Source organism: Niastella sp. OAS944 (assembly GCA_024809215.1).
Taxonomy (GTDB): Bacteria; Bacteroidota; Bacteroidia; order Chitinophagales; family Chitinophagaceae; genus Niastella.
This window is the reverse complement of the sequence record JANUBW010000003.1, coordinates 288357-346027: the sequence shown is the minus strand read 5'-3', so window position 1 is coordinate 346027 and position 57671 is coordinate 288357. Positions and strand designations below refer to the sequence as shown.

Genomic DNA, 57671 nt, shown 5'->3' with positions numbered 1-57671 from the left:
AGTATGATCGGTATGTGCATAAAAATGGTCCCAGCTGATATTGGCAAAGTTCACAATATCGGCTTCGGTAACGGTGCGTTTATGCGTAATGATGGTGTCGCCGATTTGCAGTTCTTCAAAGTATTTTCTGAAGGGGTGTTTTTCTTCTTCCCTTGTTTGAGCGCCGGTTTGGTAAACATTGGTAATGGCAGTAATGGCTGTGGGCGATCCTTGTAATGCGGTGCGTTGCATATAGTGATGAACACCGCGAATTCCACCCATTTCTTCGCCACCACCGGCGCGGCCGGGGCCGCCATGCACTAACAATGGTAACGGCGAGCCATGGCCGGTGCTTTCTTTGGCGCATTCATTGTTAAGCACCAGTATACGTCCGTGGTGAGTGGCTGCGCCTAATACAAATTCGCGCGCAACAGCGTTGCTGGCAGTAACAATTGAACAAACCAGCGAACCTTTTCCTTTTTTGGCCAATGCAATTGATTCGTCGATGGTGCTGTAAGGCATAATGGTGCTTACGGGTCCAAATGCTTCAACGCTGTGCACCGCTTCGTTATCAAAAGGCTTTTCGTTCTTTAATAACAGCGGGCTCATAAAGGCCCCTTTTTGAGCATCGGCATCCAGCACCTGCACGCTATCGAGCGAGCCATAAACAATTTGTGAGGAAGCAAGCAGTTTTTGTACCTGGGCCAATACTTCTTCGCGCTGGCTTTGCCCTGCCAGGGAGCCCATACGCACTTTTTCATTCAGGGGGTTACCAATGGTTGTTTGGCTAAGCGCTTTACCCAATGCCAGCCATACGTCTTCCATTTTATTTTCAGGAACAAAAATGCGCCTGATGGCGGTACATTTTTGTCCGGCTTTGGTGGTCATTTCTCTACGTACTTCTTTAATGAAGATATCCCATTCGGGCATAGCCGGAGTTACATCGTTGCCCAGTACAATACAGTTCAGCGAGTCGGCTTCCATGGTAAAGGGTACATTCTCGGCCAGTATACGCGGGTGCGATTTCAATTGCAATCCTGTAGAAGCAGAACCGGTAAAGGTTACTATATCCTGAGCCGTTACATGGCTGAGCAGGTCGCCAGCCGAACCACATAGTAGTTGTAAAGAGCCTTCGGGTAAAATGCCGGAGGCGATTATTTCCTGTACAACGGCTTCGGTTAAATATGAGGTTATAGTGGCCGGTTTTACAATGGCGGGTACGCCGGCTAGTAAGTTCACTGCAATTTTCTCCAGCATGCCCCATACCGGAAAATTAAAAGCATTGATGTGAATTGCTACCCCTTCTTTAGGCACCAGAATATGCTGGCCCATAAAGGTACCGCCTTTGCCAAGCGAAATAGGATCGCCATCGGTGCAGTAAGGTTCGTTGGGGAATTTGCGGCGCAGTGAGGCATAGGAAAACAAATTGCCAATACCGCCTTCTATATCAACCCAGCTATCGGCTTTGGTGGCGCCGGTTTTATAACTGATAGCATAGAATTTGTCAAGATGATTGCGCAGGTGTAAGGCCACCGCTTTTAACATAAGGCCGCGTTCGTGAAAGGTGAGTTTTCGTAATGCGGGGTTGCCGGTTTTTCTTCCATACTCCAGAATGGCGTTGAAGTCGAGACCGCGGGTGCTGGCATAGCCAATCGTTTCGCCGTTTACCGCATTGTACAATGCCTGGCCTTCTCCGTCGCCAGTGATCCACCGGCCGGTTACATAATTACCCAGTTTTTTCATGCAAAATGTAGTTTTTGTTTTCAATGGACCCGGCGGTGCCGGGGAAATCGTTAGTTGCTAAATCGTTGGTCGTGAAACGGCAAACGTGAAACGTGAAAAATCTCCGAAATTCGAGGCGTCCTTTCATCCGTTACATCTTAACGCACAGAACTTCTACGCTGATGAAAATAGGCGGAGGGCTGCGGTCGCAAGATGCATTATTTCACGTTTCACGTCTCCCGTTTCACGTTACTTGATAATGATCGCAACTGCTAATGTAGCATATCCCCGGCTAATACCATCATAACGGAAGCCTGTATAGCTAAGCTGCACATTGAGGCGTTGGGTTTTGGGGGGAAGGTTAATGCCGGCAGCGGCGCCATAGCCCAATTGTACGCGTGCCGATGACATATTGTTTAAAAGAAAATTTATAGCTCCGGCGCGAAGTGAGGCATACACATTTGAAAGCGGGTACATTTTTACGCCGGCCAGTACCGGAATGGTGTACGACTTATTTTTAGCATCAACATATATGGCTTTGTCGCCGGTAAAGTAGTTATAAGAGGCTTCGGCTTCGGCCGCGAAATGTTTTGACACCATTTTTTCGGCGCCAACAAGGCCGCCAATGCCAACATGATTAGATGTGAGATTTGATAATCCGAATGAAACAGTAGCACCCAGTCGGTATTCAGGCCCCGGTTTTATTTGAGCAGTAGCGGTTTGTACAAACACGATACACGCCAAAAATATAAGCCGGAAACTATTTGCCATCACTCTTCTGGATTAATGGTGCGAAATTAGTTTAAACCCATCTATAAAACGGATTTTAAATAACCCAGCGTATAAAAGTGGTTAACTTTGATCCGATTTTTTAAATAGTAAAAACAAGCATATTTATGTTGCGGTTAATGATAGCCCTTGTAAGCCTTAGCCTGTTTATGGCTGCCTGTAATAACGGTGCTTCGTCTGGTGAAGCAGCAGAACATAAAAGCGGTCCGCCGGCCCCTAAAACAAAAGAAGATTCTTTGTTTCATGAAGTAATGGAAGGGCACGATGCCGGTATGGCCAAAGTGGGCAAGCTGCGGGGAAATATTAAAGAAACCGAACGCCGGCTCGATAGCTTGGGCAAACTGCCCGCCAAACAGGTGAATGTGGCTTATAAACAATCATTGACCAGTCTGCAGGCGGCGCTGAATAAAGCCAATACCGAAATGAACAACTGGATGGGCGCCTTTAAAGTAGATACCTTAACCAACAATAAACAACTGCGTATAAAATACCTGGAAGAAGAAAAAGCAAAGGTAGCGGTGGTGAAAGAGCTCATTTATTCATCGCTGAACCAGGCCGATTCGGTGTTGAGGCCCAGTGCCAATAGACAATAAGCAATAGGCAATTGACAAATTAACCGATTCAATCTTTTAAGTTGTTAATTTGATCTTGTAAGCCATCGTTCAACTTTTCAAATTGGTTGATTTAATCTTTTGAATCATCATTCAATTCAATTTTCACATCGTTCAATCTTTCAAATCGATCGGTTTGATCTTTTGAAGGACCGTTCAATCTTTTGAATCGGTGATTTAATGTTTCGAATTGATCGTTTTGACCTTTTAAGCCATCGTTCAATTCTTCAGAACGATGATTTAATGTTTCAAATCGATCGGTTTGATCTTTTGAAGGACCGTTCAATCGGTTTAAACCATCGTTTTTTTCAATTAAGCCATCGTTCAATTCTTCAGAACGATGATTTAACATTTCAAATTGATCGGTTTGATCTTTTAAAGGACCGTTCAATCTTTTGAATCATCGATTTAATGTTTCGAATTGATCGATTGGGTCTTTTAAGCCATCATTTAATTCTTCAGAACGATGATTTAACGTTTCAAATTGATCGGTTTGATCTTTTAAGCCCTCGTTCAATTGCTTTTGACGGTCATTTGAATCAATTAAGCCCACATTCAATTGTTCAAGTGTGCGATTTGATCGAATTGGATGATCGTTTAATTCTTCTAAAGGGTCATTTAAAGCAATTAAGCCCTCGTTCAATCGCTTTTAACGGTCATGTTTTTCCATTAGCCCATTAGCAAATTATCACATTAGCACATTATTCTCCGCCACTCTGTCACAAAATGCTTCTGGTAAATTATTTGCCGGTTCTAACCCATGGAAACCATACAATCTACAGTACAATTAGTACAGCATACTGATCATGAATTGTTGGATGCGTACTCAAAAACAATCACTGGTGTTGTAGGCAGCGTAGCGGAGGCCGTAGTGCATATTGAGGTTTCGAAAAACGTTATCGACCGCCGAACACGCCAGGAACGCATGACCCAGGGCAGCGGCTCTGGTTTTATAATTTCTTCCGATGGGTTTATTGTTACCAATCACCACGTTATAGAAAATGCCGGCTCAATAAAAGTAAGCCTGGCCGATGGCCGTAAGGTAAATGCCGAACTAAAAGGAAGCGACCGCAGCACCGATATTGCCGTGCTTAAAATTTATGAGAACGGCCTCAGGTCCCTGTCGTTTGCCAATAGCGACCAATTACAGGTTGGGCAAATTGCCATAGCCATTGGTAACCCGCTGGGTTTGCAGCATACCGTTACGGCCGGCGTTGTAAGTGCATTGGGCAGAACCCTGCGGGCATCGGATGGCCGGCTTATAGATGATGTCATTCAAACAGATGCATCTTTAAATCCCGGTAATTCTGGCGGTCCGCTCACCAACTCATTAGGTCAGGTTATTGGCGTAAACACTGCCATGATACCCACGGCGCATGGAATTTGTTTTGCCGTTTCATCCAATGTGGCGGCCTATGTAAGTGGTAAACTCATTATGCAGGGAAGGGTAAAACGTGGCTATCTGGGGCTGGCCGGGCAGTTGGTAAACCTTACCGAACGGATGATTGCTGCCAACAGGCTGCAAAAGCATACCGGTGTGTATATTTCAGAAATTGAGGCCGATATACCTGCTTATAATAGCGAGCTGCGAACCGGCGATATTATTGTTGGGTTTAACGATCAGCCCATTGCAACCATCGATGACCTGCATAAACAACTGAACGAAAAAACCATTGGGCAGCGAATTAAGGTGCAGGTGTTAAGGGGTGGGCATGCTGCCACTGTAACTGTAATTCCGGGAGAGATGAGATAGTTCTTAGTTTTTAGTTCTCAGTTCTTTATACTCGCGACTCGCGATTAATAGAGATGCTGCATTTGCTTTAGGCTTTCGGCTTACAGCTTTTGGCCGTTTTCATTTACGATTGGCAAAAAATAAAACGTGCCACGAATCACTGTAAGAGGCCAGGTGGCTTCGTTCAGGAACGTGGCACGTTTTCAAATATATTATCGCTTATACTTAAGCGCGCTTTTTATCAATTTCAGCTGCGAGCGAGCCAAAGATCTCATCGATGCTGCCTTCGCCTTTTACTTTCGACACTTTATTGAACTTAGCGTAGTGATCGGCTACGATGGCTGTTTTTTTACGATATTCTTCCAAACGCTGACGGATCACATTCTCATCGCGGTCGTCGCTGCGCGAAGAGGTTTTACCTCTGTTCAGCAGGCGGGCAACCAGCTCTTCTTCACCCACTTCCAACGCCAGTACCAACGATATTTCACTTCCTTTACCCGTTAAAAGGGTGTCAAGGGCTTCAGCCTGGGCAGTTGTTCTTGGAAAACCATCGAACAAAAAGCCTTTGGCGGCTGGGTTGGCATCCAGTGCAGAGCCAATCATACCAATAACCACTTCATCGGGCACCAGTTGGCCTTTATCCATAAATGATTTTGCCTCAAGGCCCAACTGGGTTTGGTTAGCAATTTCCTTACGCAACAAATCGCCGGTTGAAAGGTGTATCAGGCCAAATTTTTCGATCAGCTTTTCTGACTGGGTTCCTTTTCCACTTCCGGGAGGTCCAAATAATATGAGATTAAACATGTTTGTTAAGTCCCGTTTAAGTCCTTTTTCGGGTCGGCAAATATAAACCAACCCTAGAAATATACCCTTTAGAATATGGGCTTTCTGATTAAAAAATATTTAATGAGAATGGTGTTTTTTTGCCATGGATGCTGCTTTCAGGCGGCGAAGCCGCCTTTTTATTAATATGGAACCAACCTATAGCCTCAACAAAATGTTAAGGTCATAGGGAATGTCGTTTGGCAGACATCCAAAGCCTTACCCGGCTACGTACATTTGGTAAATACAATCAATTTTTATGAAGCGCGTTCTCCAAAGCCTGACATTATTAATGCTGGCTGTTATATTGCAGCAATGCACTTATTCTCAATCTAATACAACGAAAAAGGAAAATAAGAATATGGACACATCTAAAAAGAACCCGGTTTATTCCCGCACCGACTCGGCAAAGGTGAATATCAGTGAAGAAGAGTGGAAAAAGATACTGCCGGCCGACGTGTATGCCATTGCAAGGGGAAAGGGCACCGAACGGCCCTGGACAAGCAAGTTCGAAGAATCGAAGGAAATAGGCACCTACTACTGCGCGGCCTGCGGTAACCCGCTGTTTAAAAGCGATACCAAGTTCGAAAGCGGCTGCGGCTGGCCAAGTTTTTACCAGCCCATTACCAAGGGCAGCATTATTTATGCGCCCGATAACACCCACGGAATGAGCCGTACCGAAGTGATGTGCGGCCGCTGTAAAGCACACCTGGGCCACGTTTTTGAAGATGGGCCGCCGCCAACTGGTTTAAGGTATTGCATAAACGGCGTAGTGCTCGACTTTGAAAAAGCCCAGGCCGCTGAGAAAAAGTACAACGAAGGGCAATAACTGGGATTGGGAATTGAGGGATTAATGGAATTTGGGATTGAATTCGTTTGGAACTTGTGATTTGAGATTTGGGATTTTATTCCCCAATAGGGGAAATGTTTATAAATCGTAAAATAATGAGCAAAAATGAAAAATAACAGCAACCTTCTACAGCGGGCCATTGTTATTGAATTAGCGACTGTGGTTATTTAACCACTGGTCTATTTTTGCTTGTAATAATAGCGTGAAGGTGGCAGCCCTGTTTAATTATGGGGCTGCCTTTTTTGTGTCCTGTGTTGGGAGTGATAATTTGAAAGCTAAATTCTTGGATGAGGGGTGTTTATTGATTGTATAAATATAAAGTAAGATGTAAGAAGTAGGAAGTATGAAGAACCTGAAATTCGAGCCACCTGATTAAAACGCAGCCGGCTGTGTTTTATAGGAATTCCTTAAGAATAGGTCTTTTCTTACCTCTTACTTCATACCTCTTACTTCTTACCTCCTACCTCTTACTTCGGCCTATTAGCCTTGTGAATATTCCTTCAAACTTGCTGTCTCTTAAGGCCAGCTAACCATTTCCAGCTAACTTTGCGCCATGAAAAAAAAGAAGCCCCTTTTACAAAAGGTTACAGTTGAAGATTATGCTGCAGAAGGCAAGGCCCTAAGCAAACTCGATGGAAAAGTGATATTTATTGAAGGGGCCGTTCCCGGCGATGTGGTTGATGTGCAGTTATCGAAAAGTAAAAAAGAATGGGGTGAGGGCAAAGCCATTCATTTTCACTCCCTGAGCCCCGACAGGGTAACGCCGTTTTGCGATCATTTTGGCGTTTGTGGCGGCTGTAAATGGCAAATGCTGCCTTATGAAAAACAATTGCAATACAAACAGAACGAAGTGGCGCAAAACCTGCGTCGCATAGGAAAAGTAGAATTACCGCCCATTCAGCCTATTTTAGGTTGTACCGAAACCGCCCGGTACCGCAATAAGCTGGAATTTACCTTTAGCAACCGCCGGTATTTACTGCCCAATGAAATTGCGGCTGCAAGAGATACAGAAATTGAACAGGAAAGTGCCCTGGGTTTTCACGTGCCCCGGTTGTTTGATAAAGTAATTGACATTACTACCTGCCATTTAATGGCCGAGCCGGTGAACGCCATTAAGAATACCATTCGCGATTACGCAAAGGAGCACAACCTGGCTTTTTATGATATTCGTTTTCATACCGGCTGGCTGCGCACGCTTATTGTGCGGGTAGCTACCACCGGCGAGGTAATGGTGAATGTGTGTTTTGGTTACGATGATGAAGCAGAACGCATCCGCCTGTTCGATCATTTACTGAAAAAAGTGCCCGGCATCACTACCCTGTTGTATACTATCAATCCAAAAAAGAACGATACCATTTACGACCTGGAGCCAAAAGCATATTTTGGAAAAGGTTATATCATAGAAACTTTATCGACCGGTTCAGGCGCACAGCCGTTGAAATTCAAGATCGGTCCCAAATCTTTCTTCCAAACCAATACCCGCCAGGGCGAACGATTGTACCAGGTTACCCGCGAGCTGGCGAACCTTACCGGTAATGAAACCGTTTATGATCTGTATTGCGGAACAGGAAGCATTGGATTATTTGTAAGCGATAAAGCAAAGAAGATCATTGGGGTTGAAACGGTGGCCGAAGCCATTGCCGATGCAAAGGAAAATGCAGCCCTTAACAATATTGAACATGCGCAGTTTTTCGCCGGCGATGTAATAGACGTTTGTACCAGTGAATTTTTTGAGCAGCATGGTAAACCCGATGTGGTGATCACCGATCCGCCACGGGCAGGCATGCATGAAAAGTTGGTTCGGAAAATACTCGAAACATCGGCACCACTGGTGGTATATGTGAGCTGTAACCCGGCAACGCAGGCCAGAGACCTGAACCTGCTTAACGAAAAGTATGAAGTTACATATGTACAACCGGTAGATATGTTCCCGCACACCCATCATATTGAAAATGTTGTTCAACTGAAACTCAGATAAATTCTGTGGGGAAGCCTGCAATATTAAGTTGCTGAAGTAAGAAGTAAGAGGTAGGAAGTTCGGGATTATTCATACATCTTATTTCTTGCATCTTACCTCGGTAAAATAGAACCGCGGAGAATAAAATAACAAACTCAGTATCCTATTTGTAACAAAACATCCCGAAATTCATGTAATTAAACTTAGCAGAATGGTAGATTTTGGAACGAGAGGGTATCAGCGTATTCCACCGGTAATAAAGAACCTGATCATAGCTAACGTATTGTTTTGGGTAGCTGAGCTCACTTTTAAAGATGCATTTATTGATACCCTTTCCCTGCATTATTACCAGTCGCCTAAGTTTGGGCTTTGGCAAGTGGTGACCTACATGTTCCTTCATGATCCTTCGAGCATTGGCCACATACTTATGAACATGCTGTTTTTGTGGCTGTTTGGTTCAGAGCTTGAGGAAATATGGGGCAGCAAACGTTTCCTGCTGTTTTATTTACTAAGCGGAGTTGGCGCGGCTATAATTACGATGGCTGCCTATACAATAGAATTCAACATACTATTAAACAGGGCCAACAATGGGGTTATATCAATAGAAGAATTTAAGGTAAGGGGAGCTTCAATTTATCACAGTTTAATGCTGGGTGCCTCCGGCGCCATAAATGGCGTAATGGCGGCTTTTGCCTACCTTTTTCCAAACAGGCCATGGCCTTTGTTCTTTTTTCCGATAAAAGTAAAGTATGTGGTGTTGTTTTATTTTCTGGTAGACCTGTTTGGCGGCATCAACCCCCGGTACGGTGATAATGTAGGGCATTTTGCCCACGTTGGCGGTGCAATAGTTGGTTTGATTTTAGTTATAACAATGAATAAAAATAACCGGCGCACCTTTTATTGACCGGCTGCAACTTTAACAGCACATTAGCTGTTAAAATAATGGGGGAATACATTGGGCCTGGCGTTTTATTCTCGTAATGGATTTTGTAAATTCACTAAAATATATTCCGTGCTAAGAGAAGATAGGTATAGGAAAAGAATTGGTTTGGGCCAGGACGGCAATTCCCTGGTCTTGCTGGTTGGTATTATAGCCATCGTCTTCTGTATTTTCAAGTTCATTTGGCTTGTGTATAACATTGCCGACAAAGACCTTGCAGCATACGATAAAAACATTTTTAACTGGTTGGTAATACCGGGCGATGTTGAAAAGTTTATGTCGCGCCCCTGGACGCTGATCACTTTTATGTTCATGCACAAAGACGTGTGGGACGCGCTGGGAAATTTGTTATGGCTGTGGGCATTCGGATATATTTTACAGGATATTTCAGGTAACAAAAAGCTCATTCCCATTTTTGTTTATGGAAGCATAGGCGCAGGTTTATTATTCGAACTGTGTTACAACCTGGCACCTCAACTGGCGCCCATGAGGCAGTCGGTTACCCTTATTGGTGCTTCGGCCGGTATAATGGCTATTGCCGTAGCCGCTACTTCACTGGCGCCCGATTATCGCATTTTTCCCATGATAAATGGCGGTATTCCTTTGTGGATCCTCACCGTATTATATTTTGCCGTTGATATTGCACGAATAGCAGGCGGAAGTTTAGCGGCAGGGCATTTTGCCCATTTGGCCGGCGCTGCCGTTGGCTTTTTGTTTGTGTATCAATTGCGTCGTGGACACGACTGGAGCAACTGGATGAACAACTTCTTCGACTGGATAAGTAACCTGTTCAACCCCGATAGGCAAAGCTGGAAAAAGACCGCGAAAACCGAATTGCATTATAACTCAAGAGGAACTCAACCATATAAAAAGATCCCGAATATAACCCAGAAAAGGATTGATGAAATTTTAGATAAGATCAATCAGCAAGGCTATCGTTTTCTCACCGATGAAGAAAAAGATATTCTGAAACGGGCAGCAGAAGATGAAGAATTGTAATTTTAAGTATGGCCCGGTTTGTTAGAACATTTACAAAGCGGTTGTGCATTATATTGAACGTGGTTATCGCGGGTCTTTTCCTGATAGCCTGCGTAAATGCCTGGCTGCATCCTTCAAAATGGTGGTTTTTTTCTCTGCTTGGACTGGGCTTTCCGGTACTACTGATCCTGATATTTGCCTTTCTTATATTCTGGCTCATCTTTCGTTCAAAATGGGCTGTTCTTTCGGCGCTGGTGCTACTGCTTGGGTTTGGAAATATCCGCGTTTTTCTGGGCCTGCATTTCGCTACTACCTATAAACCTAAAAAGCCCGATGGCACCCTGCGCATCTTAACCTGGAATGTACATTGGTTCGATGATCATAATAAAAAGATCAAAGAACGGAAGGACTACCGTAAAAAGATGATCGCTTTTATAAAGGAACAGAATGCCGATATCCTGTGCTTTCAGGAATTTCTTGAACTGGGAAAATCGTTTACCTCAAGCAATACCAACGCTATTTTACAACTTAATTATCCCTACTATTACCGGGTTATTGATTATGGGGCGGCAAGCGGCGGACGTTTTCAGGCGGGCGTAGCTATTTTCTCCCGTTATCCTATTATCGATACCCAGCGGGTGCGGTACCCCGACCCTGCCAATTTGCGGGCAGCTGAAAGCCTCATTTCAGCAGATGTGTTGGTGAACGGCAAAAAGATAAGGATTTATACTACCCATTTACAATCTGTTCTATTTCAAAAGAACGATTACCGCAATATCGAGATCATTAAAGGGGCCGATGACAGTATGGTGGCGGCCTCCCGCTCCATTGTAAAAAAGCTAAGGCTGGGCTATTCCTTCAGGGGCTACCAGGCCGATCTGGTGCGAAATAAACTCGATAGCTGCCCATACCCCGAGGTTATTTGCGGCGATTTCAACGATGTGCCCAACTCCTATACTTATTTTCATATAAAAGGTAACCGCCAGGATGTTTTTGTTAGAAGAGGCAGCGGCATTGGCCGTACTTTTACAGCCGTTTCGCCTACACTGCGCATCGATTATATACTGGCCGATAAGGCGTTCGAAGTACTACAATATAACCGCTTTCTGGTGCCATGGTCAGATCATTACCCGGTGGTGGCTGATTTGAAGCTTGTCGGGGATTAAGGGGTGTCATTTTGGTGCTAAGTTTTAATCGTAAAACGTGAAACGGCAAACGTGAAACGGCCGCTCAAATTCCAAAGCTCACGCCTGATGGCCAAGCTGTTAAACTTTTGAGGACGGAGGTAATTATTAATCTCAAAGCTCGCGAGCTATTTCACGTTTCACGTTTGCCGTTTCTCGACGCAGTAACAGTTTATTTTATCCTAAAAACCCTATATTTGAATCATGATCCTTCGTTTACCATCTTGCTGTTGTTGCTGATTCAATTCGCCGTTCTGGCGGGATACTTTACTTTTGCATTTACCGGCTTTAAATTAACAATCATCAGACTGATCAATGATTTTTTATGAGTGAACTGAAAGTGCTTAATTCATATACCAGGCAAAAAGAAGTGTTTAAGCCTATAACGCCTGGTCATGTGGGATTGTATGTGTGCGGACCAACCGTAAGCGGTGAAAGCCACCTGGGGCATGCGCGGCCGTATGTAACCTTCGACGTTATTTATCGCTATCTTATGCACCTCGGCTATAAAGTACGTTATGTACGTAATATTACCGATGCCGGCCACTTTGAAGAAGAAGGGCGGGAAGCGGAAGATAAGATCGCCAAAAAAGCGGTGCTCGAAAAGCTGGAGCCCATGGAACTGGTGCAGAAATACACCAACCTTTTTCATTGGGGTATGAAACAGCTCAATAACCTTGATCCCAGCATAGAGCCTACTGCCACCGGCCATATTGTTGAGCAGATAGAAATGATAAAAAAGATCATGGAGGAAGGCTACGCCTATGAGGTAAATGGCTCGGTTTATTTTGATGTAAAAAAGTATGCAGAAAACTACCCATACGGTAAGCTCAGCGGTCGAGTAATGGACGAAATGCTCGAAACTACCCGCGAGCTGGAAGGACAGGATGAAAAGAACAACAAAGCGGATTTTGCCTTATGGAAGGCGGCCCCTGAAGAACATATCATGCGTTGGGTAAGCCCCTGGGGCGAAGGTTTTCCCGGCTGGCACATCGAGTGCTCGGCCATGAGCAATAAATACCTGGGCAGCGAATTCGATATTCACGGTGGTGGTATGGACCTTCAGTTCCCGCACCACGAAAGTGAAATTGCCCAAAGTACCATTTGCAATAAACATGTGCCCGCCCGTTACTGGTTGCATAATAATATGATCACCATCAACGGCCGCAAAATGGGTAAAAGCTACAATAACGTGATAAAGCTAACGGAGTTGTTTAGTGGCCAACATCCGTTGCTCGAAAAAGCCTATAGCGGACAAACCATTCGCTTTTTTATTCTGCAAACACATTACCGCAGCACGCTCGATTTTAGTAATGAAGCATTGCAGGCATCGGAAAAAGGGTTGAAGCGCCTGTGGGAAGCGTATGAAGTATTACGTAAGCTGGAAGTTACCGGTTTAACCGCTGAGGCCGGCGATAAAGACCTGGATAAGAAGATCACAGAATTACTGCTTGAGCTGGATGAATTCATGAACGATGATTTCAATACCGCCAAAGTACTGGCCAATATGTTTGAGCTGGTGCCGGTAATAAACTCAATAAAAGACAAACACATTGCGCCCACCGCTCTTAGCGCCGGCACAATGGAAATGTTGCAGAAGTATTTCAAAACATACGTTGAAGATATACTGGCGCTCAGCGGCGATGTAGAAAAAGAAGATGGAAAGCTGGAAGGCGTAATTGGATTGTTGATTGAAATAAGAAAAGAAGCCAAGGCAAGAAAAGACTATGCCACCTCTGATAAAATTCGCCAGCAGTTGCAAGGCCTGGGCATTTTGCTGAAAGATGAGAAGGATGGTGGAATAAGTTATTCGTTTGCGTAAGAAAACAGCTGCAAGCTTTAAGCTGCAAGCAATACAAAAGGTGCATTTCCCTGAGATGGATGATGCACCTTTTTTTATTAGTATTTATTATTTTTTTAGCAGGGCTGTATTGGCTTGTGGCTTGCAGCTTGAGGCTTGTAGCTGTATTTCATTTGCATATTTTCTCATTTTCAAATTTGCACATTTGCCTTTTTGCTTGCTCTGATCATTTCTCTTTTACCCGGCGGTCCAGGTATTTTTTCAACATGAAAACCTGCTGCCAGCAGGGCGCGGCGAACATCTCCTTTACTGCAATAGGTTACCAAAATACCATCGGGCGCCAACATGCCCAGCATACGTTCAAACACTTCTTTGGTCCATAGCTCAGGTTGAGCGGCCGGTGCAAATGCATCGTAGTAAATGATGTTTATTGGCTCGCTGGGCGTATAGTTGGCCAACAGGCTTTTTATCTTTTTAAACGAAAAGAAATTAGTGATCTCCTGGGCTTTGTTCCATTCACCTGAGTGCAACGATTCAAATACCGGTTGCCAGAACCCCTGGGCCAGGGCTTCGCAATAATTCAGTTTTTGCGTAATGGCTTCTTCGAGGGGGAATGCTTCAATGGTTTCATACATCACCTTGCGTTGCAGTCTTTTTGCTTCCAGTAATGAAAGCAGGGCATTGAGGCCGGTGCCAAAACCCATTTCAAATATTACACAACGGCTGGCGGCGCTATGTTGTTCAAACCAGTACTTCAATCCCGATTCAATGAACACGTGCAACGATTCCTGTATAGCCCCATATACCGAATGGTACGAAACTTCCCACTCGGGAATAGCTACAGAATGAGAACCATCTTTTGTAACGATCAAATTTCGTTGCATGAACACAAAATTAACGGCTAAATTGCATAAGACGGTACAACAGGTATCGGCCTTGTGTAAACCTACAATAAATATGGATCACGAACATACCTTACACCTTTCCAAAGACAGGAAATTAAAAAAGCTCATAGAACACAATGGGGTTTTCACCCTAACCAAACGAAAAAATGTTTGCATATACCTCTGCGCTTCTATTATGAGCCAACAGCTTTCAACCAAGGTGGCAGATGTTATTTATCAGCGGTTTTTGAACCTGTATGGTACTAAGGAACCAACGCCCGAACAGATACTGAATACGGCGCCCGAAACTTTACGCGCTATTGGTTTATCGAATGCCAAAGTAAGTTATGTGCATAATGTGGCGCGCTTTGCCATTGAGCAGGGCATGGACCATCGCAAGCTGAATAAAATGGATGATGAAGAAGTGATCGTATACCTGTCGCAAATAAAAGGCGTTGGCCGCTGGACGGTTGAAATGCTGTTGATGTTTGCCCTGGCCCGCCCAAATGTATTTGCCCTTGACGACCTGGGTATTCAAAATGCCATGATAGCCCTGTACAAACTCGATCGCACCAATAAAAAACAGTTCAGGGAAGACATGCTGCGGGTAGCAAAGAAATGGGACCCCTATCGCAGCTACGCCTGTTTGTACCTTTGGCGCTATAAAGACAACCCGCCACCTTTAAAGAATAAATAACCGTATTGTTATTGGAATGTAAAAGAGCCGGCACCTGTTAAACCTTTGAAGCAATTGGTATTCCCATGCGAAAAGAAATATGAAAAAGGGAATACTTTTAGGCCTTATACTGGTGGCTTGCTTTTATGAAAGTAATGCCCAATATGGCGGACGCTACGGTCGGGGATACCGGCGCGAACGATTTCAGGAGATACAAAATTTCAAACCCTCGCTCGATGTATCCATTGGCTATGGGTTTCCCAATCTCGATAAATACTTACTCACCGATTTCTATAATTATTACCAGGGAAGTACTACCCAAACGGGCCCTGTGATAGCAAGCGTCGATTATCATTTTACACCCCGTATGGCCATTGGCGTAATGGTAAACTATGGTAAGGTAAGCAGGCCATATTATAATGCCTATACCGGCGAACAGGATTTTACCGGAAGCATAACCAACACTGCCTTGTTATTGAATTTTACGCGTTATTTGGGCAGCTCGCAAAAGATACTACCCTATACGAGAACAGCTATTGGTATTAATACCGGCACCAGTAAATATGTAACCAGCGATGGCGGCAAGGCTGCAGATACTGATGAAGGTACTTCATTGGCATATCAGGTGGGGATGGGTGTTCAGTTCAATGCTACCAAAAACGGCGGTTTCTTTGTAGAAGCAGGTTATGGAAAGTATATTTTATCGGGTGGGTTGAAGCTGAGATTTTGAACGGCAATCGGCAATCGGCAATCGGCAATGCGTCCGAAACTTAGGGCCTCGCTATCGTGAAACGTGAGACGTGAGACGTGAAGGGTTCGCTTAATTTTGAAGCTCGCACTTTGGCTGCAACAGGCTTAAATTTCGGGCGGCGTATGAGCTTAAATAAATCTGAACAATCGCGAGCCATTCACGATTCACGATTGCCGATTCACGACTTGAAATGAAAAAGCCCCTGCATATACAAGGGTTTCCACTATATTTCACGTTTGCCGTTTCACGTTTCACGACTGAAGCACCGCGCTTCCTTCCTCCACCTGTTCTCTCAATTCCTTAATGGTCATATTATATAATACGCTGTTGCGGTTTTGTACCCGTTGCACCAGGTGCACGTGGGCTATAAAGTTTTGAACAATGGCTATTTTATCGCTTGGCGTAACCACCAGTAATTGCAGGTGAAGCTGTTTACACAACTCCATCAGGTATGTTGCTTTTTCCTCATCCTGGTTACTAAAGCTTTCATCTACTGCAATAAAACGAAGGCTGCGGCTGTTCTTCCCTTCGCGGGTGATACCAAATTGATAAGCAATGGCACTACATAAAATGGTATAAGTAAGCTGGGCTTTTTCACCACCCGAAAGCTGTCCCATTTGACGGTAGGTTTTCTTCAGCTCATCGGTATTGCGGAATTTTTCATCGGCCCAAAATTCAAACCAGTTACGCACGTCCATTACTTTATTACGATAGCTTTCATTTTTGTCAAGTTCATCTATCAGCGGCCTAACCTTTTGGGTAAAGTGTTTCGATTTGTCTTCAAAACTGCTTTGTTGCCAGTTGGCGGCCTGGGGCAGCGCATCGAGCAGGCGGGCGCGGAACTCTTTAATATCAGTTCCGGCAGGCACGGGTCTTTTTCCCAGCTGAATATAAGTATCGGGCAGGCGGTTGAAATTAATACCGCTTAACGACTGGTTCAGGCGGGTAACGCTGTTATTGATATCGCGCTCCCATTTTTCCATTTCTTCGTTCAGTCCGCCGATCTTATACGTAATAGTGTCGTTGATATAACTTTCAAAATCGTGTTTGTATTTGGGCAGGTTCTCATGCACCAGTTTGGCCAGCCAGTCAATGTATTCATTGGCATAGGCCGCATCTTCGGGCAGGTGTTGTACATCGCCATCCCATTCGGGACTGAATTTATTTTTTATTTCAGTTGAAGGGTTCTTGATGCGGTTGATGCATTTGTTCAGCTGGGTTTCTTCACGATGCAGTTCATCTTTTTGTTTTTCGTGCAAACGCGTTTTATCCTGCTTAAGCCCATCGTATATTTCATCGATATTATCGAGGGTGATATTCGATAGCAGGGCTGCCTGTTGTTGTTGAAATTGTAACAGCCCGTCTTTATCAGTTTCATTAATGTGCTGCAACAGTGGCTGAATAGCTTCCTGTTGTTGCTCGTATTGTGCAACGCGGTCTTTTAGCCTGGTTTCATCTATCAGTAACTGGCCGCGTTGGTTTTCGGCCTCTTCTTTTTTCTGTTGAATATCCAGCAACTGCGCTTTTAAATTATCCAGGTCTTTATTGGCTTTGCGTAATCCGTTTATTTGTTCCTGCAACTTATGAATGCTGCGTTGAACGCCGGCAATATCAAGTTCAGTAAAGCCTTTGTGATCGCGAATGCGGGTAATGGCATAGAACTGTTTTTGCAGCCGTTCGTCTTTGCTCTTGCATTTATCAAGCGTTTCTTTGGCTTTCACTACCTGGTCGGCCAGTTGGTTGCGCTTCTTTATCAGAAATTCTTTTTTCTTTTCATTGTTCCAACCCATTACATACTTACTGGGGTCGTTCTTACCGTTTCGGTCGTCTTTCTCGTGGCGGCTTTTGTTTTTTATAAGGCCGTTAAGCGTGATGGCTTTATCGTACCTGTCGAGTGTTTTTTCATCAGTTATACATACGTGATCATAAAAGCTGATAATCTGTTGTTCAACCCAGTCGCTTAATTTGTTTTCGGAATAAAACTCCAGCTTATCGGCAACGGAATCTTTGGGGGCATTTTGCACCAGTGGAATTTCCGTTACGTGATCGTACACCAGGCGAATACCCAGGTGGGTGTTGTTTACGTACTTGTTTACTTTTTTATAGTGTTTGTCGGGCACCAGTAAGCGCAATGCAAACGGCCGCAGTAGTTTTTCCAGTGTGGGCTGCCATTCCATTGCGTCGCCCCGCACCTGCATTAATTCACCGCAATAAGGAAGGTCGTTCTGATCGAGGCTCAGCGCGTCGCAGATCTGTTTACGAACACTTATAAGGTTAGCGGGAATATTGTTTCTGCTTTGCAACAGGTTGTTCAGTTCATCCTCTACCTTTTTCTTTTCTACATCCCATTTCTCTTTATTGCGTTTGGCCGAATATTCATCTTCTTCGTTAAGGCGTTGTTTGGTTTCCAACTCCAGCCTTTTTCTGTTCGATTCTTTTACAATCCGGTTGTAAGCGCTTTCATCGGTGGGTTGCTTTTCTTCAATATGCAGTTCTTCGCACCAGCCGGTGAACATGGCCAGGTTTTCGGTAGCCTCCTGTTTTTGTAATTCCAGTTCCTGTACTTCTTTTTCCAGGTTCTGCATACGCTGGCCGGCCTTGTTTTGATCTATCTGGTTCTTTATTACACGCTCTTCTTCCTGCAGCTGTTCATATGTTAATTTAACATGCTGCTGTTTTTGCTGAATATCTTTAATGGTGGCATTGTTCTCTTCAATGGCCTGGTGTAATAATTCGTTGCGGGTAAAGCTGTTCCAGATCCTGGCGGTTTGCAGCAATTGTTCCGACTGTTCTATATCATTCTTTAAAGTATTATAAGCTTTGAAATGCTGTTCAACGGGTGTCAGCAACCGTATCTGCTCTTCGGCTTTTTCAATGTTACGTTGTGCATCCAACAGGGTAGCCAGGTGTTTTTTCAGGTCCTGAAACGATTCTTCCATGTTCCGGGGCTCAAGCATGTGCATACGGATAAACTCATCGAGGTTACCCAGTACTTTAATACCTACGGTTTGGTTAAACAGTTGCAGGGCCTGCACGCTTTGCATACCCAGCACATGCACCAGTTGCTGGGCATATTTGCTGGCGGCATCAAACCACTCTATTTGTTTACGGCTTCCTTTATTATAACGTTGATCGAGCGTTCTTTTCCATTGGCCGTTGAGATCAAAAGGTTTAAAGTCTACGTCTATGCTTAAGGGCTTATGAGCAATGCCAAAAAGCCTTTTCATATCGCCACCCGAAAAGTACCGTACCTGAAAAAGTGTTACTGTTTGCTCGGCTTCGTTGGCAAAATGCGCCAACAGAATGCTATAGGCTTCGTCTTTATTTTCGCGCAGGTACAGGGTTTTCAACGAACCGGTGCTTTCACTGTTCATACTACCATAGCCACCCATTACATAGGTTTCTTCGGTACGGTCGCCCTTCTTTTCACTACCACTACTTTGGTTATAAAAGCGGTACTTTTTTTCGGGAACAATTAGTGTGAGCAGGGCATCAACAAAGGTGGTTTTACCACTACCGTTTGAGCCGGTAAGCAAACTGGTTTCGCCCATTGGCCTTATACTGTGCACCACATCATCGAATGTGCCCCAGTTGAAGATCTCCATATATTGTAACCTGAAACCGCTTTTCTGACTATCAGTGCTGAAAACGTTTAACTGCATAATTGTGTACTACTGCTAATTTTTAATAGGGCTGTTGTTCCTGTTGAGTTTCCTGGGTTATTCCTTCCTTCGCTTCTTTATACCGTACCAGCTGCTGATAGAAATGGTCCAGGTCTTCGGTGCTTACTTTGGCTTTTATTATCTTTTTTATGCGGAACTTCTGTTCGTCGGGAAGGTCATTTGTTTCGGTTTTATCGAGAAAACCATTTTCTTCGGCTTTATCAATCAACCGGTCTATTTCTTTAAGGAACTTTACCCGGCTGGCATTTTCTTTAAAGAACAGCTCGGCGTATTCTTTTATCTCCCGGCGTTTTTTTATCAGTTCGCGGTTGGTGGCTTCGCCTACTTCAAACTCGGCCATCATTTCGCGCAACAAAACCATCATTACGCTTTCTTCATAAGTAAGAGAACGTCTTTGGATCCAGCTAACCGGGTTCTCATCTTCTTCAAAAGGGTAATGCTTTATATAGGCATAGCCGTCCTGTTCATCGAGCACAAGGGCCAGGCCCATTTGCAGTAGAAAACCGGTTAGTTCTACTTTGTATTGGATCAGTTTTTCCCAGGTGCTTTTCTCCACGTATTCAACGGGGCCTTTCAAAAGTTTTACAAATACCGATGTGTAGGGTAATATTCTTTGCTGGGTGCTCATTTCAGTTATTTACTAAATAATAAATAAGGTACTTCTACAAATTTGGTGGCAGCTTCATTTATGGGTATATGTTCACTGGTATTTTGTATCACCTGTACCCGGCTTGCCTTATCGCGCAGGAAACCAAAATAACTTACTATTTCTGCAATTCCGTTCTCCAGTGGCTGCTGCTCCAGTATTTCTTTAAGCGTAGCGGTTTGTTTGTCTTTCAGGGTGTTCTCCACTTTTTGCCACAGTCGCTTTTTATCAATATGCGTGGTGCTCACCATACGGCTGAAGCGTTCGGGATCGGCTATTTTTTCGGTGGCTGCTACGGGTTGTTTTACCGCAACCTTGTCTTTCTTTTGTTCAAACAGCAGCTTCCGTTCCATCAGCATTCTTATTTCTACCCCTTCATCTATACTAATTCCGGCTGTTACTTCCTCGTCTTCCATCAGGTCAAAGATCAGTTCCTTAATGTTACCTATTTGGTGACGTAACCTTTTATGGCGGGCAATTTCTTTTTCAGAGATAATGCGGCTCAGCTTTTCGGCCATTTTATCGTTGGCATCGTACACCGTTTTTCCCTGTTCAAGCAACAATGATTTAATGTTTTGCAGAAACTGGTCATCGGCTTCAATACCACGGTCTTTTAAAAGGTCGAGCAATTGTTCAGTAAGTTCTTTCCAGTCTTGCTGGCCGGCGCGGGAAATAAGGAAATCCCAGAATGCATAAAAGCTTTTACCCTGGTTGCTATTACGCAGGGCATCATACGCTGCAAAGGCAAAGCCTACAATGGCGCCTTTGTTCTGTTCAGCCTTTGTATGCTGTTCAACAATGGCGCGGTGTATTTGCTTAAAGTTATCTTCTACTTCCCTGAAATCGCTAATAAGGTCGTAGCAAAGGCGGGTGAAAAGATCGAGCCGTTCCTGTACCTGCGAGTTGCTGTAGTTTGCGGGTGCAACGCCCAGTTCTATTGCTTTTATTTCTTTATCAATTTCGGCGCGGCGATCTTTTAACATTTGCAACCGCTTGGGGCGGTCGTCTTCTGTTTTTTCAACAATATCCTGTAAGGAATTGAACAATAGTTTAAACCGGCTTTCGGTTCCCACGTGGTTGCGCGCTGTTAGCGACATCAGCCACTGAAATACTTTTTCAGTATGGGCGCTCAATTGGTATTGAACATTGCCTTCGGCATCCTGCAGATCCTGCAGAATTCTTTTTTGCACCCAGTTTAAAATATATTTACGGCTGCGGGTTTCCTCATCCTCGCCAAAAATGATCTTGGCCTCCTCAAAATCTTCATCACCGTCTTCCTGGTGCGAAAGGGCTTCTGATAATAATTGTATTAACGTGTCTTCCTGAATAACAAATTTGTTCTCTTCTTTATATACATGGTATAAAAAAGGTAAATACCAACGGGCGCTTCGGGAGCGAAGCATTTGTACGGCAGGGCTGGCAGTAAGTAAATACAGTAGGTCTTCCTGTTTCATATTCACAAATCCTGTACTGGTTTTCCGGTTAATACAGAACGACTAAAATAGGCCAATTCTACAAATTCTATAATTTATCTGTCCCCGCATGTGTATAAATTCTTAGGTGGGTAATACCCAGATACATGAGTGGCTGGTCACCACGGGTGACAAACTACTCTATTAAAAATCAATTAGGTATTGGAATTATCAAACGTTTTTTTCTATCTTACGAACCTCAATTTGTAGCCCATTCCTATGCGTCTTGTAAAACAAAGTATCCTCTATTTTAAAGAGGGAAATTCCGATAAAGTTTATGAGATCGACCTTTGCGATGTAGGTAATGATAAATATGTGGTGAACTTTCGCTATGGTCGCAGAAATGCCAAATTAAAAGAAGGCAGTAAAACACCGGTGCCAGTGTCCCTGGCCGATGCAGAAAAATTGTTTGGTGAATTAGAGGACGAAAAGATCTCAAAAGGCTATACAGCTTCTGAAAGCGGCGTTTCTTCAATACCCACTTCTGCTAACTTCAAACTTGCTACCGAAACAACCATTGGCGCCAGCTTTATGTCGTTACCAGCCGGGCGTACCAAAGGAATTCTGCAACGTTTATATAATGCCGTTCAGGGTAATACCACTTCCTATAAAACAAAATGGAAACTTACCCGGGTAATATGGAAGGCTGGTGAATATAAGATCCCCGAAGCCGCTCAATATATTATTAAGTTATATAATAATGGCGATGTACTGCATCAGTATAGCGCTACCTGGGCGTTGGCGCGTTGTGGTAATGAAATAGCCATACCGGCATTGCAACAGATCTTTAAAGAACATGCATCGCCGCTGGTAAGCAAAATAGCCGGCGCCGGCTTGTTATTGTTGTTAAAGGCACAGGCTAAAGAAGAACATCTTACCCATTACCTTAATTCTTTGCCCGAACCAATAAAGGCTGCCATTGAAGGCAATCAGGAGAAAGAGCTAACCGCTTTAATACAGGAAAGAGTTGAACAACAACAACCACAATATAACTGGCTCGAAAGCCTGTACCTTGTTTCTGTTGAAAAAAGATGGCTGCGCCCCATTGTAAAGAACTTATTACTGCAGGTGCCATTAAAGCCAAACTATTTTAAACATGTACGGTCTGTTTTTAAACAGGCCGAACTGTTAGATGATTTTGAGATCTCGGGCATGCTGGTATTGCGGTTTGAGCGCGAGCGCGAAATGTTTGTTCATCACTTTTCGTTGAACGACCAGCGCGGTGAGAATTATTTTGTACAAACCAGCAGCTATGTGAACCCGCACAAGGAACTAAGAAAAACGAACAGCCGGCTGGCTTATTCACAACGAACCCGCCGGTATTTACGTTACCGGGTAAACCGCAGGTTGCAGATGTATGGTAACCTCGATAGTACCGACTATGTAAAACTGGCAACGGGAATTTTGCTCTCTTATAATAAAGAAACCGATTTTAAGGAGTCATATTCTACCTGGGATTATAAATGGAACGGCCGCAACTATGCGAGAACGGAGATCCGTTTTCCGCAAAATGCGCATGCCTTCTTCCTGCATAAAATATTAAGCGGCGATCATCCCGAACTGTTATTGTTGCATACCGGCATTTGGCGTATTAAAACAGAGCAGGAGCTGCTGGCCAATAAGCCTCAACAACAATCACCTGGCAATAAAGAAGGTGGCGGACTGTTAAAGAAGATCACCGGCATTTTTGGTAAGAAAAAAGAAGACGGGCAGCAGGGAAATGCTGGCAACCCACAACTTAGTGTGCCAAATGAGAACGGTACCCCGTTCCTGCATTTATGGAACAAACTACCGCAGTCGTACGTGCAACTATTGATGGATGCCCAGCTCGATGAAATACATGAGTTTGCACAGGGCGCTTTGATTGCGCACCCACAGTGGAATGAGATTAAAGGGAAGCTTGATAAATATGCCTGCAAAAAATTATTACTTTCTCCTTTCGAAATACCTGCTGCATTTGGTTTGCAATTGACCGTTGAGAAATTCGCCGGCAAACAGGCCGATCTTGACCTCATTATTGCCATGCTGAACTCGCGCAATGCAGATGCCCGCAATAAAGGAAAGGAATGGACTGCCCAATACCAGCAACATTACCTGCAACAGAGTGACTTTATCAAAGACCTGATCTTTGCAGCTGATGCCGATATTGCTGCCTGGTCAAAAGGATTGATAAAGAATGGCAACCTGGGTAAGGATATTAAGAATGTAGTAGTGGGTAAATCAATTGCCCAATTGATGGCCATCGTTGATTTTACACCAGCGAACGAACCCATTATAAAACGTGCATCTGATACGCTGCTTGAGTTGTTTGATGAGGAAATACAACAGGTCCCACTTTCTGTTATAGCCGATCTGCTGCAACACGAAGTGCCACCGGTTCTTATATTCGGGTTAAGCCTGTTAAGAAGAAAGAAACAGCCGGGTAATTTGGCGGAGTTGAGTAAATCATTGCTCTTTGGTTTATTACAACATTCTTATGCACCGGTTCGCGATATGGGCATAGCCTTACTGAACGACATGCCCGAAGATATTTTGCTGCAACATTGCGATGCGATGATTACATGCATTACCTCACCTTTTGAGAATGTTAGGCGTGGAGTGGCCTCTGCTATTGATCGCATGGCGAAAAAGGATGGGCGTTTTGGAGAAGCGGCGGCCGAGGTGTTAATGCCTTATTTATTAAGGAAAGAAACCAGCGAAGGGTTGCATAACGACATCAGCGCACTTTTATGTAATGAGCTGAGTAACTTTTTGCACTACGCCAATAAAGAACTTGCCCTAAATCTGTTATACGGTAATTACAATGCTGCGCAGAATGTAGGTATCGTAATACTTGAAAAATATACCGATCCCGCCCAATTGACCCTGCCACAGGTGATAGCGCTTGGCGCACACGAAAACCTGAATGTACGGGAGTGGTGCTGGAAGTTTTATAAAGAGCAGGTTGCCCGCATCAAGTACGAAAAAGATACAGCGGTTAAACTGATTGATAGTAAATGGAAAGATACCCGGCAGTTTGCCATGCAATACTTCAGGGAACAATTTACCGCCGACGACTGGACACCCGAAGCGCTCATTGCGCTGGCCGATAGTGTAAAGCCCGATATTGAAGCATATGGCCGCGAACTGATCACCAAGTTCTTCACCGGCGATGAGGGTACCAGCTACCTGCTGAAATTAAGCCAGCACCCCAGCGAGAACATGCAATTGTTTGCTACCAATTACCTCGAACGTTATGCTGCTGATGATATAGAAAAGATACAATCGCTGGAGTTTTATTTCCGCTCGGTATTAACGAGGGTAAATAAAAGCCGCATTGCTAAAAACAGGATCTATCATTTCCTGTTGGTAGAAGGCCGTAAGTCGGAAACCGCCGCCAAAGTAGTTGGCGCCATCCTTACCGATGTTTCTGCCATTGCAGCCATTGGCGATAAGGCGAAATGTATTGAGGTGTTGTTGCAGTTGAAGTCGCTGTATGAGGTAGAAACTCCGTTGGTAGTGAAAGCAATTGAAGTGAGAGGCTAATTAATAGAATTACATTCCTATAAAAGATTCCCATGCTATTCAAGTACAAATTCGCAGGAAACAGTACGGTAACCAGTACGTCGCAAAAGACGGGACTGTCGTTTGCGCCCGATACCCTGCGTGAAAGCGCCTGGTTTGTAGGCAAGCTGCATAAAAAACTGGCTTTTCGCGAAGCCATTTCTGCACTGCACGATGTTGTTGTCAGCGATCTGCGGTTCAAACCAAAAGATAAAACAGCTTATAAAGAATGGGTAGCGCAAAACGAAGCTTTGTTCCTGGCCGAATATATGGCCGGATACGATGCCAATGCAGCCAACAATCGCATTGAGCAAATAAAAGCCGAGTTAACCGATGTGCGTTCGCAGAAGGAAAAACTGATGGCGCCTTTTTATAACGCCCGCCAGAAATACTTCAATTATTTATACGAAAAGAATAAAGAGGCCTGGTTTGTACTTGACCCGGTTATTACCATTCATCCCGATGAATTGTTTTTTGAATGCTTCAGCCAGGATGAATCAACCTACGGTAAACTGGGCTGCAACTATAATGTATTCAAACAACTCGACGACTATAAATGCGGAACTACAAACGTTGATTACTCTTCAGCGTTATATGAAGAATTCCAAAAGATCCGCGATTATAAAGAGACAGAATTAAAAGTTGATCCCAGTGGCTTTACCGTTCAAACTACCCACGAGGAACAATATAAAGAAGTAAAGATCGATTTGCCCGAAAGCTGGGTGCGTGGATTTTTACAGGTGAGCAGCGCCATGACCCTGCCTACCATTCAGTTCGACCTGCACCCAATGGATATTTATAATATCTGTTTGTTGCTGCGCCGCTTCAAAGAAAAAAGAGGACCGCGCTCATTACGTTATGTGCTGGAGCCTGGTCAACCGGTTAAAGTAATACTGGAACCCTGGGGTAAGGAGATCATTTGTGCCCGCAGCATATACCCGGGGCCAACCAGGCAGGAAGTAAGAACATGGGGAAGAAGAAGATTGCTTATACTTGAAAGGCTCATACCCGTTGCAAAGAAATTCACCGTTCATTTACTGGGCACTGGTTTGCCTTCGTTTTATATAGCCGACCTGGGCGATATGAATTTCACGTTGGGCCTTAGCGGTTGGACCGCTAACGACTGGAGCCATGCAGGCAATTTCGATCTGCTGGCGCCAAGGCTGGATGTGGATGATGCCATAAAAGCAAAAGTATTCACTTCCATTCAACAGGACTGGTTGGGAACTGCCCAACATTTTGCACAGAAGTTAAGTTTGGATTCTGCTCAGGTATCGGGTGCCTTAAGCGCTTACACCCAGGCGGGACGTGTTATTTATGATCTTAACCGCAATGTTTATCGCTTACGTGAGTTAAGCCGTGAACCATTACCGTTTGATAAACTTCGTTTCGATAACCCGCGCGAAGAAATGGCGGCCGAATTACTGAAGTCGAAAGAAATAACATTCAACTCGCAGGAACTGGCCGATGGAAGTACCCAGTTAAGCGGTACCGTAAAAGCATCGCGTAAGACTTATGATATGCAAATGGTAATAGATGCCGATGAAAAAATAAGATCGGCCAACTGTGATTGCAGTTACTATATTGAAAATAAGTTATACAAAGGTCCTTGTGAGCATATGCTGGCCATTCGCCAGTCGTTTAACAAAACAAGAATAAAAGAAGGATTCAGGTAAGGGTATATGTGACCAACATTTAAAAAAAGAATCCCTGATTTATTTAGAAATTAAAAAATAGGAATCTATATTTGTTAACCGCATTTCGTGTTCTTTGACAGAGGGGAAATAAATTACATGCACCTTGCTTCCGAAAGGAAAGAGCGATGTTTCGTCGTTCATGCAACATGAATATTTCATGCATCACCAAATGTAATCTTTACTATGGCATATAGGTACCACCGTACTATTTTCAGTACAGGCACTATGTGCCTAAATAGTACGGTGGTACCCATATGCCTTGCGTTGATTAATCTGGTCACCAGCAGGCACGAAGGCAGCATGCTTTCCCTCTGTCAATAACATGGATCTCTTCTTCACCCAACATGGCAGATAACAAAAACATTCGTCAGGAATTATACGACCGCATCCGCGAAAGTTCAAAAGACGATGTCGTTCTGGAAGAAATGAAGCGTATGGGCTTCTGGTCTAAGAATATAAATGGCCCTGGTGTTCCCGAGCTTTTAATAAAAAAAGAAACTGAGCTTAATAAAGAGCTCAATAAGCTGTATTCCGAAAGGCAAAGGTATCAGAACAAAGAAGCCGTGCTGAAAGAAATGCGGCTGAAGCGTATGGCCGATACCCGCCTGAAAAGGGAAGAGAACAAAAAGAAAAAAGAACTGGCCCGGTTGGAGCGAGCAGAGGCCTGGCAAAAAAAGAAACAAACCGAGATCATTTACCTGGGCGAAGGTGTTTCAATTGGGCTGAATAATATTGATAATAACCTGGCCGCTTTACAAAAGCACAACCTGCCGGTTTTTAATAATGAAAATGAGCTCGCCAATGCCATTGGCATTCCCTTAAAAGAGCTGCGCTTTTTATCATTCAACAGAAGAGTATCTACCATTTCGCATTACCGAAAATTTTTTATTCCTAAAAAGTCAGGTGGTAAAAGAATGATCTCGGCGCCTATGCCGCGGTTGAAACATGTGCAATACTGGATACTTGAAAATATTCTCAACAAAGTAGCCGTTCATCCCGCTGTTCATGGCTTTGCTTTACAACGCTCTATTATCAGCAATGCACAGCCGCATGTTGGTAAAGAAGTAGTGGTGAACGTTGATGTAAAAGATTTCTTCCCTTCTATACATTATAAACGCGTAAAAGGACTGTTACAACAATTGGGTTATTCAGAAAAAATTGCTGTAATACTTGCCTTGTTGTGCACCGAAGCGGTTACTGAAGAAGTAGCCATTGATGGCAGGAACTACTTTGTCCAGAAAGGCAACCGCGTATTACCACAAGGGGCGCCAACCAGCCCGGCTATAACCAACATATTGTGTTACCAGTTAGATAAAAGACTGCAGGGCCTGGCCAATAAAACGAAATGTAGTTATACACGTTATGCCGATGATGTTACTTTTTCTTTTAATAGTCCCGATACCAATGCACAACAATTGGTTTGGCGTATAAAGAAAGTACTGGCCGATGAAGGCTTTACGGTGCATCCGGAAAAAATACGCATTATGCGTAAAGGCACTCACCAGGAAGTGACTGGTGTGGTGGTGAATGAAAAGCTGGGATTAAGCCGTAAAAAGCTGCGTCAGTTTAGAGCGGTACTTCACCAGTTAAAAACAAAAGAGGCTGCTGAATTGAAATGGGGCAATGGTAACCTGGCCAGTGCCGTTACCGGTTATGCTAATTTTGTAAAGATGGTAAAACCGGCACAGGGTGCCGCCTTACAAAATCAAATTGCTGCATTATTGCAAACAAACCGGTTACAGTATCCATCAACAATTGTTAACGCGCCAAAAAATAACAATCAAAATACTTCTTCTTCTCAAAATAATACTACCGATACCAACAAGGATGACGACAAACCCTGGTGGAATGTAGTATAAGCAAAGTGATAAAACCAACAATAAAAAAAGAGTCCCGCTAACAGCAGGACTCTTTTTATTTTATGTGAATAGTTGTTAATGCCCCAGCTTTATAAGTTTGATCGTTTCTCTGCTGTTGCCTTGTTTTATTTCGAGATAATAAATACCGGGGATGTAGTTATTACCCAGGAAGAACAGACCGGTAGCAGGCAATCCGTTCCGTGATTCAACAAGTTTCCCGGCATTGTTGGTAACGGCTATGCTGATTGGTTTAGGCGAAGTGCTTAGCGTCATAATAATAAACTGGCCGGGTGACGGGTTAGGGAATGCCTTTACCGTTAATATGCCATCGTTTTCGCCGGGGAACAATGGAACACTAACCTGGGTGGATGCGGTGCTGCTATTGCCTGCACTATCGGTAGCCGTAATGGCAATAGAGTACACCCTGGCTTTGGTAAGATTCGAACGTTCGGCCCGTAGTTTAATATGATGCGCATCAACAATAACCCAATCGGGTTCATTGCCGGCTGCTTCGTTACTGGTTATTGCCAGGGAACTGGTAACGCCGCCGCAGTTATCGGTAAGGGTATAGTCGATGGTAACATCGCGCAGCTTATGGTTTGGCGGCCATAATTGCGTAGGTGTGGCTGAGATGTTTGTGATCAATGGGCTTTCAGTATCATTCACCACCACTGTATAACTATAGGTTGCGGTATTGCCTGCATGGTCGGCCACCGTCCAGTTTACCAGGGTTGAACCTTTCGCGAAAACCACACCGCTCAGGGTATTTGATTGAACAGGTGCAGCCGTTACGCCGTTTGTTGTAAGTGTATAAGAGATCAACAGGCTATCGTCGCAATTATCAGTTGCTGTTATATCGAGTTGGTTGCCGGCAGTAAATGAACAGCTGGCCGAATCGGTTGATAAAATAAGGGTACCGCCATTGCTTACTGTAAGAACCGGTGAGTTTATTACTGGTAATTCGTGATCAACAGTAGTTACAAGAAAGCTGCAGGTATCTGTATTGCCGCCGGCATCGGTAGCTATAAGCGTAACAGGTGTAACCTGCTGACCACTTACGATAGTACCAGCTGCGGGTAATTGTGTGATGGTAACCGGTGAAGATGCCTGCACTTTTGATAGCTGTGTATAATCAGGTAGCACCGCCGAGCAGTTGCTGTTCAGTACCAGTAGTGTATCTGGCTGGCAAATAATATCCGGCGCAGCGCTGGAAACCAGGTTAGAAGGCACACTTTCATTATGAAACCTGTCGGTAGTGGTTACTACATAATAATAGGTGCTGTCAACTGAAACAGACTTGTCAGTATAGCCTGTTGTATCGTTGGTAGTAATGTAAAGAATATTATCGGCCCGGCTGGTATCAATAACTGCACTGGTTGATCGGTATACTACAAACTGCCAGGCTTTATTCATTTCATCGCTTGTAACAGGTTTGTTCCATTTTAATACTACTGAATCGTAATTATATCTTACGGCTGTAACATTGGTGGGTTTATCGGGGGCAATACTGTCGCGCCAGGGCATATTGGGCACCAGCGCCGGTTTGTTATAAAAGAACAATCGCAGCGAATCGCGAAAACCCAGTTTGCTGGTACTGCGCAAACTATTGGTATTATAAACGGCGGCGCCATAAATATTAGGAAGCGAGCGGTTCAATCGTACCTCGTTGGGTATCATAGATGGGTTGGCCCAGTTGGTACCTTGCGCGGGGTCATTTACTTTATAACCTGCAAGGCCAATATAAATGTGGCGGCCATAAGCATTGTTATTCCACCAGGGTACAATTACGCCATAATTGGCGCCGGCCTGCCCAATATACCAGTATACCTGTGGGCACAAATAATCAACCCAGCCCATTTGGATCCATTTACGGGTATCGGCATATAGTGAGGTATAGTGTTCGAGCCCGCTGGTAGCAGAACCAATAGCCGGGTTGGTGCTGTTACGATAAATGCCTGAAGGTGATACACCAAATTTTACCCAGGGTTTAATGTTTTTGATGCTGTCATAAACACGTTCTATCAACAGGTTCACATTGTCGCGGCGCCAGTCGGCCTTTACAGTAAAGCCGCGTGGGTAGTCAGCAAACGAGGTGCTGTCGTTAAAGGGCGCTGTGCCGGCGGCTGGTGGCGAAGGATAGAAATAGTCATCGAAGTGAATACCGTCAACGTCATAACGGTGTACAATGTCTGTAATAACGCTGGTAACATAATCGCGTACAGCTGGCAAGGCCGGGTCAAGAATACGCAAGGTGCCCTGGCTTAACAACCACTCAGGATGTGTTTTGGTAACGTGGTTGGCGGCATAGCCCGGAATGTTGTTTGAGTTGCCCGAAGCCCGGTAAGGGTTAAGCCAGGCATGAAATTCGATGCCTCTTTTATGACATTCTTCAATGGCGAATTGCATGGGGTCCCATAAGGGATCGGGTGCTTTACCCTGTGTACCGGTAAGATCGGCCGACCAGGGTTCAATGCCACTGGCATACATGGCATCGCATTGGCTGCGTACCTGTATGAACAGTGAGGTAAGTCCTGTAGCTTTGTGATGATCGAGAATAGTTAGTAAGGCGGCACGTTGCTGTGCAGGTGTTTGGGTGCGGTTGGGCCAATCAATATTGGTGTAAGTAGCAATCCAGGCGCCCCGGAACTCTCGCTTTGGTTGTGCAATTGTTGAAACGCATAGCAGGCATGCTACGTAAACAGTTAGTAGATTTTTTAACATGGTAGGTTATTTTTGCAGGTATTGTCGAATTTACAGCCTCTATTGCAAAAGCTTGCGATATTTCGGGACTTTATAGCCGCAAAAAACTGCAAATGGAAGCAATTAATAATTAATTCATACAGTAGGTTAATTTTGCCAGGTAGAACAACCGGTTGCGTAAACTGATAATTATGATTCGTAAGAAAATAGATGTAGACATTATTAAGGATGTGTTGGAAGCGTTGTTGGAAGCGCAGCCACATTCTACGTTTGTGCAAAGCTTGTATCGCCAGTACGAGGAGCGGGGCGGACTAAGCAAAAAGCAACTGGAAGGGTTGTATAATAAATCGCTGAAGGTAGATTCAATTCCCGATAGTAAACGTGCTACGCTTGAAGCGGTGATCTTAAAGCGGCCTACCCGTTATAAATCGGCGCCGCCGCCACCCAAGCCAATGTATGAAAAGGATGAGCGTGTAGGTAAGATGATGGAAGACATCCTTGCCAAATATCCCCAGCATAAGCGGGTGGTTTTCTTAAAAGCGAAATACGACAATAATGAAACCCTTACACCTGCCGAAATTTTAGAGGTTGAGAGATTTACTAGGGTGTTGAAATAGTTTGTGGTTTACGGTTTGTAGTTTGTGGGTTATATTATTCGAGAAAGCCGTTCGCATTTCAACGTGCGGTAGCAACAACAAACTATAAACTACAAACCACAAACAGCTTTTAAGCCTCTTCGTCGAAATAAAACTTATAAAACTTCTTCCCCGTCATTTCATCAACGCCCTTTTCAATAAGATCGCGGCGGCCATGAATATATACGTGGAAGTTCTTGTCGAGCTTTAAAACGGTCTTGAATGCACGCTGTTGTTGTTTAACAGCCGATACGTGAATGGCAAATTCATCCTGTATTTCGAAGTTGCGTGCAGATTCGAAGTTCTTTTTATAATCCATAAAGGTTTCAGCCACTTCCTGGTGGTGAATAACTTCATTGGTGAACTCTTCCATGCTGAAGTTCTCTTTGGTCTTAAAGTATTCCATGGAGCGGTTCAGCATATCTATCTGGTCGCTTTTCGATACCTCGAATTTCTCGGGGTATTCATTGGTGATAAAGCTTTTGCAAAGGCTGAGGTATTTATCGGTGTGGTGAAAGCTGTCTGAATAAGGGGTTACGTTCAAAAAATCGGTTACCCAGTACTGGGCATCGTTTTGTTTGTTGGTGGCATCAACCACGCAAACTTTAAATCCTTCGTTTGTATTGGCATGAAAGATAAGACAGCCTTTATCGAGCTTGTTGATGTTCACTCCTTCTTCATGTATCACTTCCCAGCTTTGGCCATGTTGAAATACTTTTAAGAAGGTTTCTTTGGTCTCTGATTTAAACAGGCCTATTGCCCTGGTAAAATCGCCTTCAAAAGGCACATCATCAAACATTACCACATAAAACTCCCCTTCCTTTACTTTTACGTGCGTTGATTTACCATAAAGGAATTGCGCCAGTAAGGCGCTTTGCTGGGTAAAGCTTTCGCGGTCTTCGAAGATCTTGCGTACAAATGAATATACCTCATTCATTTCTATATCACTAAGGTGGGTAAAATGATATAGTTCATTCTCGTTGAATGGGCCCAGAAAGTATTTGGTGAGTAGTTTACTTACGATCTCATCGTTGAGGGTAAGCGGGTTCATGGAAAGCTTTAAGTCTTCGCCACGGGATGGATTACCTACTTTATGCACAATAACCTGTTGCAGCTGTACGCCGTCAATACCAGTCATAACCTTTTTTTGAGGCCGCGAAGATAAGGTTGGGAAGGCTATGGAATCAGAAAGATTTCCCGGGCCTGCAATAGATGTTGATAATTTTTAATTTGCAACGAATACGAGTGACCGCTTGTCTTCAATAAAACCTTAATGAAACGCCTTTTATCCTCATTGATTGTCATATTGTTAGTTATAGTATCCTGCAAAAAAGAAAAGAATGATGAAGAGGCGGTGCCCGAAGGGGAAGATTATGGGTGTATTGAACGGAGCTTTTATAAGCCAAATGATCATACCATTAGCAGCAACGAGGTGGCCATTGCAAATATGCTGTTTTCAACAGCTAAAATAGATTTTAGTCAATTCAGGTATTATCAGTACAAGCACGATACAGGCCAGTATTTTCGTGCCCCATATACAATGCGTGACAAAAAGTTTGTATGGGTAGAACGAGGCGACAGAGGACTGCGTGTTTTTAAGGGAGAACGATTGTATCTTTTTTGGGACGACACCCTTGTGGAACCAAGCCCTACTGACATTGATGTGTCACACATGGTATCGGGTATGGATACTACTTCAAATTTATCACTCGCAAGGGTGAGAAGGCTGTTCAGGCATGACATGGAAATGAAATTTCCTACAGACAACAATTCCCAACGTATTGATTATACCGATACCTGTTTCGTTGCTGAATTTGGGTTTTATGTACAAACAGTTGATAGGCAAAACCACCGAAAATGTATAAAGGCCTGGCGGGTAGCCAAAAAGAACAGTGCGAATGATGTACCGGCAGGATATTATGATGATGAAAGTGGAAAGCTGCTTACATTCATTATCCATAATTAATGAAACTATTTCACATCAAAATCAACCACTACCTTATCAGTTCGCGGGTGGCTTTGGCAGGTGAGAATATAGCCGGCTTCCACTTCTTCCTGTTCCAGGGCGTAGTTATTGTCCATATCAACCTGGCCTTCAATGAGCTTGGCCTTACAGGTGCTGCAAACACCGCCTTTGCAGGAAAACGGCAGGTCGGCGCCTTGTTGCAGGGCGGCTTCCAGTATGGTTTGGCCTTCGTATGGAAGTTCGAAGTCAAATCCTATTCCATCGAGTTTTACAGTAACCTTACTTTTTTCGGTAGTGCCTTCTTCTTTTCCTGCCTCATATTTCCTACTTCTTACTTCAGCCTTTTCGCCCGGTGTGGTAAACAGCTCAAAATGGATCTTCTTTTTTTCTATACCATATTCCTGCAGCCAGTTCATAACCGTAAAGATCATTTGTTCGGGACCGCAAATAAAAATATCATCCATGCCACGAACATCGATCAGTTTTTCGCTCAGCAGGTTCAGCTTTTCGTCATTAATTCTTCCTGAATAGATGGCGGCATCTGTTTGCTCGCGGCTTAACAGAAAGTGAATGGCAAGGCGGTTGATGTATTTGTTCTTTAAGGCTTCCAGCTGCTCTTTGAAGATAATGCTGTTCCTGCTTTGGTTACCGTATACCAGGGTAAAGCTGCTATCGGGTTCAGTTAACAGGGTGGTCTTTATGATAGAAATAACCGGCGTAATGCCACTGCCGGCTGCAAAGGCCAGATACTTTTTTTTGTGCGTGGGGTTAAGCTCTGTAAAGAAGGTACCGGTAGGCGGCATTACTTCAACCACATCGCCTTTTTTCAACATATTATTGGCCCAAACGGAGAACTTGCCATAAGGCGCTTTTTTAATGGCTACCCGAAGCTCATTATCGGTGGGGCAACTGCAAATAGAATAGGAGCGCCGTACCTCTTCATTATTTATGACCGTACGAAGTGTAAGGTTTTGCCCTTGTTTGAACAGGTAGGCGGTCTTTAATTCTTCAGGCACCTCAAATGCTATAGATACACATTCGGGCGTTTCTTTCCTGATATCAGCAATCGTTAGATGATGAAAATGCGTAGCCAAAAGGGCGATATTTTTAGTGAAACTATGCTTGTTTACGGAGGCCGTCAACCAGTATCTGCACCATATTATCTTCCAGCACTTCGCCGGCGATCTTCTTTTTACTGCGATGCCATGATTCAATACCGCTAACAGCATGTAACATGATCAATACTGCAGTAGGTGCGTCAATTGGTTTTATTTCTCCTTTACGAATACCTTCTTCAATAATGGATGCAATACGTTGCCGGTAAGCCCTGCGCTGGGTTTGCATGTTCGATAAATAAGGGTCGGTAAGGTGCTTCCATTCTCGGTCGCTTACATATACCTCTTCATAATTATCGAGCATTTGCCGAATATGGAACCGGAGAACGGCTTGTATTTTTTCAATGGCCGATTTATTGGGAGTGGCATCCACTTCCTCAATCTGCGACATGAAATTGTTGGCTGTTTTAAAGCAGATCTCCTGCAGGATCTCAGCTTTTGAGCTGATGTGATTATACAGGCTGGCTGCCTCTACTCCTACATGCTCGGCCAAATCGCGCATGGAAGTGGCGCTGAAGCCTTTTTCACGGAACAGCTTGGCTGCCTTGGCAATGATTACGTCTTTTCGTGTACCGTTTCTGTTTCTTTTAATTTTAGCCATATGAATCGGGGGTCAAAGATAATAAAAATGCTAACAATTGTTAGCGTGATAGTCAATAATACAGGTAAAAAAATAAAATTAGTTTACTAACGATTAATCGGCAATAACACTAAGTGGGCAGTATATACGGTAATAATCAGGCCACTGCATGAACGGCATGCAGGGTATCAATGTAGTTTGTGTTGAAGGGGGCAAGTTAATAAATAGTATGGCAAAACCGCTTTGTTGTTTCAGCACATAAGAAATTTCGCGTAGGTTTGCACGCCGCCTCCAACCCCCGTTGCCACTTGGAAACAGGGATGTACAGAGGTTTTCATTTAAATTCTTCATAAATACATTAACTATTCACCCAGGGCCGCCTTTAAGGCCGGACTATATGGGTTAAAAATTTGCTTATGTCTTTGATCGCTGTGGGCACAATGGCCTTTGATGCAATTGAAACACCTTTTGCTAAAACCGACTTGGTTATAGGCGGGTCTGCCACGTATGTAGCTTATGCTGCCAGCAATTTTATTCAGCCGGTTCAGCAGATCTCTATTGTGGGCTTCGACTTTCCCAAAGAAGAAATGCAGGAGTTGGAGAAAAGAGGTGTACAGTTAGAAGGTGTTAAGGTAGTGCCCGATAAGAAGTCTTTCTTCTGGAGTGGCAAATACCACATGGATATGAACAGCCGCGATACGCTGGTTACCGACCTGAACGTATTGCTGGACTTTGATCCCGTGGTGCCTGAATCGTACCAAAGCGCCGAGTTCCTGATGCTGGGTAACCTCGATCCCAAGATCCAGCTGAGCGTGATAAAGCAAATGAAAACCCGTCCCAAGTTGATCGTAATGGATACTATGAACTTCTGGATGGAAGTTGCCATGCCGGGGCTGGAAGAAGTGTTGAAAGAAGTAGATGTATTGATGCTGAATGATAGTGAAGCCCGTCAGCTGAGCGCCCAGTTCTCACTGGTAAAAGCAGCTAAAGAGATCTTGAAAATGGGTCCTAAATACCTGATCATTAAGAAAGGTGAGCACGGCGCCCTGTTGTTCCATAAAGACCAGGTGTTCTTTGCTCCTGCATTACCATTGGAAGATGTGTTTGACCCCACAGGTGCAGGCGATACTTTTGCCGGTGGCTTTATGGGACACATTGCCCACACAAAAGATATTTCGTTCGATAACATGAAAACAGCCATTATCGTAGGTTCGGCCATGGCTTCTTTCTGTGTTGAGAAATTTGGTCCTCAACGCCTGAAAGAGATCACCCGTGCCGATATCGATGCCCGCATTCAACAGTTCGTTGATCTGGTGAGCTTTGATATTGAGCTGGTTTAAATAAGAAATTTAAGGTGGGTCGCCCTATAAGGGCGGCTCACCTTTTTGTAGAAGGCGAGCCCCTCTTGGAGAGGGACCCGCCTTTTTCGTTAATTTACCTTCTCGCCAGCGTAACCACCTGTTTGAACTTCCTGGTCTTCCCCTGCAGATTAAAGATCTCTGTTAACACTACATACATACCAATGGGCAGTTTCGCCAACCGGTCGTCGAGCCCATCCCAGCGAAAGCGGCCGGCGGCGCCCAATATGGCATTATTTACCAGGTGACGAACAAGACGACCGTTGACGTCAAAAATGCGAACGTTGGCCACATAGCCCGGTTCACCCAATTGGTATTCGATGGCCGCAAAATCATTATACCCGTCATTATCGGGCGAAAAAATGGCGGGCGTTATGGCTATTTGTCCCTGGGGCTGGCCTTCGGCCATTAATTGTGAGTTTGCATAACCCGGTGTTCCATAACCTGCGGTGGAGGCGGCCGACGACCAATTCGATTTATCCTGCGTGGGTAAATTATAATTTAGCCTTTCAAGGGCAACACCTTCTTTTTCGCTCACCAATGCAAAATGCCAGTTTTGATCGTATCGCAATTCATCAATAATAGTACCCTGTAAATTCATTAATACAATAGTTCCTTTATCGTCGGGTAGCGAGGGAAGCGCTGTAAGTTCAATAATAAGTGATGGGTCTTTCACCAGGTACTGCTGTTGCAGCCATTGCCTGTTTTCTGTAAGTACCTTGTACTCGCCAGGGAACAATAACCACGATGCTGCGCTTACTGAAGTGATGCTGGTGAGTTGCCCGGTGGCATTGCGCGTGGCCAGGTACAATTGTTTAAGGTCAAAGGTCCTGTTGCTGCGGTTATATATTTCTATATAATCAAAGCCATCGGGTTTGGGGTTGAACAATACTTCATTGATAACAATGGAAAAGCTATCGGCCAAAACCGGTAAGCCGGCTTTGGCTATATTCAGCTGGTTGATCTCATTGCCCGAGCAATCTTTTATCTGCTTTGCCTTTAGTTCATACACTGTTTGATTGTTAAGTGGCGAAGCGAGTTTTAATATAATTTCTGTGCAAAGGGGCATTATAACATTTGCCGAAACTGGTTGCGCCATGCCGTTATTAATAGTATAGTTGGCGGGTGTTGCGGCAGTAGCACTATCGAGCGGTTCATCAAATAAGGCTAAAATAGTAATGCTGTCGATAGTGGCGCTACGAATAAGTGCCGGCGGTTGTTCGTCTATATTAGTAGCATTTACATCATTTATCTTTCCGGGCGAACCCCCATTGTTATTTTCACTGGCCTTCCAGTTATTCATGCCTGTACAGGGGTTCTTTGTATCTATCATTTCGAGCGACCAGCCGCCATCGCTTTTAACGGCATTTTGGTACCAGCTGCTGTTATAGGCAACTGAATGAATGAGCCTGCCTTCAGCTGAGTATAATGATATAATATCTGCATCATTATTTAAAGAAGGGAAATTGCTAACGCCAACGGTGTTGCCAAAAGGTGTGAATGAAGCAACTGCATTGGTAGCACATATAATCACAAAGCTATCGGGCTGTAGTACAAAGTTAGTGGCAATAGTAGCGGTTGTACTGCCATCACTCAACTTCCAGTTGCGTATGTTAAAGGCCGTTGTAGAAACGTTCTTTAGTTCAACAAATTCGGCATTGGGTAATTGAATGGGTGGGCTTGGGTCGGGAAACAGTTCATCGATCACGACATCAAAGCGATTGGCAAACTGGGCGATGGCGCCGCTGCACATAAGCAAAAGGCCGCAAACTATAATCATGCGGCGAAAAGCAGGTAGCATCATAATTAATTGGTTTAATACTACCTAAGCAGAGCCAGCCCTGAGGGCGGGCAAATGTAAAAAATATATAAAAAAATTAAATTTGGGTGTAAAGGAATTGCTGACTAATTTTGGCCTTCGAAATGCAAAACATAAAGAAAAATACAAAGACTACCAAGACAAGCTCCATACACGGGGAAGGTTGAGGACTACTTTGTATACCAACATATTCAGAGGCCTTCCCACAGAACGGGAAGGCTTTTTTATTTTAATGCACTGCCTCAAAGGGCCGTGATCAACTAAAAAAACAAAACAAAAGGAGCAAAACATGAAAGTTGCGGTTGTAGGTGCCACCGGTTTAGTGGGTACCAAAATGTTACAGGTATTGGCCGAAAGGAATTTCCCGGTTACTGAATTACTTCCCGTAGCCTCTGAAAAATCGGTAGGTAAAGAAGTAGAGTTCAAAGGAAAGAAATTCAAAGTGGTTAGCATGACCGATGCTATTGCCGCAAAACCAGCTGTGGCTTTATTTTCAGCCGGTGGAAGCACTTCACTGGAGTGGGCGCCCAAGTTTGCTGAAGCAGGTATTACGGTTATTGACAACTCTTCTGCCTGGCGTATGGACCCCTCTAAGAAATTAGTGGTGCCTGAAGTGAATGCCGATGTGCTCACTGCTGCCGACAAGATCATTGCCAATCCCAACTGTTCTACCATTCAAATGGTAGTGGCTTTGCAACCTTTGCATAAAAAATATAACATTACCCGTGTAGTAGTATCAACCTACCAAAGCGTTACCGGTACTGGTAAAAAAGCGGTTGATCAAATGATGGGCGAGCGTTTGAAAGCAGTAAAAGATGCTAAAGACGAATACCCTATGGCATATAAATACCCCATTGACCTGAACGTTATTCCTCAGATAGATGTTTTCCTCGATAACGGTTATACGAAAGAGGAAATGAAAATGGTGAATGAAACTAAAAAGATCATGGGCGACGACTCAATTCGTGTAACTGCTACAACTGTACGTATCCCTGTTATGGGCGGTCACAGCGAAAGCGTAAACGTTGAGTTCAATAAAGATTATGAACTGGGCGAAGTAAAATCGCTGTTACAGTCTGCTCCTGGTGTTGTGTTGGTCGATGAGCCTGCTACCCAGCAATACCCCATGCCAATGGATGCGCATGAAAAAGATGAAGTGTTTGTGGGAAGATTGCGTCGTGATGAAACACAGCCTAATACGCTTAACATGTGGATCGTGAGCGACAACCTCCGTAAAGGTGCTGCTACCAACGCGGTTCAAATTGCAGAGTACCTGATGAGTAAAGGTCTGTTGAAATAATGAATGTTGAATAATGAATAGCGAATGTCGAAGTGGCTTCACTTCGACATTCGTCATTTAATATTCGTTATTCAACATTTTCAAGCGCCCGGTTTATAAACGCTACCATGGGCTGCAGGGCCTCAAAGGCCATTAAGGTTTTTTTAAGGAGCTCTTTTGAGGTGAGGTCAACATCTTTCAACGATTGCATCGCTATCCAGCTTTTTAGCTTTAAGTACTCTCCGGCCGGATTGTCTTTATCGAAGCCTTGCGGCACCCGGCTTAAGCTCATATCCTCTTCGCGGTACAGATCGCCATATATATTGGTAAACTTTTTCGCCTGTATGATCTTCTTGAACTCATCGAAGCAATAGTCAATTTCCTGCCTTACTTTTTTGGTCTCAGGTGGCATAGGCATCCAAATGCCGCCGCCAACAAAGCTTTGCCCGGGCTCGCAATGGAAGTAGTAGCCGGCAAAGATCGATTTACGGCCGCCGCGGTTTATGCTGGCGCCCATATTCGTTTTATAAGGCGTTTTGTCTTTTGAGAAGCGAATGTCGCGATTGATACGGAACATGCATTTCTTAGCTTCCTGTTCGCGTATGGTTTCATCTTTTTGACCGTGTTTGTCAATAACTACCTGTATAAATGATCCGAAGTCGTTTTTAGCCTCTTCGTATTGTTTACGATGGGCATCGAACCAGGGCTTGTTATTGTTCTTTGTAAGGTCTTTAAGGAATTTTAAAGTGGAGGGTTGCAGCATGCTAACAAAGATAAGGGGCAATGTGATAATGTGATAATGTGATAATGAAAAGCAGAAAGGCAGTTGGCGTGAAACGTGAAACGGCAAACGTGAAAGCCGGTAGCAATTCGTCTTCGCCAAGGCTTCGGCGAACAAGTTGGCAATAAAATTCGGGCGGCGCAAAATAGCATATCAGCCTTAACATTAGTGAGCCCACTCACCATTCACCACTCACCACTCTCCACTCACGTTACCCCAAAAAAATAAGTGGCGTGAAAGCTAGCCTTATGCATTCACACCACTTATTTGCTTGCATCAATTACCGGGCACTATTTAATCCTGCCCCAGTTTTCACCACTTTTAATGCGGTACATGGTCATCTCAGAGACGCCAAATTTTTCCGCTAATTTTTTGATGGTGATCTTCCGGTTCTTGTCGTTGAGGATCTTTTTAATGCCTTGAACCTGTTTTGCGTTCAGCTTCAAACCTTCGGTTCTGTTTGCCTGTACTTTTTTGTACGCAATTTTAGCCGGGCTGTGTTGCTGATGCTCGATCATTTCTTCAAGAGTGGCCCATTTCAGGTTCTTTACCGCATTATCAAGTTTGTTGTGATTAATGTGAATCACATACTTGTTCTTGAGTGAGGCTTTTTTGAGAAATAAACGGGCTATCTCACGGTGAATGTACAGTGTACCGTTGTTGCCTGGCCGATGCAGGTTCAAAGTTCTGTAACCGGTAGTTAAAGAGCCCTGGAGCAACTTACCATCTTCAACAACGTCTTCTGTGTAGCTGGCTATGCGTCCCATGGAGGATAACGCATACTTTTTACGGAGGTGTTTCCAGCCTGGAAACTGTAGGGGTTTCCACACCTCGTTGGGGAGTTTTTTTATCATCGCCTTTTCCTTTTGGCTAAAGTTACAAAAAAACAAATGTGAAATTCAAACAATTGATAAGAATCATATCAATGATGTATAAGGGACAGGAACTCGGCTTCGGTTATGATCTTGATTGAGGTTATCTTTTTGGCCTTTTCCAGCTTGCTTCCTGCCTCATCTCCCGCTACCAGATAGTTTAAGTTCGCACTAACACTGCTCAATATCTTGCCTCCGTTAGTTTCAACCATTGCCTCTGCATCACTTCGCTTGAGGGTGGGCAAGGTGCCCGTAAATAAAAACGTTTGACCGCTCAGGTTGCCTCCCGTTACAAGGTCTTTTTTGTCGTTTTTCAGCTTCAGGCCTAGTTCTTCAAGCTTTTGAAGGGTGGCTATGTTGTCCAAATTTTGGAAAAACTGGTGAACGCTGCCTGCTACTTTAGGTCCAATATCTTCCAACCCTTGTAAAGTTTCCAACGTATAATCCTTTAAATCTAACACATGCTTAACAGCATGGGCAAGTGTTTTTGCGGTTGTTTCACCAACATACCTTACACCCAGGGCAAATATGAGCCGGTGTATGGGTTGTGCCTTTGATGTTTCAATAGCCGCTTGCAGGTTGGTGATACTCTTCTTACCAAAGCCTTCTAACGTACTTATTTGATCAAAAGGTAACTGGTATATTCCGGGTATATCCTTAAGAAAGCCCAAGGCAAAGAACTTACGTATGTTGGCCTCGCCCAGGCCCCTTATGTCCATAGCATCTTTGCTTGTAAAGTGAATGATGCGTTCAACCACCTGGGCCTCACAGTTGATATTGCTGCAACGCCAAACAGCCTCTTCTTCGGGCTTTTCAAGCTTATCGCCACATACCGGGCAGTTGGTAGGAAAGTCGATCTTTTGTTCAGTACCGTTACGCAGTTCAGGTAACGATTTAACAATATAGGGTATCACATCACCGGCTCTTTCAACCAGTACGGTATCCCCTATCATCAGGTCTTTTTCCTTTATCACTTCTTCATTGAACAATGAAATAGAACCAACGGTAACACCGCCAATAGGTACAGGTTCTATCTTAGCTACCGGTGTAACCGAACCGGTACGGCCAACCTGAAACTCTACCGCTTTTAATTTGCTGGTAGCCTGACGGGCTTTGAACTTGAAGGCTATGGCCCAGCGGGGGTGGTGGGTGGTCATGCCCAGCTGTTCCTGTTGGTGAATATCGTTGATCTTTATTACCATGCCATCTATTTCATAGGGCAGGTCATCGCGTTGCTTTTCAAACTCATGGCAGTATTCAATAACCGCGTCAATGCCTTTTAACACTTTTTTTTCTTTCATGGGGCTGCGAAAGCCAAGGTCCCATAACATATTCAAACAACCGCTATGGCTATCAAGTTCTTTGGTAAGCTCTTTTTCTGGTAATTGGGTATAATGGCTTATCTGGTAAAGAAAGGCTTCAAGGTTTCGTTTACCCACTTCCTTGGGGTCTTTAATGCGTAAAGTACCGGCTGCCGCATTACGTGGATTGGCTAACGGCGGCAGGTTCTGTTCTGCAAGCTGATCGTTATACTTCTTAAAGCTTTGCTTGCTCATCAAAATTTCACCCCTGATCTCAATTTGTTCAAGGCCATACTTTGAAATGGCGGCCGATAAGGGAATACTTCTGATCTGTTTAATGTTGGTAGTTATATCATCGCCCTGTACGCCATTGCCTCTTGTTGCTCCCCGGGTAAGCAGGTCGTTCTCATATACAAGTGAAATGCTGGCCCCATCGAACTTTGGCTCAACGCAGTACTCAAGCACATCAACCTTGGCCAGCTCCCGCGCCCGGCGGTCAAAGTCAATAAGGTCGTTGGCGTTATACGAGTTATCGAGCGAAAGCATAGGCACCAGGTGCGATACCGTTGGGAATGATGAGGTAAGCTCTTTGGCTACCCGTTGCGTGGGCGAATCGGGCGTGCGCAGGGCCGGGTTCTCTTTCTCTAATTTTTCAAGTGCTTTATATAATTGATCGTATTCAAAGTCGGCAATAAGAGGATCATTCAAAATATAATACCGGTGCTCATGAAAACGAAGCACATCCCGCAGCGTTTCTATGCCCTGCTCGGTTATATGGCCTTGGGAGTTCTTCTCCATTAAATCGGTAGTGGCCTTTTGTAAAGCTTTTGTTTGGTCGGGTGAATACATAAATTAATATGGTTGTTCTGTTTTTTTAGTAAAGTTAAATCAATGGCCTGTTTTATTTACTGGCTGATAGTCACTGTTAGCCCATCATAAATATTGACGAATATCAATTACTGTGTTGTTTGAAAGGCGGCAAAATAGCGTGTTTTATTCAAAAACAACAGCTTTCATACAAGGATAACTGTTGTAAAACTAATTCAAAGGCAATAAGTTGTATATGCAACGCGAATTTGAAAAGGGTATGGTATTTGAAACATGTCCGATATCAAAAAGTGTAGTAAAAAAGATAAGATGTGTTGAGGAGTGCATTAATCAGTTTATCTTTGGACCAGGAGTTACAAAAACCGGCAACCAGGCCCATACCGGATTGCATCTGCAGATGTTTTTGATTGCGCGCCAATGGACAACCCACCGGTTATCTTTCAATAGTACTATCTAGTAAGTAAGACCTTAGTTATTATACAGTTGCATGAGATGATGATTCCCAGCCGTGCTCATGAAGTATTTTTTAACCGGCCTGTTATTAAATCAATACAGGTTGAAAACTAATTGTATAACCCTGACAATCTGCATTTAGCCATGGGAACAGCATTGCAAAGAACCATTCATCAGCTTCGCTCTGAAGACCGCGAATTTTTTCAAATCGCAATTTCGGTTGACTGTGTAATATTCGGTTTCGACAAAAACGAACTGAAAGTATTGCTCATCAAATCTGACCTGGAAGAGTTTAATAATCAATGGTCTTTACTGGGCGACCTCGTTCGCCCCGATGAAAATCTTGAAACTGCCTCTTACCGGGTATTGAAAGACCGCACAGGTCTCGATGATGTATACCTTGAGCAAGTGTATACATTTGGCGAAGTGAATCGCCACCCTGCCGGGCGTGTTATTAGCACCGCCTATTATTCTTTGATAAATATCAAAGAGCACCAACCTGTACTCACCGATAATGAGCTGCACTGGCATCCTGTAAATGAGATCAATACGCTGGCTTTTGATCATAAGACCATTCTCGATACCTGCCTGGAACGGCTGCAGTCAAAGATTGAAGAATATCCTATTGTATTTAATCTGTTGCCTGAGAAGTTCTCACTGCGTGAGTTACAAACCTTGTATGAAGCCATACTGGGTATTAAGATGGACCGCCGCAACTTCCGAAAGAAGTTCTTCCTTATGGATTGGCTTGAGGATATGAACGAACTGGAACAGGATGTTCCACACCGTCCCGGTAAATTATACCGCTTTAATGCCAGCCGTTTCTCAAGCGGTAAAGAAAAGACTCCAATGCCGGTATAACCTTAGCTTATTATTTTAAATGATGATATAAAAGCAGCTTTTCTACGGAAAGGCTGTCTTTTTTTATAGGAGGCACTAATCTCATCAATCCCATTGCATGGTTAAAGCATATATTACTAAACCATGCTGACCATTTATAACCCCATCAGTTAAAGTATTACAGTCGCAGTATGTGAGTATCGGCTAGTGTAGGCTAAATCGAGTTAATTATTTTTTGAAGTGTTGGAATTTAGTTAAATTGTGTATAGGCTACGCATTGGTATTCTCATTATATAACCAATAACGACTACTATTATGCCCTCAATTCGATTGCTAAAGGCAATACTGCCTTTATTTATTGCCTTCTATTGCCTCAACGTTAACGCTCAAACAAAACAAATTACAGGAAACATCAAGGACAGCAAAGGTGCCGGTATTGCAGGTGCTTCTGTTGTTATTAAAGGGTCCCAGGGTGGAACTACAACCGGTTCCGATGGATTCTTTAGGCTCAACGTGCCCGAAGCTACAAAAACACTAACCGTTAGTGCCGTAGGATTTACATCACAGGATGTAGATGTTTCTACCAGCAATGTGGTTAGTTTGGTTTTGGTTGAAAGCCAGAGTAGCTTAAATGAAGTTGTAGTAGTTGGATATGGTGGAGTACGAAAAAGAGATATAACGGGTTCGGTAGCCGTTGTATCTGCCAAGGATTTTAACAAGGGGCAAATTAATACGCCCGAACAGTTATTACAAGGTAAGGTGCCTGGTTTACAGATCACCAACAGTAGTGGCCAGCCAGGTGGTTTAACCATTGTAAAGATCAGGGGAAACAACTCCATTAGAACGGGTAACACGCCATTATATGTGGTAGATGGGGTTATTTTAGATGGCCGTACACCCCGGCCCAATTTTGCTCCTTCCGGTGTGGGCACAACACCTGCAAGCGACCCGCTTACATTTATCAATCCCAACGAAATTTCAGATGTACAGGTGCTGAAAGATGCATCTGCATCAGCCATTTTCGGTTCTCGGGGGGCTAATGGTGTTATACAAATAACCACTAAAAAAGGAGCGCTTGGCCCGGCCAAAATAGATGTTAACGCATCTGTTGGCTTTAGCAATGAAATGCGGAAGATAGATGTGCTTGATGCCGGTGGTTACAGGGCTGCTATTGCAAAATACGGCGCGCCCAATTCCGATTCCGGTGCCAATATTAACCCATTTGATGAGATCCTTCGCCATGGCGCTACTCAAAATTATTCTGTTGCTTTAAGCGGCGGTAACGAAAATGGAAGATACCGGGCCTCATTTTTTGCAGGCGATCAGGATGGTATTATCCTAAAAAGCAACCTCAAAAAATATGTGGGCAATTTTAATGGCCAGTATAAATTCCTCGATAAAAAACTAAGCATTGATTTTAATACCACAGTGGCCAATGTGGGTGAGCATATAGCCCCTATATCGCAGGATGCGGGTAGCAATGGTACATTGATCTCGCTTGCACTAATATGGAACCCTACGCTTCGGTTAAGATACGATGACGGAACCTATAACCAGGCAAACCCCAGCGGCCAGGTTAACCCGCTGGCACTCTCCGATGCTTATACCGATATTTCTAACATCACTACAGTGCTGGGTAATGTAAACGCGGCGTATAAATTTTTCGACTGGCTTGAATATCGTTTTGTATACGGGCTAAATTATGGTACCGGTAACCGTAAAGGTGAAATACAGGGCTGGATAAAAGGAACCGGTGGTAATGCCGACGGGGCAGGTGCCGCGGCCGTATTAAATAATAACCTGTTTTCACAAACCCTTACCCATACATTAAACTTTAATAAAGATATTGGCGACGATTTTTCAATAAATGCATTAGCCGGGTATGAATACTGGAAAACTGAATACTGGGGAAGCAGTACATCAGTTTTTGGTTTCGATTATAATCTTCAACAAACAAACCGCGTGGCCAATCATTACTACGATAACATGGACGATGGTAAACGCGCTAATTTAAACACAGGATCATTCAGAGATCCCATTGTTGAAATTCAAAGCTATTTTGCCCGGGGCGTATTTAATTACCAGGGTAAATATTCTCTAACTGCCACCTTCAGGGCCGACGGCTCCAGTAAGTTTGGTTCAGAGAACAGATATGCATACTTCCCTTCGCTTGCCGCATCATGGCTTATTTCAGGCGAAGACTTTATGAAAGGCAGCCATTTATTTAATACGTTGAAATTGCGTTTAGGTTATGGCCAAACCGGTAACCAGGAATTTGCAGCAGATGCAGCCCTCGATGTATACCGGTACTCAAGCAATGGTTCAATTACAACCAACCACTTTGGAAACAAAAACCTGAAATGGGAAACCGTTGAGTCATACAACGTAGGTCTCGATTTTGCAATGTTAGGCAACCGGCTCAATGGGGTTGTCGATTATTTCTATAAAAAAACCAAGGATCCCATATTTCTGGCTGTAGTACCACAGCCAACAGGCGCAGGCGGTGTGCAATATAAGAACCTCGACGGTGCTTATGTTCGCAACAGTGGCGTTGAAGTTGGTTTGTGGGGCGATATCATTATGGGAAAAGATTTTAACTGGAGCGCCAATGCTAACGTAACATTTGTAAAGAACAAGTTCATTTTCCCACAGGCAGGTAAAACACCGTTGGCATTAACCGGCGGGTTACACGGTCAGGGAACTACCAACGCATTCTCCGAAGCCATTGCACATAATCAACCGGTAGATGTTTTCTATCTTCCCACATTCCAGGGGTTCGATAAGGACGGTATCGGAGTATATACTCTTACCCCGGATTATGTAGGCGATCCCAATCCTTCGGCATATGTTGGATTTAGTACCGATGTGTCTTATAAGAAATGGAGTATTAACCTGGGAACCCATGGTTCTTTCGGTAACAAATTGTACAACAATACGGCCATGAGCGTACTGAATATCTCCAATATTAATGGCGGAAGAAATATCGCATCGGGCCTTGTTACAACCAGCGAAAGCTCAGCCAACCCTATCACTACCTCAACCCGTTTCCTCGAAAGCGGAAACTATTTCAAACTACACAGCGCTACGTTGCGGTATACGTTTGGCAATGTTGGCAAGTATCTCAAGAACTTTAGTATTTATGTTGCTGCCAATAACGTATTTGTTATTTCAAAGTATAAAGGTTTCGATCCTGAAGTGAATGTTGATAAAGCATTGAATGGAATTCCGTCGTTGGGTGTCGATTATATCGGTTATCCAACACAACGAACATTTTTATTTGGAACAAGCTTTTCTTTATAACAGTCACGACAAAAATAATAATTATGAAACTCAAATATATTTGCACGGCCGGGTTGGTACTGTCGCTGGGTTGTACCAAATTAGATCAGAAATTGAACGATAGCTTCACTACGCCTGGGGGCAGTTCTTCAGACATAAATGCATTATTGACCGGTACCTATAATAGTATGAATGCTTTAATGCATAGTCAGGAACGTTTGTTCTCGCTGCAGGAAACCACTACCGACGAAGCATTGGTTCCCGTACGTGGCGGCGACTGGGACGATAACGGCACATGGCGGGTAATGCACACACACAACTGGACAACCATTCACGTTCAAATTAAAAATACTTTCAACTTACTTGGGCAGTTAGAAAGCGGCGCCATTACAACCATGGCTTTTAACCCTAACCCCACTCAAAAAGCCGAAGCATTATTCCTTCGTTCTTTGTCACAGTTCTATTTCCTCGATCTGTTTGGCCAGGTGCCATACAGGCAGGTGGTTGATTACAACTCAATAGGCCCCGCCCCGGTATTGCAACCCAATGAGGCTATTGATACATTAACTACTATATTAAATAGTATCATTCCGCAGTTGCCAGAAGCCAACCTGCCTTATAAGGCCAGCCCCGATGCGGCCCGGTTCCTGTTAATGAAAGTTTTATTAAACAAGGGCGCATTCCTGAATAAACAAGCCCCTACATTCGATAACGCCGATATGCAACAGGTGGTAACGCTGGGAAATGCCATCATCAATAGCGGTAAATACAGCCTTACTACCAATTATTTCGACAATTTCGGTCCCGATAATGCAAATCTTTCCAAAGAACGGATCCTGGCCTGGCACAACACTGGTGCTGCCCAATCAGGAGATGGTATAAACACTGGCGACATTCGCGCCCGCTGGATGATGACATTGCACTATAATTCCTGGGACAAGAACAACACTTATGGAAGCGCAGGCTGGAACGGCTTTTCTACCGTGGCCGATTTCTACAATACATTTGGTGCAAGTGATAAACGGCTGGGTGGTGTAGACTATCCTGGCGTTACCGACCAGTCGGGACTAAAGCCCGGTTTTGTAGTAGGCCAGCAGGTAAATGAGAACGGAGTGGCTATAAAAGATCGTCAGGGTAATGCCTTGTCGTTTACCCCCGATGTTAAATTAATAGAGATCGATAAAAAAAGGTTGGAAGTAGCAGGTATCCGTGTTATTAAGTATCCGCCCGACTATACGGCATATAACACCGGTAACCAGCGAAATCAATTACAAATATTCCGTTATGCCGATGTGTTGCTAATGGTGGCTGAAGCCAAATTACGGCAATCTGCTCCCGATGTGGCCGGCGCGCTTTTGTTAATTAATCAATTGAGAGCAGCCCGTGGCGCTACTCCTCTGTTAAGTATCACGTTGGTGAATCCCGCTAACGTTTATGATGCTGGTACTTTACTGGCCGAAAGAGGCCGTGAATTGTATTGGGAAAGCTGGCGCCGCCAGGACCTTATACGGTTTGGCGTGTTCCTGAAACCATGGGCCTTAAAAGAAGCCGATGCCGATCCGGTAAGAAATCTGCTGTTCCCCATTGCGCCGGATGAATTACTCGCCAATCCTAACCTAAAACAAAATCCCGGATACGGAGAATAGTTTTAATGCTTAAATTTAGTATAGTTACAAAGGTCATTATTCAATAATGACCTTTGTCCATTTTCACGGTTAAGCACACAGTCATAATATTCAATAATATTCATATTTGGATGTATATAAATAGATCGCTTGTTTGCCTGCTTACAGGGTTTGTTTTTTCTTTGGCCTGTAAAAACAATAAAGAAGCACCCGCAACTTTGTTCGAACTGGTTGAAAATACCGGTATCAATTTTACAAACCCGGTTGTTGACCAGGAGTACGATAACAGTTTTTTGTTCCGTAACTTTTATAATGGCGGCGGTGTAGCCATTGGCGATATCAATAACGATGGGCTGGCCGATATACTGCTTACCTCGAATATGGAAGAGAATAAGCTGTACCTGAATAAGGGAAGCTTTGCCTTTGAAGATATTACCGCTAAAAGCGGTATGAAACAGGATAGCATGTGGAGCACGGGAGCGGTAATGGCAGATATTAATAATGATGGCTGGCTCGATATGTATATCTGTAATTCGGGTCACATGAAATCGGGCCGTCGCCGAAATAAGTTATACATCAACAACCACAATCTCACCTTTACCGAAGCAGCCGCACAATACGGGTTAAATATTTCGGCCTATACTACACAGGTTTCATTTTTTGATTACGACCTCGATGGCGATCTTGATTGTTTTATGATCGATAACAGCCCCATGCCTGTAAACACGCTGGGCTATACCAATCAGCGTGATCTGCCGGCAAAAGAATGGCAGGTAGCAGATTTTGTAAAAGATGGCGGCGATCACCTGTACCGGAACGATAACGGCCGCTTTACCGAAGTGAATAAAGAAGCAGGCATACACGGTACCTTAATGAGTTTTGGTCTCGGTGTTTCGGTTGGCGACGTCAATAACGACGGCTATCCTGATATTTACGTAGCCAACGACTCGTACGAGCGCGATTATTTATACGTAAATCAAAAGAACGGCACCTTCAAAGATGAAATGGAAAAGTGTATGAAGCAAAACAGCTTTTCCTCCATGGGCGCCGATATTGGCGATATAAATAACGATGGGTATGCCGATATTTTTACCACAGACATGTTGCCCGATAATGACTACCGCCTTAAAACCCTGGGCGCATTTGATAATATTGACCAGTACCGTAACAAATTGCAAATAGGCTTTTACCACCAGTATATGAAAAACTGTTTGCAGTTAAATAATGGTAATGGTACCTTCTCCGATGTGGCCAATTATAGTGGCGTATGTGCCAGCGACTGGAGCTGGGGCGCTCTGCTATTTGATGCCGATAATGATGGACTGAATGATATTTATATATGCAATGGCGTGAACCGTGATGTTACCGATCTTGATTTTATGGAGTTCTTTGCCAATGATGTAATACAGAAAATGGTATTGACCGGTAAAAAAGAAAAAGTGAACGAGGTGCTGGAGCATATTCCCAAAACACCGGTAATAAACAAAGCGTATAAGAACCTGGGAAGCCTTCGGTTCGCAGATGCAGGTAACTCATGGGGTTTCACCCAAACCTCATTTTCAAACGGCGCTGCTTATGGCGATCTTGATAACGATGGCGATCTTGACCTGGTCATAAATAACATAAACCAGCAGGCGTTTATTTATAAGAACCGCTCACGCGAACAGAATTCCAACCATTACATTAGTATACTCTTAAAGGGCCACGGCCAAAATACTTATGCCATTGGCAGCAAAATAATGGTGCATACCGGTGGCGCTATTATTACCCGCGAAGTAGTGCCCAGCAGGGGGTTTCAATCGTCGGTGGATTATAAACAGGTGATTGGCCTGGGCAGGGAAAATGTTATTGACTCCATAGTAGTAATGTGGCCCAATCGTACAGTTACAACTTTTATTAAACCAGCCATCGATACCACACATATATTTACGCAAAAGGCCGGCATACAACATCTGCTACCCGACAGTGTTCAAAATAATACATGGCTGTTTACTGCAATACCACAGGCCTTTGAAAAACATGTGGAAGACGATAATGTAGATTTTTATTATGAACGTAATATTCCTGAAATACTTTCCCGCGAAGGACCCAAAGTAGCCACAGCCGATGTAAATGGCGATGGACTGTCAGATATGTATATAGGCGGAACAAAAAGCCACCCCGGGCAATTATACCTGCAACAAAAAAGCGGTGGCTTTAAAAAGAAGGGTGTGCCCGTATTTCTTCAGTTCAAAGATTTTGAAGATGAGGCAGTGCTGTTCTTCGATTGTGATAGAGATGGTGATGCCGATCTGTTTGTTGGTCCCGGTGGAAATAACAGTCCGCCCTACAGCCGCGAAATGCAATGCCGGCTAATGAAGAATGATGGAAATGGAAGTTTTACATTAGATGCTACCGCGTTGCATACAGATGGTATGAATACCGCCGTGGCTGCTGCATATGATTTTGACAACGATGGCGACCTCGATCTGTTTGTTGGTAGTAGAAGCACGCCCCGCAACTATGGCGTTACGCCAACCAGCTACCTGTTTGTGAATAATGGTAATGGACAGTTTACCGATATGGCAAAAGCAAAGAACCCAAACATCGCAACCATTGGTATGGTTACCGGTGCCGTATGGGCCAACGTGGCAGGTGATGAAGCAAAAGAGCTTATAATAACCGGTGAGTGGATGGCGCCGCGCATATTCTCATACAAGGGCGACAGGTTCGCCGAAGTAAAAAGTAACCTTAATGAGTTGTATGGCTTATGGCAAACGGTTGTTGCTACCGATGTAAATAATGACGGCAAAACCGACCTGGTATTGGGAAACATAGGCGATAATTTTTACCTGCACCCCAATAAAGAAAACCCGGTAAAGCTTTGGATAAACGATTTCAATAACAACGGATCGGAAGATAAAGTATTGACCCGTACAGCCGATAAACGCGATGTGCCGGTGTTCCTGAAAAAAGAAATGCAGGAAGAAATTCCTACCATTAAAAAGGAGAACCTGAAGAATAAGGATTACGCAAAACGGTCGATACAGGAATTGTTTTCAAAAGAACTGATCGATAAAAGCAATGTAAGACTGTTTAATTACACCAGTTCCTGTATAGCTGTCAATAATGGTAATGGCAGCTTTACTGTTCAGCCATTACCCTACCAGGTGCAGCTTTCAATGATGAGTGCAATACTATGTGCCGACCTTAATAAAGATGGGTTTACCGATATGGTATTGGGTGGCAATAAATCGGGCTTTCCGCCACAGTTTGGCAAACTCGATGCAAGTTATGGCGAAGTGCTGATCAATAATGGAAATGGTGGTTTTGCCTGGTTGCCCCCGCGCCAAACAGGTTTGCTGGTTGATGGCGAAGTGCGGGATATTAGTCTGATTGCAGGCGCGGGAAATAATTATGTATTGTTTGCAAGGAACGACGATTACCCGGTTCTATACAAATTAAAGAAGTAAAATATAGGAGTAGCTAATGATGATCGTTAGAAAACAGTGGACAGGCTTTTGTTTAATAGTCCTGGTCATGTATATTATTGCTGCATGCAGGCGGGGCGATAAACAGCCTCCTTTGTTTGAAGTGTTGGATAAAAGCGGCACCGGCTTGCAGTTTGCCAATACCTTAACCCCTACCGATTCGTTTAACATTTTCCATTACATGTATTTCTATAACGGCGCAGGTGCCGGCGCTGCCGATTTTAATAATGATGGGCTCATTGATCTGTTCTTTGCCTCAAACCAGGAGCAAAACAAACTGTATTTGAATAAAGGTAATATGCAATTCAGGGATGTAACAGCTGCCGCTGGTATACCCAACGATCATGGCTGGAGCACGGGCGTATCGGTTGTAGATATTAATAACGATGGCATGATGGATATTTACGTATGCCGCGTAGGAAATTATGGACCTTTAAAAGGTAATAATCAGTTCCTGGTTTGTACAGGAATAGATAAGGACGGTGTTCCGCATTATACTGATAAAGCAAAAGAGCTGGGGCTCAATTTCTCTGGCTTTAGCACACAGGCCGCATTCTTTGATTATGATCTCGACGGCGATCTCGATATGTACCTGTTGAACCACTCAATACATGAGAACGGGACCTTTCATCCAAGAAGCGAGTTTCTGGGAACGTATCATCCTTTATCAGGCGACCGTCTCTACCGTAACGATCTTATTTCGGCCCCCCCCTCCACTGGGGGGAGGCCCGGGGAGGCCGATAACCAGATGTTTACCGATGTTACAAAAGAATCAGGTATCAACAGCTCTGCTATTGGCTATGGGCTTGGTATTGCAATAAGCGATATTGACCTCGACGGGTATCCCGACGTATATATTGGGAACGACTTCCATGAAAACGATTACCTGTACCTGAATCAGCATAATGGCTCTTTTAAAGAAGATCTTGATCGTTGTATAAACCATACCAGCAGGTATACCATGGGAGTTGATATAGCAGATGTGAATAATGATGGGTATTCAGAGATCATTGCAATGGATATGTTGCCGGCAGACCCTTATATTTTAAAAAGATCGCTTGGTGAGGAGTCATGGGATATTTTCGACCTTAAATTAAAGAATGGCTATAATTATCAGTACACCCGAAATAATTTGCAGTTGAACGATCGTAACGGTGCATTTAGTGAAATAGGTTTGTATAGCGGCGTGTATGCAACCGACTGGTCGTGGGCTGCTTTATGGATGGATTTTGATAATGACGGCCTGAAGGATCTATTTATATCGAACGGCATTCCAAAACGAATGAACGATATAGACTACATCAATTATATCTCCAATCAGGAAATACAAAATAAGTTATGGGCCAATAAGTTGAATGAAAAGGATATGGCCCTTATTGATAAATTTCCCCAAATAAAAATTCCCAATAAGTTTTTTAAGAATACGGGTAATTTGGTATTTGCCGATATAGAGCAACAGGTGGGCAACAACGAATCAACCTACTCAAACGGCGCCGTGTATGCCGATCTTGATAATGACGGCGACCTGGATGTAATAGTTAATAACATCAACGCCCCGGCGCTTATCTATGAAAATAAAACTAACGACAAACACAACAAAACTTATGTTGACATTAAACTAATAGGGCCGGCCGGTAATGTTAACGCTGTAGGTGCTAAGGCCGTGTTGTTTTCAGCAGGGCATATATACCTGTATGAAAAACAAGGGGTGCATGGTTTTATGTCGGGCATGGAAATTCCCATGCACATAGGGCTCGATAAAATAAAAGTAGATTCCGCATTTCTTGTATGGCCCGATAATACTTATCAGCCAGTAAATTTTCCACCCAATACCAAACAACTAACAATGGCCTGGCAAAAGGGATTGCCGGCATTCAATTACAAGGTTATAACTACTTATAAAAAGAACGCATCTTTACGCCTTACCAATATTGCCGACAGTGTTCAGTTACAATTTCTGCATAAAGAAAATCATTTCCCCGAGTTTGATCGCGAGCCGTTGATACCGCATATGCTTTCAACGGAAGGGCCCGCACTGGCAGTGGGCGATATAAATAACGATGGGCTGCAGGATGTATTTATTGGTTCGGCCAAATGGGGAAAAAGCGCAGTGTATTTACAAAAGGCCGGCGGAACTTTTTATAGAAGCAGTGAACCCGCACTTGATGCAGACAGTACGTTTGAAGATGTTGATGCCAGTATTGTAGATATTAATAAAGACGGCTTTGATGATCTTATTGTAGCCAGCGGTGGTAATGAATTTTATGGTAACGATGAACACCTGCTGCCGCGGGTTTACCTAAACGATGGGAAAGGCCAGTTTACCCGCCTGCCCAATGCAATTACCGGCATCTATGAAACCGTATCGTGTATTGTGCCCGGCGATTTCAATAATGATGGCTACGTTGATCTGTTTGTTGGGGGCCGGGCAATTCCCTGGGCTTACGGACAAGCGCCAGTCTCCTATTTATTACAAAACGATGGCACCGGAAAATTCAAAGATGTAACGGCTGCACATGCAAAGGATTTAAGCAACGCAGGTTTTGTTACCCGTGCTGTTTGGTTCGATGTAGATAAGGATGGTGATAATGACCTTATATGCTCTTTTGAATGGGGAGGTATAGATGCCTGGCTCAATAACAAAGGACAGTTTACACGCAAGTCGCTAACAGAAAAAAAAGGCTGGTGGAATTTTATACTGCCATACGATTTTGATAACGATGGCGATATTGACCTGGTGGCCGGTAACCTGGGTATGAACAGCCGGCTAAAGGCATCGGATAAAGAGCCGGTAAGGTTGTACTATAATGATTTTGATGATAACGGTAAAAAGGAACAGGTGATGACGTATTATGTGCAGGGAAAGGAAATACCTTTTGCCAATAAGTCGGAGCTGGAAAAGAAAATGCCCGTATTAAAGAAGAACTTTCTGTATGCCGAAGATTTTGCCAAAGCGCAGTTGAATGAACTGTTGTCGCCTGCCAAATTAAAAGGAGCCGATTTGTTTACGGCCAATTATTTTCCCAATGCCATTCTTATAAACGATGGCTATATGCACTTTACTACCCGGCCCTTGCCCTGGCAGGCGCAGTTAACAAGTTACCGCGATGCAGCGGTGGTAAATGCCAATAACGACAGTCTGCCCGATTTGTTACTGGGCGGAAATTATTACGAAAGCAATGTTGAAATGGGGCGCTATGATGCCGATTGGGGAACAATATTACTAAACAGAGGACGTGGTGTATTTGATGTGGAAAGCACCAATGGTATTTTAATAAAAGGCCAGGTACGGCGCATTAAAAAGATTGATATAGGAAAGAATGATGCGTATATACTGGCCCGCAATAATGATAGTGTTATGGTAGTTCGGTTCTCAAAATAGAGGGAAATAAATATCAGTGACCCAGCGGCTGGTATCGGGTTCTGTACTTCTGTCTGTAATTAGTTTTTGAAAAGGGAGTGCCATCACTACTCTTTGATAATCCTGAACATATAATTGAAATTGATGAATGGCTTCGTCAACTGACGATGCACCTCCATGTACCCTTATTACCCAAAAGCGGTTAAGGGGAATGTTTTGATTAAAGAACTTTCCACTGGCCGGAACTTCCCTGTCAACAGGCAGCGCTGTTAATAGTTGATAGCCTGCAGGGTTCAATGGCGTAAGGTTCATTAAAGGCGGCGCAGTTTGTTTTGCCCGGTGGCTGGCGCTGTATTTCTTAAGGGCGTTTATTTGCGTATAAACCGTTGATACATTAGGATAATCTTTTTGTATAGACTTTGTACTTATCAATAAAGAATCTCTGAAAACGATTATCTCGAAGGAGATACCGTAAATGTTTTCTTTTTTCTCAGCAAAGGTTTTAAAGCGGCTAAGTACAGCATCCATATTGCTTTTTAGCGCCACCGCCTGCCGGTAATGTTGAATGCGTTTAAACGGATTAATACCGGTTGCAATACTGCACTGCCAGTGCAGCGTACTGGAATCACCGGTAGCAGGAAATACATGCAACACGCTACGGGGCATTAGCTCGTTTTGCTGAATTAGGATCTCAAGCGTGTTCCTCAACTCTTTGGTAATGGAAAAGGAACCATCTTTATAATGAAATGTGTTGCTGTTCGATTGTACGCCTGGCCACCAGGCCTGCCACTTACCGGCATTCGATAATACCCTATAGGCGCCATTAGCGGTAC

General features: G+C 43.9%; 40 protein-coding genes (2 of these 40 cut by a window edge). 22 read left to right on the top strand and 18 right to left on the bottom strand.

Going from position 1 to position 57671, the window contains the following annotated elements:
* Window positions 1-1722, bottom strand: the 5' portion of a protein-coding gene (paaZ, locus tag GGD38_RS15975; protein WP_375297245.1) for a phenylacetic acid degradation bifunctional protein PaaZ. Its footprint begins 324 nt before the window's first position; the window shows 1722 of its 2046 coding nt (coding positions 1-1722); it begins with the start codon at window positions 1720-1722; the stop codon falls past the left edge of the window.
* A 228-nt stretch (window positions 1723-1950) separates the two neighbouring features.
* The gene (locus GGD38_RS15970) at window positions 1951-2472 is read right to left on the bottom strand and encodes an outer membrane beta-barrel protein (protein ID WP_375297244.1); all 522 of its coding nucleotides are present in this window, start codon (window positions 2470-2472) and stop codon (window positions 1951-1953) included.
* Between the two features lie 125 nt (window positions 2473-2597).
* Between GGD38_RS15970 and GGD38_RS15965 the strand changes: the two genes are divergently transcribed.
* On the top strand, window positions 2598-3083 hold the full coding sequence (locus GGD38_RS15965; protein WP_375297243.1) for a viral A-type inclusion protein: 486 nt from the start codon (window positions 2598-2600) through the stop codon (window positions 3081-3083).
* 91 nt (window positions 3084-3174) lie between these two features.
* On the opposite strand, the gene GGD38_RS15960 is transcribed toward GGD38_RS15965, so the two are convergent.
* Both GGD38_RS15960 and GGD38_RS15955 read right to left on the bottom strand, forming a co-directional pair.
* Complete coding sequence (locus GGD38_RS15960; RefSeq protein WP_375297242.1) at window positions 3175-3492, bottom strand: hypothetical protein; 318 nt, start codon at window positions 3490-3492, stop codon at window positions 3175-3177.
* Between the two features lie 9 nt (window positions 3493-3501).
* Entirely contained in the window at window positions 3502-3744 is a 243-nt protein-coding gene (locus GGD38_RS15955) for a hypothetical protein (RefSeq protein WP_375297241.1), read from the bottom strand.
* A 117-nt stretch (window positions 3745-3861) separates the two neighbouring features.
* Here GGD38_RS15955 and GGD38_RS15950 point away from each other — a divergent pair, with 117 nt between their 5' ends.
* Window positions 3862-4854 carry a S1C family serine protease gene (locus GGD38_RS15950; RefSeq protein ID WP_375297240.1) on the top strand — a complete coding sequence of 331 codons (993 nt, stop codon included), beginning with the start codon at window positions 3862-3864 and terminating at the stop codon, window positions 4852-4854.
* 204 nt (window positions 4855-5058) lie between these two features.
* Here the strand turns inward: GGD38_RS15950 and GGD38_RS15945 are convergent, their stop codons facing one another.
* On the bottom strand, window positions 5059-5637 hold the full coding sequence (locus GGD38_RS15945; RefSeq protein WP_375297239.1) for an adenylate kinase: 579 nt from the start codon (window positions 5635-5637) through the stop codon (window positions 5059-5061).
* Between the two features lie 277 nt (window positions 5638-5914).
* On the opposite strand from GGD38_RS15945, the gene msrB reads away from it, so the two are divergent.
* From msrB to cysS, 6 genes are all read left to right on the top strand, one after another.
* Window positions 5915-6484, top strand: coding sequence for a peptide-methionine (R)-S-oxide reductase MsrB (gene msrB, locus GGD38_RS15940; RefSeq protein WP_375297238.1), 570 nt, complete (start codon window positions 5915-5917; stop codon window positions 6482-6484).
* A 574-nt stretch (window positions 6485-7058) separates the two neighbouring features.
* Window positions 7059-8483 carry a 23S rRNA (uracil(1939)-C(5))-methyltransferase RlmD gene (gene rlmD / locus GGD38_RS15935; RefSeq protein ID WP_375297237.1) on the top strand — a complete coding sequence of 475 codons (1425 nt, stop codon included), beginning with the start codon at window positions 7059-7061 and terminating at the stop codon, window positions 8481-8483.
* Window positions 8484-8673: 190 nt separating this feature from the next.
* Window positions 8674-9366 (top strand): rhomboid family intramembrane serine protease, encoded by a 693-nt coding sequence (locus GGD38_RS15930; protein WP_375297236.1) that lies wholly within the window; start codon window positions 8674-8676, stop codon window positions 9364-9366.
* A 108-nt stretch (window positions 9367-9474) separates the two neighbouring features.
* Complete coding sequence (locus GGD38_RS15925; RefSeq protein WP_375297235.1) at window positions 9475-10401, top strand: rhomboid family intramembrane serine protease; 927 nt, start codon at window positions 9475-9477, stop codon at window positions 10399-10401.
* 8 nt (window positions 10402-10409) lie between these two features.
* Window positions 10410-11546, top strand: coding sequence for an endonuclease/exonuclease/phosphatase family protein (locus GGD38_RS15920; RefSeq protein WP_375297234.1), 1137 nt, complete (start codon window positions 10410-10412; stop codon window positions 11544-11546).
* Between the two features lie 343 nt (window positions 11547-11889).
* Window positions 11890-13386: a cysteine--tRNA ligase gene (gene cysS / locus GGD38_RS15915; RefSeq protein WP_375297233.1), complete on the top strand. Its 1497-nt coding sequence runs from the start codon at window positions 11890-11892 to the stop codon at window positions 13384-13386.
* A gap of 170 nt (window positions 13387-13556) precedes the next feature.
* Here cysS and mnmD read toward each other — a convergent pair whose 3' ends face one another.
* The gene (gene mnmD / locus GGD38_RS15910; RefSeq protein WP_375297232.1) at window positions 13557-14249 is read right to left on the bottom strand and encodes a tRNA (5-methylaminomethyl-2-thiouridine)(34)-methyltransferase MnmD; all 693 of its coding nucleotides are present in this window, start codon (window positions 14247-14249) and stop codon (window positions 13557-13559) included.
* Between mnmD and GGD38_RS15905 the strand changes: the two genes are divergently transcribed.
* Both GGD38_RS15905 and GGD38_RS15900 read left to right on the top strand, forming a co-directional pair.
* Window positions 14248-14946 carry a DNA-3-methyladenine glycosylase family protein gene (locus GGD38_RS15905; protein WP_375297231.1) on the top strand — a complete coding sequence of 233 codons (699 nt, stop codon included), beginning with the start codon at window positions 14248-14250 and terminating at the stop codon, window positions 14944-14946. The two genes, mnmD and GGD38_RS15905, sit on opposite strands and share 2 nt — an antisense overlap.
* Window positions 14947-15025: 79 nt before the next feature.
* Window positions 15026-15655, top strand: a complete 630-nt coding sequence (locus GGD38_RS15900) for a hypothetical protein (RefSeq protein ID WP_375297230.1) — start codon at window positions 15026-15028, stop codon at window positions 15653-15655.
* Between the two features lie 272 nt (window positions 15656-15927).
* On the opposite strand, the gene GGD38_RS15895 is transcribed toward GGD38_RS15900, so the two are convergent.
* The 3 genes from GGD38_RS15895 to GGD38_RS15885 are packed head-to-tail and all read right to left on the bottom strand — an operon-like array spanning window position 15928 to window position 21459.
* Complete coding sequence (locus tag GGD38_RS15895; protein WP_375297229.1) at window positions 15928-19338, bottom strand: ATP-binding protein; 3411 nt, start codon at window positions 19336-19338, stop codon at window positions 15928-15930.
* 22 nt (window positions 19339-19360) lie between these two features.
* Window positions 19361-19987, bottom strand: a complete 627-nt coding sequence (locus GGD38_RS15890; protein ID WP_375297228.1) for a DUF4194 domain-containing protein — start codon at window positions 19985-19987, stop codon at window positions 19361-19363.
* A gap of 5 nt (window positions 19988-19992) precedes the next feature.
* Window positions 19993-21459, bottom strand: a complete 1467-nt coding sequence (locus tag GGD38_RS15885; RefSeq protein WP_375303703.1) for a DUF3375 domain-containing protein — start codon at window positions 21457-21459, stop codon at window positions 19993-19995.
* Between the two features lie 237 nt (window positions 21460-21696).
* On the opposite strand from GGD38_RS15885, the gene GGD38_RS15880 reads away from it, so the two are divergent.
* From GGD38_RS15880 to GGD38_RS15870, 3 genes are all read left to right on the top strand, one after another.
* Entirely contained in the window at window positions 21697-25002 is a 3306-nt protein-coding gene (locus tag GGD38_RS15880) for a hypothetical protein (protein ID WP_375297227.1), read from the top strand.
* Between the two features lie 32 nt (window positions 25003-25034).
* Complete coding sequence (locus GGD38_RS15875; RefSeq protein ID WP_375297226.1) at window positions 25035-26696, top strand: SWIM zinc finger family protein; 1662 nt, start codon at window positions 25035-25037, stop codon at window positions 26694-26696.
* Window positions 26697-27061: 365 nt separating this feature from the next.
* A complete protein-coding gene (locus GGD38_RS15870; RefSeq protein WP_375297225.1) occupies window positions 27062-28576 on the top strand; it encodes a reverse transcriptase domain-containing protein in 1515 nt (504 codons plus the stop codon).
* 75 nt (window positions 28577-28651) lie between these two features.
* Here the strand turns inward: GGD38_RS15870 and GGD38_RS15865 are convergent, their stop codons facing one another.
* Entirely contained in the window at window positions 28652-31297 is a 2646-nt protein-coding gene (locus tag GGD38_RS15865; RefSeq protein WP_375297224.1) for a family 10 glycosylhydrolase, read from the bottom strand.
* A gap of 170 nt (window positions 31298-31467) precedes the next feature.
* Here GGD38_RS15865 and GGD38_RS15860 point away from each other — a divergent pair, with 170 nt between their 5' ends.
* The gene (locus GGD38_RS15860) at window positions 31468-31893 is read left to right on the top strand and encodes a hypothetical protein (protein WP_375297223.1); all 426 of its coding nucleotides are present in this window, start codon (window positions 31468-31470) and stop codon (window positions 31891-31893) included.
* A gap of 109 nt (window positions 31894-32002) precedes the next feature.
* On the opposite strand, the gene GGD38_RS15855 is transcribed toward GGD38_RS15860, so the two are convergent.
* Complete coding sequence (locus tag GGD38_RS15855; protein WP_375297222.1) at window positions 32003-33049, bottom strand: nucleoid-associated protein; 1047 nt, start codon at window positions 33047-33049, stop codon at window positions 32003-32005.
* A gap of 135 nt (window positions 33050-33184) precedes the next feature.
* Here GGD38_RS15855 and GGD38_RS15850 point away from each other — a divergent pair, with 135 nt between their 5' ends.
* Window positions 33185-33877, top strand: coding sequence for a hypothetical protein (locus tag GGD38_RS15850; RefSeq protein WP_375297221.1), 693 nt, complete (start codon window positions 33185-33187; stop codon window positions 33875-33877).
* Between the two features lie 5 nt (window positions 33878-33882).
* On the opposite strand, the gene paaE is transcribed toward GGD38_RS15850, so the two are convergent.
* Window positions 33883-34971, bottom strand: coding sequence for a 1,2-phenylacetyl-CoA epoxidase subunit PaaE (gene paaE / locus GGD38_RS15845; protein ID WP_375297220.1), 1089 nt, complete (start codon window positions 34969-34971; stop codon window positions 33883-33885).
* Between the two features lie 22 nt (window positions 34972-34993).
* Window positions 34994-35593 (bottom strand): TetR/AcrR family transcriptional regulator, encoded by a 600-nt coding sequence (locus GGD38_RS15840; protein ID WP_375297219.1) that lies wholly within the window; start codon window positions 35591-35593, stop codon window positions 34994-34996.
* A gap of 395 nt (window positions 35594-35988) precedes the next feature.
* On the opposite strand from GGD38_RS15840, the gene GGD38_RS15835 reads away from it, so the two are divergent.
* Window positions 35989-36912 carry a PfkB family carbohydrate kinase gene (locus GGD38_RS15835; RefSeq protein ID WP_375297218.1) on the top strand — a complete coding sequence of 308 codons (924 nt, stop codon included), beginning with the start codon at window positions 35989-35991 and terminating at the stop codon, window positions 36910-36912.
* Window positions 36913-37006: 94 nt separating this feature from the next.
* Here GGD38_RS15835 and GGD38_RS15830 read toward each other — a convergent pair whose 3' ends face one another.
* Window positions 37007-38734 carry a lamin tail domain-containing protein gene (locus GGD38_RS15830; RefSeq protein ID WP_375297217.1) on the bottom strand — a complete coding sequence of 576 codons (1728 nt, stop codon included), beginning with the start codon at window positions 38732-38734 and terminating at the stop codon, window positions 37007-37009.
* 304 nt (window positions 38735-39038) lie between these two features.
* On the opposite strand from GGD38_RS15830, the gene GGD38_RS15825 reads away from it, so the two are divergent.
* Entirely contained in the window at window positions 39039-40049 is a 1011-nt protein-coding gene (locus tag GGD38_RS15825; protein ID WP_375297216.1) for an aspartate-semialdehyde dehydrogenase, read from the top strand.
* A gap of 67 nt (window positions 40050-40116) precedes the next feature.
* Here the strand turns inward: GGD38_RS15825 and GGD38_RS15820 are convergent, their stop codons facing one another.
* The 3 genes from GGD38_RS15820 to ligA all read right to left on the bottom strand — a co-directional run bounded on the left by GGD38_RS15820 (window position 40117) and on the right by ligA (window position 43831).
* The gene (locus GGD38_RS15820; RefSeq protein ID WP_375297215.1) at window positions 40117-40791 is read right to left on the bottom strand and encodes a DUF2461 domain-containing protein; all 675 of its coding nucleotides are present in this window, start codon (window positions 40789-40791) and stop codon (window positions 40117-40119) included.
* Window positions 40792-41099: 308 nt separating this feature from the next.
* Window positions 41100-41663, bottom strand: coding sequence for an NUMOD4 domain-containing protein (locus tag GGD38_RS15815; protein ID WP_081200295.1), 564 nt, complete (start codon window positions 41661-41663; stop codon window positions 41100-41102).
* Between the two features lie 68 nt (window positions 41664-41731).
* A complete protein-coding gene (ligA, locus tag GGD38_RS15810) occupies window positions 41732-43831 on the bottom strand; it encodes an NAD-dependent DNA ligase LigA (protein WP_375297214.1) in 2100 nt (699 codons plus the stop codon).
* A 576-nt stretch (window positions 43832-44407) separates the two neighbouring features.
* Between ligA and GGD38_RS15805 the strand changes: the two genes are divergently transcribed.
* The 5 genes from GGD38_RS15805 (at window position 44408) to GGD38_RS15785 (ending at window position 56859) form a co-directional block, all read left to right on the top strand.
* Window positions 44408-45124 carry an NUDIX domain-containing protein gene (locus GGD38_RS15805; RefSeq protein ID WP_375297213.1) on the top strand — a complete coding sequence of 239 codons (717 nt, stop codon included), beginning with the start codon at window positions 44408-44410 and terminating at the stop codon, window positions 45122-45124.
* 294 nt (window positions 45125-45418) lie between these two features.
* On the top strand, window positions 45419-48403 hold the full coding sequence (locus tag GGD38_RS15800) for a SusC/RagA family TonB-linked outer membrane protein (RefSeq protein WP_375297212.1): 2985 nt from the start codon (window positions 45419-45421) through the stop codon (window positions 48401-48403).
* A gap of 23 nt (window positions 48404-48426) precedes the next feature.
* Window positions 48427-50028, top strand: a complete 1602-nt coding sequence (locus GGD38_RS15795) for a RagB/SusD family nutrient uptake outer membrane protein (RefSeq protein ID WP_375297211.1) — start codon at window positions 48427-48429, stop codon at window positions 50026-50028.
* Between the two features lie 110 nt (window positions 50029-50138).
* Window positions 50139-53459 carry a VCBS repeat-containing protein gene (locus GGD38_RS15790; RefSeq protein WP_375297210.1) on the top strand — a complete coding sequence of 1107 codons (3321 nt, stop codon included), beginning with the start codon at window positions 50139-50141 and terminating at the stop codon, window positions 53457-53459.
* A 67-nt stretch (window positions 53460-53526) separates the two neighbouring features.
* Window positions 53527-56859, top strand: coding sequence for a VCBS repeat-containing protein (locus GGD38_RS15785; protein WP_375297209.1), 3333 nt, complete (start codon window positions 53527-53529; stop codon window positions 56857-56859).
* Here GGD38_RS15785 and GGD38_RS15780 read toward each other — a convergent pair.
* Window positions 56851-57671, bottom strand: partial view of a hypothetical protein gene (locus tag GGD38_RS15780; protein WP_375297208.1) — the 3' portion only. 109 nt of this gene lie beyond the right edge of the window; the window shows 821 of its 930 coding nt (coding positions 110-930); the start codon falls outside the window, past its right edge — the gene reads right to left on this strand; it ends in the stop codon at window positions 56851-56853. The genes GGD38_RS15785 and GGD38_RS15780 overlap by 9 nt on opposite strands.

What these genes read in the sequence shown, in the direction of transcription:
- GGD38_RS15970 (WP_375297244.1), bottom strand. Translation starts at nt 2,472, where the DNA reads ATGGCAAATAGTTTCCGGCTTATATTTTTGGCGTGTATCGTGTTTGTA.
- GGD38_RS15965 (WP_375297243.1), top strand. Translation starts at nt 2,598, where the DNA reads ATGTTGCGGTTAATGATAGCCCTTGTAAGCCTTAGCCTGTTTATGGCT.
- GGD38_RS15950 (WP_375297240.1), top strand. Translation starts at nt 3,862, where the DNA reads ATGGAAACCATACAATCTACAGTACAATTAGTACAGCATACTGATCAT.
- GGD38_RS15945 (WP_375297239.1), bottom strand. Translation starts at nt 5,637, where the DNA reads ATGTTTAATCTCATATTATTTGGACCTCCCGGAAGTGGAAAAGGAACC.
- msrB (WP_375297238.1), top strand. Translation starts at nt 5,915, where the DNA reads ATGAAGCGCGTTCTCCAAAGCCTGACATTATTAATGCTGGCTGTTATA.
- rlmD (WP_375297237.1), top strand. Translation starts at nt 7,059, where the DNA reads ATGAAAAAAAAGAAGCCCCTTTTACAAAAGGTTACAGTTGAAGATTAT.
- GGD38_RS15930 (WP_375297236.1), top strand. Translation starts at nt 8,674, where the DNA reads ATGGTAGATTTTGGAACGAGAGGGTATCAGCGTATTCCACCGGTAATA.
- GGD38_RS15920 (WP_375297234.1), top strand. Translation starts at nt 10,410, where the DNA reads ATGGCCCGGTTTGTTAGAACATTTACAAAGCGGTTGTGCATTATATTG.
- cysS (WP_375297233.1), top strand. Translation starts at nt 11,890, where the DNA reads ATGAGTGAACTGAAAGTGCTTAATTCATATACCAGGCAAAAAGAAGTG.
- GGD38_RS15905 (WP_375297231.1), top strand. Translation starts at nt 14,248, where the DNA reads ATGAACACAAAATTAACGGCTAAATTGCATAAGACGGTACAACAGGTA.
- mnmD (WP_375297232.1), bottom strand. Translation starts at nt 14,249, where the DNA reads ATGCAACGAAATTTGATCGTTACAAAAGATGGTTCTCATTCTGTAGCT.
- GGD38_RS15900 (WP_375297230.1), top strand. Translation starts at nt 15,026, where the DNA reads ATGAAAAAGGGAATACTTTTAGGCCTTATACTGGTGGCTTGCTTTTAT.
- GGD38_RS15895 (WP_375297229.1), bottom strand. Translation starts at nt 19,338, where the DNA reads ATGCAGTTAAACGTTTTCAGCACTGATAGTCAGAAAAGCGGTTTCAGG.
- GGD38_RS15890 (WP_375297228.1), bottom strand. Translation starts at nt 19,987, where the DNA reads ATGAGCACCCAGCAAAGAATATTACCCTACACATCGGTATTTGTAAAA.
- GGD38_RS15885 (WP_375303703.1), bottom strand. Translation starts at nt 21,459, where the DNA reads ATGAAACAGGAAGACCTACTGTATTTACTTACTGCCAGCCCTGCCGTA.
- GGD38_RS15880 (WP_375297227.1), top strand. Translation starts at nt 21,697, where the DNA reads ATGCGTCTTGTAAAACAAAGTATCCTCTATTTTAAAGAGGGAAATTCC.
- GGD38_RS15875 (WP_375297226.1), top strand. Translation starts at nt 25,035, where the DNA reads ATGCTATTCAAGTACAAATTCGCAGGAAACAGTACGGTAACCAGTACG.
- GGD38_RS15870 (WP_375297225.1), top strand. Translation starts at nt 27,062, where the DNA reads ATGGCAGATAACAAAAACATTCGTCAGGAATTATACGACCGCATCCGC.
- GGD38_RS15865 (WP_375297224.1), bottom strand. Translation starts at nt 31,297, where the DNA reads ATGTTAAAAAATCTACTAACTGTTTACGTAGCATGCCTGCTATGCGTT.
- GGD38_RS15860 (WP_375297223.1), top strand. Translation starts at nt 31,468, where the DNA reads ATGATTCGTAAGAAAATAGATGTAGACATTATTAAGGATGTGTTGGAA.
- GGD38_RS15855 (WP_375297222.1), bottom strand. Translation starts at nt 33,049, where the DNA reads ATGACTGGTATTGACGGCGTACAGCTGCAACAGGTTATTGTGCATAAA.
- GGD38_RS15850 (WP_375297221.1), top strand. Translation starts at nt 33,185, where the DNA reads ATGAAACGCCTTTTATCCTCATTGATTGTCATATTGTTAGTTATAGTA.
- GGD38_RS15840 (WP_375297219.1), bottom strand. Translation starts at nt 35,593, where the DNA reads ATGGCTAAAATTAAAAGAAACAGAAACGGTACACGAAAAGACGTAATC.
- GGD38_RS15835 (WP_375297218.1), top strand. Translation starts at nt 35,989, where the DNA reads ATGTCTTTGATCGCTGTGGGCACAATGGCCTTTGATGCAATTGAAACA.
- GGD38_RS15830 (WP_375297217.1), bottom strand. Translation starts at nt 38,734, where the DNA reads ATGATGCTACCTGCTTTTCGCCGCATGATTATAGTTTGCGGCCTTTTG.
- GGD38_RS15825 (WP_375297216.1), top strand. Translation starts at nt 39,039, where the DNA reads ATGAAAGTTGCGGTTGTAGGTGCCACCGGTTTAGTGGGTACCAAAATG.
- GGD38_RS15820 (WP_375297215.1), bottom strand. Translation starts at nt 40,791, where the DNA reads ATGCTGCAACCCTCCACTTTAAAATTCCTTAAAGACCTTACAAAGAAC.
- GGD38_RS15815 (WP_081200295.1), bottom strand. Translation starts at nt 41,663, where the DNA reads ATGATAAAAAAACTCCCCAACGAGGTGTGGAAACCCCTACAGTTTCCA.
- ligA (WP_375297214.1), bottom strand. Translation starts at nt 43,831, where the DNA reads ATGTATTCACCCGACCAAACAAAAGCTTTACAAAAGGCCACTACCGAT.
- GGD38_RS15805 (WP_375297213.1), top strand. Translation starts at nt 44,408, where the DNA reads ATGGGAACAGCATTGCAAAGAACCATTCATCAGCTTCGCTCTGAAGAC.
- GGD38_RS15800 (WP_375297212.1), top strand. Translation starts at nt 45,419, where the DNA reads ATGCCCTCAATTCGATTGCTAAAGGCAATACTGCCTTTATTTATTGCC.
- GGD38_RS15795 (WP_375297211.1), top strand. Translation starts at nt 48,427, where the DNA reads ATGAAACTCAAATATATTTGCACGGCCGGGTTGGTACTGTCGCTGGGT.
- GGD38_RS15790 (WP_375297210.1), top strand. Translation starts at nt 50,139, where the DNA reads ATGTATATAAATAGATCGCTTGTTTGCCTGCTTACAGGGTTTGTTTTT.
- GGD38_RS15785 (WP_375297209.1), top strand. Translation starts at nt 53,527, where the DNA reads ATGTATATTATTGCTGCATGCAGGCGGGGCGATAAACAGCCTCCTTTG.